Genomic DNA, 55,298 nt, shown 5'->3' on the forward strand with positions numbered 1-55,298 from the left:
CCGAAACCACAGCAGCAGGTCAAACCGCCCGTGATAAAGGCAGAGCCGAAAGCGGTTGTTCAGGCGCCGGTCGCGCAACCTAAAGTGGTTGCCTCAGAGCCGGTCAAAGCGCCGACCGTGGCGGCAACGACGCCGAAAGCGACGACCAGCACAGCTGCACCTGCTGCACCGGCAGCGACTGCGGCGCCTGCGGCCAGCACGAACGTGGCAACGGGTAATGTGGGCTCACTGAAATCTGCGCACGCCGATCATTACACGCTGCAGTTAAGCAGTTCATCGAATTACAACAACCTGAATGCCTGGGCCAAAAAAGAAAATCTGAAAAACTTTGTGGTTTATCAGACGACACGTAATGGCCAGCCGTGGTATGTACTGGTCAGCGGTGTGTATGCCTCTAAGGATGATGCAAAACGCGCTGTTGCTGCACTGCCATCAGATGTTCAGGCTAAGAACCCGTGGGCCAAGCCTATTCATCAGGTTCAGGCCGACCTGAAATAATTTCACGTCACAACATCATTCAGGCAGGCCACCCAGGCTTTGCCTGAATGATAACGTGTATAAAGCGCAGGATGCTGTCGGAGCTGTCTCCACAGCCGGAGAGAGTGTAATCAATCATCCAGCATGAAAAAAAATCGCGCTTTTCTGAAATGGGCAGGGGGGAAGTACCCTCTGCTTGCCGATATTGAACGACATTTGCCAAAAGGCGAATGCCTGATCGAACCCTTCGTTGGTGCTGGCTCGGTATTTCTCAATACTTCATTTTCCCGTTACATTCTTGCGGATATCAACAGCGATCTGATTGGCCTTTATAACATCGTCAAAGAACGCGCTGATGAGTATGTTCAGGGCGCCCGGGAGCTCTTTACGCCTGCGACGAACCAGTCGGAAACCTACTATCAGTTGCGCACTGAGTTTAACCAGAGTCGGGACCTGTTCCGGCGCGCACTGTTATTCTTGTACCTTAACCGCCACGGCTATAACGGTCTGTGTCGTTATAATTTGCGCGGTGAATTTAACGTACCGTTTGGCCGCTACAAAAAACCGTACTTCCCGGAAGCCGAGTTGTATCATTTCGCTGAAAAGGCGCAGAATGCCTTTTTTTATTGCGAATCCTATGCTGAGAGCATGGCTCGTGCGGATGCGAATTCGGTGGTCTATTGCGATCCGCCTTACGCACCGCTCTCAGCCACGGCGAATTTTACGGCGTACCATACGAATAGCTTTACCCTGGAGCAACAGGCCCATCTGGCGGCCATTGCCGAGAGCCTGGTGAATAACCGGATCCCGGTACTGATTTCCAACCACGACACCGCGCTGACGCGTGAGTGGTATAGCCAGGCGAAACTGCACGTTGTGAAAGTACGGCGCAGTATCAGCAGCAACGGTGGGACGCGTAAAAAGGTGGATGAACTGCTGGCGCTCTATCGCCCGGCAACTCTCTGAGCCAGAGCGGCTTCGCCGTCAGGAATGCGTTTGTCTACACCCTGTAAAATGAATGTATATTCTTCTCAAGGAGATGCGGATGACACAGTATTTGATCGCCCCCTCGATTCTGTCGGCTGATTTTGCCCGCCTGGGTGAAGACACTGCCAGTGCGCTGGCTGCCGGCGCGGATGTGGTTCACTTCGATGTAATGGACAACCACTATGTGCCGAACCTGACCATTGGACCGATGGTACTGAAATCGTTGCGTAAGTACGGCATTACGGCGCCTATTGACGTGCATCTGATGGTGAAGCCTGTCGATCGTCTGGTGCCGGACTTTGCCGCCGCCGGGGCAAGCATAATTACGTTCCATCCGGAAGCTTCTGAGCATGTTGATCGTACGCTGCAATTGATCAAAGAGCATGGCTGTAAAGCGGGCCTGGTATTTAACCCGGCCACGCCGCTGAGCTATCTGGATTATGTTATGGATAAGCTGGATGTGATTCTGCTGATGTCGGTCAACCCTGGCTTTGGCGGTCAGTCGTTCATCCCCCATACCCTGGATAAATTGCGCGAAGTACGCCGTCGGATTGATGAATCCGGTTTTGATATTCGCCTGGAAGTGGACGGCGGTGTGAAGGCCAGCAATATCGCGGAGATCGCCGCCGCGGGTGCAGATATGTTTGTTGCGGGTTCGGCGATTTTCGATCAACCCGATTACAAAAAAGTGATTGATGAAATGCGTAGTGAACTGGCAAAGGTAAGTCATGGATAAAATGCAGGCAATTCGTGGGGTGGCCTTTGACCTCGACGGGACGCTGGTGGACAGCGCGCCGGGGCTGACGGCAGCGGTAGATAACGCATTATATGCGCTGGAACTGCCTCAGGCGGGTGAAGATCGTGTCATCACCTGGATTGGCAATGGCGCGGATGTGCTGATGTCACGGGCGCTGACCTGGTCGCTACAGGAGCGTAATGCGCAGCGCGCTGCGTCCGGTAAACCGGCGATTAACCATGCGGATATTCCCCAGGAAGAGCAGGCCGTGATGCTGCGTAAGCTGTTTGACCGCTACTACGCTGAGTCGGTGGAAGAGGGCAGTTTTCTGTTCCCGGATGTGGCCCATACGCTGGCTGCATTGCACGCAAAAGGTTTCCCAATGGCGCTGGTGACCAACAAGCCTACGCCATTTGTTGCTCCGCTCCTTGAAACGCTGGGTATTGCGCCGTATTTCAGCGTGGTCATCGGTGGTGATGATGTGAAAAACAAAAAGCCGCACCCGGAACCGCTGCTGCTGGTCGCGGAAAAACTGGGTCTGGCACCAAACGAATTGCTGTTCGTTGGCGATTCTCGTAATGATATTCTCGCCGCTCAGGCTGCAGGCTGTTGCTCTGTCGGTATGACCTATGGTTACAATTACGGCGAAGCCATTACATTGAGTGAACCGGACTACGTGTACGATCGCTTCAACGAACTACTGCCCGCACTCGGGCTCCCGCACAGTGAAAATCAGGACGTGAAACATGACTAAACCCATCGTATTTAGTGGCGCACAGCCTTCAGGTGAACTGACCATTGGTAATTACATGGGTGCGCTGCGTCAGTGGGTAAACATGCAGGATGACTACCATTGCATCTATTGCATCGTTGACCTGCATGCCATCACCGCGCGTCAGGATCCTGAAAAACTGCGCAAAGCGACTCTGGACACGCTGGCGCTCTATCTGGCATGCGGTATCGATCCTGAGAAAAGTACCATTTTCGTTCAGTCTCATGTGCCGGAGCATGCACAGCTGGGATGGGCGCTGAACTGCTACACCTATTTCGGCGAACTGAGCCGTATGACCCAGTTCAAAGATAAATCAGCGCGTTATTCCGAAAACATTAACGCCGGTCTGTTCGATTATCCGGTATTGATGGCGGCGGATATTTTGCTGTACCAGACCAACCAGGTTCCGGTCGGGGAAGACCAGAAACAGCACCTGGAACTGAGTCGCGATATCGCCCAGCGTTTTAACGCTATCTACGGTGACGTCTTCAAAGTGCCGGAGCCGTTCATTCCGAAATCCGGCGCGCGCGTGATGTCACTGCTGGAACCGACGAAGAAAATGTCCAAGTCTGACGATAACCGCAACAACGTTATCGGCCTGCTGGAAGATCCGAAATCGGTAGTGAAGAAAATCAAACGTGCGATGACCGACGGCGATGAGCCGCCAGTGGTGCGTTACGACATTCAGAATAAAGCCGGCGTATCTAACCTGCTGGATATTCTCTCAGCCGTAACCGGCCAGAGCATTGCGGAACTGGAACAGCACTTTGAAGGCAAAATGTACGGCCATCTGAAAGGTGAAGTTGCCGATGCGGTTTCCGGTATGCTGACCGAGCTGCAGGCGCGTTATCACCGCTATCGCGATGACGAAGCGTTCTTGCAGAAGATCATGAAAGAGGGTGCGGAAAAAGCCAGTGCGCGTGCGTCTGAAACCCTGAAGAAAGTCTACGACGCTATTGGTTTCGTGGCGAAGCCGTAACCCCGCCTGGGCGTATGTTCCCCTTCTGCCCATAGGGGCGAGGGGATCGATTGTGCAGTCTGGAAACGTGGTGTGCTAAAAAGTAACCCGGATTAGGCGTTTATGCTGGGTCCGGGATGCTCTGGCTATGCGTGTTGGTTATCAATTGTTAGGGTAATTCGGTTGGCGCGGCAGAAAAGCTCGGAAACATGCACCGGTTTACTGTTCTGATCGAAGGCGATTTTGCTGATGCGAAACAGCGGCTCGCCCAGTTCGCACTTAAGCCACTGCACCTGAGAACGGGTGGCAGCGAAAATATCGATCGTTTTTTTGTCGCTCACTATCCGCGTGTCAAAATGCTTCTGGAACAACTGATAGGTTGATTCTCCCTCGCTGTAATACGCGTCAAATTGCGGATAGCGCGACAGCGGGATCCATGAGCTGTCGATAAAGAGCGGTTCCTTGTCCAGATACATCACCCGGCTTAAGTGAAAGACTTCGCTGTTACCCGGAATGTTCAGCTTTTCACAAAACGGCGCCGCAGAGATACGCGCCTGTTCAATCACCTTCTCTTTCGTCGGCTTACCCTGCGAGACGCCAAAATCGGTAAACCCGCTGACGGTCAGCAACGCGTTTTCTACCTTCTGGCTTTGTACAAAGGTTCCTTTGCCCTGCCAGCGAATCAGCACGCCGTCCGCTACCAGGTCACTTATCGCTTTACGAATCGTGATTCTGCTTACATTGTACTGGGCGCAAAGTTCACTCTCGGTGGGGATCTGTTGTCCGGCTTTATAGACGCCCTGAGCAATGTCATCCAGCAGACGCTGGCGAACCGTGGCGTACAATAGTTGGTGAGAATAGCGGTCCGTAGCTGGCATGGCTCAACCCTGAAAAGAATGGAATAGGGGAATTATAGGGTTGTTTATCAGCGAGTAACAGAGCGCTGGCATGATGCGGCTCATGCCAGCGCAGTATTACCATGCTCCGTGGTATTGAATGGTGCGCGCCGCGCTGAGTGTACCCTGCTCCATAGCCACCGTGAGCGACCAGCCGCAGGCCATTGCGCAGAGGAAACCGGCAATAAACGAGTCCCCGGCGCCCATGGTATCGATGACATCAACGCAAGCGGCGGCCTGGCGGTAAAACTGCCCGCCATCCCAGGCAATACTGCCATTTTCACCCAGCGTAACGATTGCGATACCTGCACCGTGCGCGACTATCGCCTGCATACGCGCTCTCAATGTATCGTCCTCCTGCTGCGCCGAGGCAAAGGCAAAATCAAGATGCGGCGGCAGGGTTTGCCAGAGTGGGCTGTCCCATTTATCGGCAAAATCAAACGCTGTCAGCTTGCCGGCCGCATGCAGTCGGGGAAAGGCGCTGTCCGCGTGGCCCCAGATAGCGGAGTGAATAATGTCATAGCCATCAAGCCAGGCGAAATCCTGCTCATCCAGGGTAAAATTCGCCATTACCCCTTCGGTATAGTCACCCAACACCCGGTCATTACCCTTCATCTCCACCTGAGTTTGTGCGGTGACACCGCATTTGACATGCACATGGCTGGTATCGACACCCATTCGGGCCAGATCGTCCAGTAACATCCGACCGTAGTCGTCCTCGCCAACCCAGGTCACGCAGCCTGGCGCCATGCCATAACGCGTGCTGTAAACCGCCACGTTGACCGCATTGCCGCCGGAAAAGGCTTTGCCGAGGTGTGGATAGATGTCGACGCAGTTATCGCCAATGGTCGCCAGCCGTTTCATGCGCTTTCCTCCGGCAGCAACGCGCGAAAGCGCTCCAGCGCCTGGCGGGCAAACAGCCGCGGCTCGTTCATGTACATTGTTACCAGCTCAATTGTGCAATAACCGCTGTAGCCGCTGGCGATAACATCGCGCATCAGTTCCCGCAGCGGCATTTTGCCTTCACCGGGGATGAAGTGGCTGTCGCTCGCGCCGTCGCTGTCGACAATATGAAGATGGCGAAGTTTATCGCCCAGTTTGTTGAAGTAGCTCATCACCGGCTCGCCCTGCACCCAGGGGGCGCAGATATCAATCATGCTGTACAGGCGCGACGACGGGACAAGAGAGAAGGCGCGCAGCACATCATTGGCGTTGCAGACCACGTTGGATTCATAGGGCGTAAGCGGTTCCAGCACCAGATCCATCTCAATCTCCTGCGCATACTCGCACAGCTCATGCAGATTATCGGTCAGGCGCTGCCAGATAACCTCCGGCGGGGTCAGATAGCCTGCGTGGGCGGCGGAAATGAGCGTGAATCCGGCGTTCATCTCTTTGGCCATATCCATGGCCAGTTTAATCATCTCCAGGCTTTCGCGGCGCATCCGCTCATCGCCCAGCATCATATTCCATGGGTAGCCGTTGGTTTCTGGCGTGTAGCCGATAATGGGCAACTGGTATGTCCGGGCGAGTGCTTTGATTTGCTTAATCCCACCCGCTTTTAAATCGGGGGCGAAAGCGTGGGGACGCCCACCCCACAGTTCAATACCGTCATAGCCCAGTTCATGGGCATCGCGAAATGCCTCTTCAACGGGTAAACGCTGATGTCCGCAGGTAAACATGCCTGTTTTCATTGCTGTGCTCCTTTTAAGGAAAACCGGCCCGGACGGGCCGGATAGCGAAATCAATACTCCACAAGGCCGCCGTAATAGCGACGTTCATCCGGATTGTGATCTTTGTAAATCGACAGGTAATAGCAGAGCCACTCCATCGGCACGAACATCAAAAACGGCGCCAGCCACGGGTGTAGACCCTGGGCAATATCGGCGTAATCGATGACGATGACGTTATCCGTACGCGCTTTCACGAAGCGGATGGCGCGCTCGGTCGTGTGGCGGCTTTCGTCATTACCCAGCAGGAACAGGAAGGGGACACCAGGCTCCACCACCTCAAGCGGGCCGTGGCGGAATTCCCCGCTCTCAATAACCGAGCCATGCGTCCAGGTAAACTCCATCAGGGTGACAATCCCTTCCTTATAGCCCAGCGGACGCAGCGGACCGGCGGAAACGGTGTAGATCATCGGCCATGAGCTTGCCTGCTCGCCAAGTTGGCGACCTTTCTCTTCCCAGTTACGCACCAGGTACCCCAGCGCCTGTGGCAGTTTTTGCAGATCGGTTTTGATTTTGCCGATTTCCGCATGCGGCGCGAGGCGGGTTACCATTTCCAGTACCACGCTGTAGCAGAGCAGCAGATGGATTTCCCAGATACAGTCGGCCTGGTAGTCCACGACATACTCCACCGGAACGGTGATCGGACTGTCCGGTTTTTTCGTGAAGGCGGCAGTGAGTGCGCCGCAGGCACGGCCTAATTCCAGCGCTTTAATCACCTCTTCGGTTTTGCCGTAATCAGATACCCCTATCACTGCGCAACGGTTGTCCAGGCGGTGCGGGGTGTTATCGCAAAACTCCCAGCCGGAAATGGCGTAAACCTGTAAATCTGAATAACGATCCGCAAGATGCTTCGCCGTTTGCGCAGCGTTAAGCGGCGATCCGCAGGCGACGAAATAGATCCGGTCAATACCGCGACGCAGCATCTCATCAACAATGGCATGAACGCGGGGAACATCCTGTTGCAGAACTTTCTCCACCTCCGACACCATATTTTCGGTAACCAGGAAATCCACGGTGCTTTTATCAATATCCAACATGTAACGTTTCTCCAGACGGGTTTACGAAAGTGCGGCCAGTCGACGATTGCGCTTTTCCCAGAAGGCATAAGCAGGCAGGCCGGTGGCGATAACGATCAGGGCGCAGACCAGACCAGGAACGGGCGCCCAGACAAAGGTAGAGGCGACGAGGATCAGGCTTGAGCAGATGGCGAGGAACGTCATCAGGCCAAACAGGGGCGTGCGCCAGAGCGGTTTATAGTCGTCGCGTTTGCGACACCAGATAATCGAGCCGAAGGTGAGGGTGTTTTTAAAGCACATCACCAGCGTGAAGTAGCCGAGCAGGCTGGTCAGGTCGGAAACGAAGATGAAGAAGATCCCGAGCGCCCCCTGCAATACGATCGACACATCCGGGGTGTTGTATTTTGGGTGAACGTGAGCGAAGCATTTGAAGAAGAGCTTGTCCTTCGCCATCGCATACTCCAGGCGCGGCTGGTACATGACGCAACTGGAAAGCGAGCCCAGAATAACGATCATCGCGGTGAACGCCACAAAAATGCCCGCCATACTGCCCAGTGCCGGAATATAGGTCAGTGCGTCAGAGATGGGCGTTTCCGAGGCCGCCAGCTTTTCAAATGGCATCAGACCGGAAATAACCAGTGCCAGCAGAGAGTAGAGCACCAGAACCAGCAGGCAGGAGCCAATCAATGCGCGCGGCATGGTCTTGCCGGGGTTTTTGATTTCGCCGGTCATATAGCAGATGGAGGCCATACCGGTATAAGACCAACTGGTGGCTGATACGCCCGCCAGCAGTGCCATAATGCCGGATGCCGCCGTAACGGTGGCGGTCGCCGCTGGCGCAGCGAAGTTGTCGGCTTTGAACCAGAAAATGCCAATGCCAATAACAATAGTGAAGGGGATAATTTTGGCGATGGTGATCAATGTCTGGAAGGCCGCTCCCCCCTCGACAGAGCGCAGATGCAGCAGCATAAACATGACGATTAACGCCGTTGCCACAAGCTTGCCGGTGAGGGGATCGAGCGGCATCAGGAAGCCGAGATTACTGACCACCGCCAGCGCCATAATCGACAACGAAGGAGCATCGTTGGCCCAGAAGCTGGCCCAGCCGGAGAGAAAGGCCAGCGGACGGCTGCCCGCATTTTTCAGATAAATATAATCCGCGCCGTTCTCAGGGTAGGCGGTAGAGAGCTCGGCGTAGACGCACATCTGCGGAATAACGATCAGGCCGCCAATGACGAAAGCGAGCACGGTTAACCACGGCGATCCTGCCGCTTTCGCTACTTCTCCCACTGAAACGAAAATACCGGAACCGACGGTTGTCCCGACGGCGATAGCGAGCACGGCCCAGAAGCCGAGCTTGCGTTGAAGTTCCTGGCTTTCCATATCAATACCTTTCTTAGAATGTTGTATGTAGGGTCAAAAGGGTGCCGCCTGACATCTACCGACAGCCAACGGTAGATTTCAATATATGACGACACATAATCAATATAACAACACATGATGAATTGTATTGTGGAGAGAGATCACAAAATTGCCACTGGATGATAATCCTATGGCTATGTGATAATTAACTAATTGAATTAATTGTGAAAATTATTGTGGTGATCCGAGATTTAGGAAACGGCGTAGCCCGGGTAAGGCGTATGCGCCGCACCCGGGAATCCCGGATGCGGCGCATACGCCTTATCCGGACGGGTGCCTGTGGAATGACTAACCTAATGAATGAACAGTTAAAACCACTTAAGCTTATCGCGCAGGCCGACAACGCGGCCTACGATAATGAGCGCCGGGCTTTCGACCTGCCGGGCCAGTTCCCCCAGCTCAGTCAGGATGCCACTAACGACGCGCTGTTTCACAGAGGTGCCATTTTCTACCAGCGCGACAGGCATATCTGCCTGCATACCGTGCTCAATCAATTTTTCCTGAATGGTCGCCGCCTGGTTCAGCCCCATATAGAAGACCAGCGTCTGTTTTTCTGCCGCCAGGTTTGCCCAGTCCAGCTCGCCGCCAGTTTTTAAGTGACCCGTTATCAGACGTACGCTCTGGGCATAATCCCGGTGGGTTAATGGAATACCGGCGTAAGCAGAACACCCTGAGGCTGCGGTAATGCCGGGTACCACCGAAAAGGGAATTCCCGCGTGGCACAGGGTTTCCAGCTCTTCGCCGCCGCGTCCGAAGATAAACGGATCGCCCCCTTTCAGGCGCACCACCCGTTTACCCCGTTGCGCTTCCTGCAGCAGGATCTGGTTAATCTCTTCCTGCGGGACACAGTGAAAGCCAGCACGCTTGCCAACAAACACTCGGTCGGCATCGCGGCGTACCAGGTTCATGATCTCATCCGAGACCAGGCGGTCATAGACCACCACATCGGCCTGCTGGATCTGTTGCAGCCCTTTGAGCGTCAACAAACCGGCATCGCCCGGACCTGCCCCGACCAGCACCACTTCGCCACGATTGTCCAGCGGCTCGGCAAGCATTTGTTCCGTGATCGCTTCCACTGCCGGTGCATCCTGATTGGCCAGTGACTGAGCAAGACGGTCATTCACAAACAGCTTTTCCCAGAACCGGCGGCGCTCGGCGACGCTGGCAAAGTGGTCTTTTACCCGACGACGCAGTTTGCCTGCGTAGCTGGCGACATGTCCGAGATGCTGCGGAAGAAGCGATTCCAGTTTCTCGCGCAGCAGACGCGCCAGTACCGGGGAGGTACCGCCGGAAGAGACGGCGACCATCAGGGGCGAACGGTCAATAATGGACGGCATGATAAAGCTCGCCTGTTTCGGTGCGTCCACCACGTTACAGAAGATACGCCGGGACTCCGCCGCCGCGCTAACCTGCTCATTAACCGCTTCGTTATCTGTCGCTGCTATCACCAGCCAGCACGAGTCGAGCAGGCTTTCGTCGAAACTGCCTTCCACCAGCGTTAGCATCCCTTCGTTCGCCCAGACATGGAACTGGGGAACGAAGGCGAGTGAGTTAACGGTCAGCCGCGCACCAGCATCCATTAAAAGTCGGGCTTTACGTTCGGCAACATCCCCACCGCCTACCAGCAGGCAGGCGCGATCGCGTAATTGACAAAAAATGGGTAAATGATCCACGACATCACCTCAAATACACGCCATTCTTCGGGCCGCAGGTGCGTTGTCTGTAACCCGAAGTGCGCGTGTCTCTATTAATTCGTTGTAATTGGTTGACTCTTCGCTGTCTGGGTTGCAGACGGGCGCTCCGCTTTCGGCGTAGCATACCAGTAACCCAGGCCCATAAATACGGCACCGGAGAAAGTATTGCCCAGGGTTACCCACAACAGGTTATGGCCAATTCCGGAGAGGGTATACGCGTCGCTGTGATGACCAAACCATGAGAGGGCAAACAGCGTCATGTTGGCAACGGAGTGCTCGTAGCCGGAAGCGATAAACGCCAGCAGGCACCACCAGATGGCGAGGAATTTCGCGGCGCCTTCGGTACGGATTGCCATCCAGATTGCCAGACAAACCAACCAGTTACATAAAGCGCCTTTAAAGAACAGAACCCCTGCCGGCGCGTTGGTTTTGGCCAGCGCAACGGTATGCACGAGGCTGGTATCCAGCGGCAGTAAACTACCGCCACCCCAGTTATACAGCAGCGCAACCAATACCGAACCTAACAGATTACCCAGCCAGGTTTGCGGCAGAATCGTCCACATCTGGCCCTGGGTGATGGTGCCGGCTTTCACACCGAGAGTCAGGAACATGGTATGGCCGGTAAAGAGTTCAGAGCCGGCAATAATGACCAGGGTTAACGCGATACCGAACGTTGCGCCCATCACCAGCGGACGCACTGATGGGTCAAGTAAGTTACCGAGGGTGAAAATCAAAATAATCCCTAAGCCGACATAAGCGCCTGCCATGGCAGAGCTAATCCAGAACCCCACAGGATTATTGGTCGAGAGGCGCGAAATGCGCGCAGCGTTAGCCGCACACTTATTAATAGTGTCTGTAAACATAGTGTTGATTACCCTTTAACACGTCATTCTTTGCGCTGCCTCTTTGTTGGCTGCCTTCACTCCCCCCAGTCACATAGTTCACTATGCTCCTGGGGAATCGTTCAGTTGCCGCCGCGACGCAGCACAAATGATGTTGTGTAAATAATGAAAAGTTAAAATTAAAAACAAATAAAAATTACGAGTTCAATAAGCAACTACGGTATGGGTGAATCCCATGAATGGGGGCATTGCACCCCCACTGGAAAATTACGCTTTAAGTTGCACGACGCCGTCTTTAACACGCGCGTCGAAGTGGGCCACAGAACGGCTTTCGTCTTCCATACATAGCCCATCACGCAGGCGGAAGCGCTGTTTTTTCAACGGGCTGGCGACCCACAGCTCTCCATTGTGCTCGGCAATCAGGCCGCGTGACAGCACGCTTGCTTCAAAGAACGGGTCGATATTGCTGATCGCGAAAACCTGTTCATCGTGACGCGGGCGGAAAATGGCCACCTGTTTGCCATTCAGCAGTGCGCATACCCCGGTTGCCGGGATGATGTCATCGATTTTGCAGATAGTGTTCCACTGGCTCATACGGTTTCCTCCACCATTTTGACCGGGATGCGTTCATATGGCGTTGCCGGACGGTGTTGCTCGCGTTCTGGCACAACCTGAACGTTCGGGTCGCGCTTGTCGCTATTGATAAAGTGTCTGAAGCGTACTTGCGCCTGCGGGTTGTTGACGGTCTCGGTCCATTCGCAAATCACGGCGTCGCGCAGACGCGCCATTTCGGCTTCAAGCTGGTCGTTCAGGCCCAGTTTGTTATCGATGATGACGCTCTTGAGGTAATCGATGCCGCCTTCCAGATTATCCAGCCAGGAGGCCGTGCGGGTCAGTTTGTCGGCCGTACGGATATAGAACATCATGAAACGGTCGAGGTACTGGAGCAGGGTTTCACGGTCGAGATCCGCCGCCAGCAAATCCGCATGACGCGGTTTCATTCCGCCGTTACCGCAAACATACAAGTTCCAGCCTTTTTCGGTGGCGATAATGCCCACGTCTTTACCCTGCGCTTCGGCACATTCACGGGTACAGCCGGAAACCCCAAACTTCATTTTGTGCGGAGTACGGATGCCTTTGTAGCGGTTTTCCAGCTCAACGCCGAAGCCCACGCTGTCGCCCACGCCGTAGCGGCACCAGGTGGAGCCGACGCAGGTTTTTGCCATCCGCAACGCTTTGGCATACGCGTGACCGGTTTCGAAACCCGCTTCAATCAGTTGACGCCAGATTTCCGGTAAGTCGTCTTTCTGCGCGCCAAACAGGCCAATACGCTGGGAGCCGGTGATTTTGGTATAGAGATTAAATTCGCGGGCGATACGGCCCACTTCCATCAGCCCTTCCGGGGTGATTTCGCCACCTGCAGAGCGCGGGATAACGGAGTAGGTGCCATCTTTCTGAATGTTCGCCAGGAAGTTGTCGTTGGTGTCCTGCAGTGGCGTGTGCTGCGGCTTGAGCACATATTCATTCCAGCAAGAGGCCAGCAGAGAGCCGACGGTCGGTTTACACACTTCGCAGCCGTAACCCTGGCCGTGCTTCTGCAGCAGCTCGTCGAAGGATTTGATGCCTTCCACGCGGATCAGGTGGTACAGCTCCTGGCGAGAGTAAGCGAAGTGCTCGCACAGGTTGTTGTTCACTTCGATACCCTGTTTCGCCAGTTCGGCGTTCAGTACCTGGGTGACCAGCGGAATACAGCCGCCGCAGCCGGTACCGGCTTTGGTTTCCGCTTTCAGCGCGGCAACGGTGTGACAACCCTTGTTGATGGCAGAGATGAGCATGCCTTTGGTGACATCGAAGCAGGAGCAGATTTGCGCGCTGTCCGGCAATTTATCCACGCCGATAGACGGTTTGCCGCTGCTGGCATGTGCCGGCAGGATCAAGGCATCCGGGTTTTCCGGCAATTCAATCGCGTTCAGGACCAGTTGCAGCAGATTGCCGAAATCGCTGGTGTCGCCCACCAGTACCGCGCCGAGCAGGGTTTTGTTGTCAGGACTGACGATAAGGCGTTTGTAGACTTCTTTGCTTTCGTCGAGGTAAACGTAGCTGCGTGCGCCTGGCGTACGGCCATGTGCATCGCCGATACCGCCAACGTCTACTCCCAGCAGTTTTAACTTGGCGCTCATATCCGCGCCGGCAAAGGCGTTAGCATTGCCGAGGATATGGTCCACGGCGACCTGCGCCATTTTGTAGCCCGGTGCGACCAGACCGTAGACGTGGCTATTCCAGTTGGCGCATTCACCAATCGCGTAGATATCCGGGTCAGAAGTCTGGCAGGCGTCGTTAATCACGATCCCGCCGCGCTGGGCTACCTCCAGCCCACATTGCGTCGCCAGTTTGTCGCGCGGGCGAATACCGGTTGAGAAGACGATGAAGTCGACTTCAAGATCGGTACCATCGGCAAAACGCATGGTTTTACGCGCGCTGATGCCCTCCTGGACGATCTCTTTAGTGTTTTTGCTGGTGTGTACACGCACGCCCATGCTTTCGATTTTGCGTTTAAGCTGTTCACCGCCCATCTGATCGAGCTGTTCAGCCATCAGCATGGGGGCAAATTCAATAACGTGCGTTTCAACGCCGAGGTTTTTCAGGGCGCCGGCGGCTTCCAGACCGAGTAGGCCCCCACCGACCACAGCACCCCGTTTGCTGCGGCGGGCGCAGGATTCGATGGCATTAAGGTCTTCAATAGTGCGGTAAACAAAGCAATCCTGGGTTTCGGAGCCTTTAATGGGCGGGATCCACGGATAAGAGCCTGTCGCCATGATCAGTTTGTCATAATAGACAGTACGACCAGCGCTGGAGTGGATCACTTTCTCCTGACGGTTGATGGTTATTGCGCGTTCGCCAACGAGAACGTTAACGCCATGCTTTTCGTAGTAACCTTCACGTACCAGCGACAGTTCTTCCGCAGTATGATGCGAGAAGTAGGAGGACAGGTGAACGCGATCGTAGGCTTTACGGGGTTCTTCACAAAAAACGGTAATATCGAACTGGCTGGCATCTGCTTTATCAAGGAGATCCTCAATAAAACGGTGGCCGACCATGCCGTTACCGATTATAGCGAGTTTGACTTTGCTCATTTTTGCCTCGATTTCTTTTCTATTACTGCCTACCTTAACGATTCAGCCCTGGCACTTATTGATGCAGGTCAAATACATCTTCGCCTACCACTTAATGAGTAGATAATTGATTTTGATGGATTTTTATAAGTCGCGGATCTGTCAGGCTTTTCAGAATTGCGGAAATTGTGTACAAAAAAAGACGTCAATTTAAGGCAATTGCCTGAAACAACGTTTCAGTGATAACCAGGGGGTAGAAGCATGACGGCAACACCACTTTGGCTGGTTCAGAACGTTCATTTACCTGGGCGAAAAGGACTATGGCAAATCGCGATTGAGAAGGGCCACTTCGGTGATATCACCCCGATGAGCGCTCCGCAGCATGAAAGTTACGAAGTCTTAAATGCCAGGGGCGGGCTGGCGCTGCCCCCCTTTATCGAACCACATATTCACCTTGATACTACTCAGACCGCAGGTGAGCCCAACTGGAATCAGTCGGGCACACTGTTTGAGGGCATTGAGCGTTGGGCGGAACGTAAAGTGTTACTCAGCCATGATGATGTGAAAACGCGTGCCTGGCAGACGCTAAAATGGCAAATGGCAAATGGTATCCAGCATGTACGAACTCATGTTGATGTCTCCGACCCGACACTGACGGCATTAAAAGCCATGCTGGAAGTGAAGCAGGAAGTTGCCCCCTGGATAGACCTGCAAATTGTTGCCTTCCCGCAAGAGGGGATTATGTCTTATCCCAACGGTGCTGCCTTGCTGGAAGAGGCCTTACAGCTAGGCGCGGATGTGGTAGGGGCGATTCCCCATTTTGAATTTACCCGCGAGTACGGGGTGGAATCGCTGCATATCGCCTTTGAGCTGGCAAAGAAATATGACCGGCCGCTGGACATTCACTGTGACGAGATCGATGACGAACAGTCAAGGTTTGTCGAAACGGTTGCCGCGCTGGCGTTGAAAATGGAGATGGGTGCGCGCGTTACCGCCAGCCATACCACGGCGATGCACTCCTATAATGGCGCCTATACGTCTCGCCTTTTCCGCTTACTGAAACTTTCCGGCATCAACTTTGTTGCTAATCCGTTGGTGAATATTCATCTGCAGGGACGTTTTGATGATTATCCGAAGCGGCGCGGAATTACTCGCGTGAAAGAGATGCTGGCCGCCGGGATTAACGTTTGTTTCGGCCATGATGATGTCTTTGATCCCTGGTATCCGCTTGGCACAGGCAATATGTTGCAGGTGTTGCATATGGGCCTGCATGTTTGCCAGTTGATGGGGTATCAACAAATTGACGATGGCCTACGACTTATTACCGACAATAGCGCCAGAACCTTTGGTCTTAAGGACTACGGTATTGTGACAGGCAATCCGGCGAATATGATCATTTTGCCGGTTGAGAGCGGTTTTGACGCGGTGCGATGTCAGTCACCGGTGCGCTGGTCCATTCGTCAGGGGCGAGTGATAGCCACTACGCAACCCGCGCATAGCTGGATTCAAACGGACAGCGGGGGTGAAGAAGTGGCGTTTTATCGCAAGAGTGAGTGAAGGGGGTAGCAGAATGACCACACAATGCGTGGTCAGGCTGCGTAACATATGTTTCAATTGCGTAAAATTAAGTAAAAGGCTGGCCTGGTGGCGGAGTGCTCTTTAGAATCAAGCCACTCGCTTTCTTACCTGTATTTCGTTAAGGAAACCTCATGGTTAAATCGACTCTGGCGGCAATGGCGGCTGTGTGTGCCCTTTCTGCAATCTCCTCTTCCGCACTGGCGGCAAAAGGCGATCCTCATGTTCTGCTCACCACGTCAGCTGGCAACATCGAACTGGAGCTGAACAGTCAGAAAGCCCCCGTGTCGGTGAAAAACTTTGTGGATTATGTAAATAACGGTTTTTATAACAACACCACGTTTCACCGCGTGATCCCGGGTTTTATGGTTCAGGGCGGTGGTTTTACAGAACAAATGCAGCAAAAGCAGCCTAACCCGCCCATCAAAAACGAAGCGGACAACGGTTTACGCAATACGCGCGGTACCATCTCCATGGCCCGTACGGCAGATAAAGACAGCGCCACCAGTCAATTCTTCATCAACGTCGCCGATAACGCCTTCCTGGACCACGGCCAACGTGATTTTGGCTACGCGGTATTTGGTAAAGTTGTCAAAGGGATGGATGTTGCCGACAAGATTTCTCAGGTTCCAACCCACGACGTCGGCCCTTATCAGAATGTGCCGTCGAAACCGGTTGTTATCCTCTCTGCCAAAGTCCTGCCATAATCTTTTTCTCGCACGGGCCGTTCGGTCTGTGCGCGTTCTCCTCCCTGCGTGACGTGAAATTGCTGCTTATACTTGTGGCACATGAGCGAGACATCAGGGAGGCGTTATGACCAAAAAACTCACCGACCGACAAAAATCCCGTCTCTGGGAACAAGACCGTAATGTCAATTTTCAGGCCAGCAGGCTTCTTGAAGGCGTTGAAAGCCCGCTGGTAACGCTCACACCCGATGAGGCGATGACGCGGATTGCAGCGTTAAGGAGGCACTATGAGCGATAAATTCGGCGACGGTCGCGATCCTTATCTCTACCCTGGCCTTAATGTAATGCGTAACGCGCTGGGTATTCGTGAGGCGAAACGCCTGGAACAGGCGGCATGGGAACTCACGGCGTTACGTGCCGCCACGCTGGAGCTGGGGCCGCTGGCCCGCGGGCTGCCGCATCTTTGCGCCATTCACCGCCATATTTACCAGGATGTCTTCGACTGGGCCGGGCAGGTGCGCGAAGTGGACATTTATCAGGGGGATACCCGTTTCTGCCATTTCGAATACATCGAAAAAGAAGGCAATGCGTTAATGCAATCGCTTGAAGACGAAGAGTGGCTACAGGGGCTCGGGAAGGAAGAGTTTATTGAGCGACTGGCCCATTACTATTGTGAAATTAACGTGTTGCATCCCTTTCGTATTGGCAATGGCATTGCCCAGCGAATTTTCTTCGAACAGCTTGCGCTGCATGCCGGGTACCGGCTGGACTGGCGCGGGATTGACCCGGAAAACTGGAGTAAAGCGAATCAGGCCGGGGCGATGGGCGAGCTAAAACCGCTGTGTGAGATCTTTGGCAAAGTGGTAAGCGAAGCCGTCGAAACTGAGTAGAATAGGGCGGCTTAACATGATGAGGCCGCCATGATCCTGCTTATTGATAATTACGACTCTTTTACCTGGAACCTGTATCAGTACTTTTGCGAACTGGGCGCGCAGGTCGAGGTCAGGCGTAATGATGAGATCACCCTGGCGGATATTGCGGCTATTGCCCCTCGAAAAATCGTGATATCCCCGGGCCCCTGTACACCGGATGAATCGGGGATCTCGCTGGACATTATTCGCCACTATGCTGGCACGTTGCCGATTCTCGGCGTCTGCCTTGGTCACCAGGCCATTGCCCAGGTCTTTGGCGCCCGCATTGTCCGGGCGAAGCAGGTTATGCATGGCAAAACCTGCCCGGTAACCCATACCGGGCAGGGTGTTTTTCGCGGCCTGAATAATCCGTTAACGGTTACCCGCTACCATTCCCTGTTGATCGATCCGCCTTCGTTGCCAGACTGCTTTGAGGTGACCGCCTGGAGCGAGACGCAAGAGATTATGGGCATTCGCCATCGTCAATGGGATCTGGAAGGGGTGCAGTTTCACCCGGAAAGTATTCTTAGCGAGCAAGGCCATGAGTTGTTGAATAACTTTTTGCATCGCGCCGATTTTTAGTTGCCATTGAGTGATTTTTTATGCATATTTCGTGATTATATTTTCACTTCTACTTCTTGTATAAAAAGGGTGGGGTTACATGGCAACTCAGCAGGGTGCAATCACGCGCGCAACATTTGACGAAGTCATTTTACCAATTTTCGCACCGGCCGAATTTATTCCGGTGAAAGGGAAAGGTAGCCGTGTTTGGGATCAGCAGGGGAAAGAGTACGTCGATTTTGCGGGGGGCATCGCCGTTACCGCGCTGGGGCATTGCCATCCGGCGCTGGTGGAGGCGTTAAAAACGCAGGGCGAAACGCTGTGGCATATCAGTAACGTGTTTACGAATGAACCCGCACTTCGCCTGGCGCGTAAGCTGATCGACGCCACTTTTGCTGAACGTGTCGTGTTTATGAACTCCGGCACCGAAGCCAACGAAACGGCATTCAAACTGGCGCGTTATTATGCATCTACACGCCACAGTCCGCATAAAACCAAAATCATCGCTTTCCACAATGCGTTTCATGGTCGTTCGCTGTTCACCGTGACCGTCGGTGGTCAACCGAAATATTCGGACGGCTTCGGGCCGAAACCCGCGGATATCATTCACGTGCCCTATAACGACCTGCATGCGGTGAAAGCGGTCATGGACGATCATACCTGCGCGGTCGTGGTTGAACCGATTCAGGGCGAAGGCGGAGTGACGGCGGCAACGCCGGAGTTTTTACAGGGATTGCGTGATCTGTGCGATGAACACAACGCGCTGCTGGTGTTTGATGAAGTGCAGTGCGGGATGGGACGCAGCGGCGATTTGTTCGCCTACATGCATTATGGTGTGACCCCGGATATCCTGACCAGCGCCAAAGCGCTTGGCGGTGGTTTCCCGGTAAGCGCCATGCTCACGACCCATGAGATCGCCAGCGCGTTCCACCCGGGTTCCCACGGCTCAACCTATGGCGGTAACCCGCTGGCCTGTGCCGTTGCCGGTGCGGCATTCGATATTATCAATACACCAGAAGTCTTAAATGGCGTAAATACGAAACGCGAACTGTTCGTCAAACATCTGCAAGACATCAACGCGCAGTACGACCTGTTCAGCGAAATTCGCGGCATGGGTCTGCTGGTCGGTGCGGAGCTGAAACCGCAGTACAAAGGCCGCGCGCGCGATTTCCTCTACGCTGCGGCGAATGAAGGGCTGATGGTACTTAATGCCGGTCCTGATGTGATGCGTTTTGCGCCGTCGCTTATCATTGAAGAGAGTGATATCGAAGAAGGGATGCAGCGCTTCGCGAAAGCAGTTGCCAAAGTGATTAACATTTAAGGTCGCAAGCGGCGAGTTAACCAAATGCCGTGATGTGGACGCTGACGCCATGCCACCGACGAAATGGTGTGCATGGTGTTCAGATGCCCCAGGATCCGCTGCAGATGTTGTTCCAGCGTGCTCATAGGGCCATGCGTCATGCTCTCCGGCGCCTCCAGAATATTCACATCCCCTGAACTTCCCGGACCATCATACTCCAGACGCTGCTGACAACGTTGCAGGGCAATTTCGCATGACTGCAGGTAACGCTGTGCCAGATCCGGCGTGAGCATAGTGTGTTCCCGCGCCAGCGTCGTCATCGCATTAATATGTTCGACAATAAACTGACTGTGCGTGACCCACAGTTTCATGTCCGCCAGGTAGCGCGTATCAAAGCCAGGCTCCTGCATGGCCTGATTAAGCGAGTTAAAGAGCGCATTGTGCGCCTGGTTTACCCGCATGCGCTGCCAGGCCAGCGGAGTCGGCTGAGGATCATCGCTCAGGATCAGACGAATGGCGTCCTGGTAGGTTTCCAGCGCGTCATGAGCATTTTTTCGCAGCAGGCCGCTTTGCCATTGAGGCCACAGCCAGACCATACCGCCAAAGGCAATCAGGCAGCCAATCAGCGTATCGATAAGACGGGCAACGATAAACTGGTCGCCATTCAGGGTGAGCAACTGGAGCGTATATACCGCGGTGAGGGTAAAGCCCACCATCGCCCAGCCGTAGCTTTTGCGGATAATCAGATAGCTTACCAGCGTCACGATCAGCATCGCGGTCAACGTGAAACCTTCCGGTACGTGGTAGTGCAGTGTCGCGCCGGCAATGATCAACCCGGCCAGGGTGCCTGCCGCCCGGTGCAGAATGCGTACCCGTGTCGCACCATACCCGTTTTGCGTAACAAACATTACCGTCATCATTATCCAGTAGGGTTTAGGAAGATGCAGCGCACTGCCCATCAGGCTGGCAATACTGAGCATGACGCTAATGCGTGCCGCATTACGCAAGGCGGAAGATTTCAACGAGAGATAACTTTTGAGGGCCGGGATCAGGGGCAAGCGACGCTGCTTCTCTGCCATCAGATCGCGTATATAGAGCGGGCGCTGGGTACGCAGCACACGGGCTATCTGGCTGAAATGCCAGGCGCAAAACTGCCCAACCGGGTTATCCGGGTGCTGGCGGGCAATTTTCTCCAGCGCGCCAATTTGTTTATCCATATTGAAGCGTTTGGGGTAGCGATGATAAAGAATATCATCGGCGATAACCCGTAACCGCGCGGCAACGGTTTGCGCATTCCAGCGGATAACCTCTTCGGCATGGCTGCGTTCTACCAGTTCCTGGACTTCCTGCGGTTGATGCAGACTAACGGCAATGTGTTCCTGTAAGTCCAGAGCGACCTGGAAAACGCGGCGTAACCGCTTGTAGTCGTTGTTATTATTCGCCGCCAGCATATGCAACTGTTGATAACACTGGCTGATCATATCCACCGCCTTTTGCTGACGTGTCAGCAGCGGGGGGAGGGCTTTTTCTGGATCGACATGTTGCGTCAGCAGGCTGTATTTCGCTTCGCAATAGTCCGCCAACTGGCGATACAGCAGGCTCAATGATTCACGTAGCGGTTGCTCCCGCCATAGCCAGAACCAGAAGGCGTTAAACGCGCCGTACCACAGGGTACCGAACCCATAAATCAGCAATGGTTCCCAGACAGGCATATTTCCGGCGAGGCTTAACGTGAAGATAGCGGCGATAAGCGAGGCGGGCAGCAGGCGTCCGTGAAGCGCGCTGATTTCTGCCGTTACGCCCAGGATAAGGGTCAGACCCGTCAAAATGATCGGCAGGGGGAGCGCTTGCGCCAGAAGCAGTTGTACTGCAAGGCTGCTACCCGCAAAAAGCGAACCGCCGATGATCAGACGTTTAAAAAAGCGTTTGTGTGGTGTATCCAGACCCGCAATATTGCAACAGGCGGGAACGAGTGAGAAAAGCAGCCCCTGCTGTAAATGGCCCAGAATGAGTCCGACAGCCACAGGAAGGCATAACACCAGCGTTTGTCGCAGTGCATAGTTGATTTCGGGGTGATAAATCAGCCTGCGCCACATGGGGAAGAGAGACAAAAACGGCGCATCGTTAAGGGCGATGCGCCGCTTGAGAATTAACGTGTACCGTACACGACGATGGTTTTACCGTGCGCGGAGATCAGGTTTTGATCTTCCAGCATTTTCAGGATACGACCAACGGTTTCGCGGGAGCAACCGACGATCTGACCAATTTCCTGACGGGTAATTTTAATTTGCATACCGTCCGGGTGGGTCATTGCATCCGGCTGTTTTGCCAGATTCAGCAGCGTCTGTGCGATACGGCCTGTCACATCAAGGAAGGCGAGGTTACCGACTTTTTCTGAGGTGACCTGCAGACGACGCGCCATCTGGGAAGACAAACGCATCAGGATATCCGGGTTCACCTGAATTAACTGGCGGAATTTTTTGTAGGAGATTTCGGCCACTTCACAAGCGGTTTTGGCGCGTACCCATGCACTACGCTCCTGACCCTCTTCGAACAGACCCAGTTCACCGATAAAATCTCCCTGGTTAAGGTAAGAGAGGATCATCTCTTTACCTTCTTCATCCTTGATTAGCACAGCCACTGAGCCTTTGACGATGTAATACAACGTTTCCGCTTTTTCACCCTGGTGAATCAGCGTGCTCTTCGACGGGTACTTATGAATGTGGCAATGAGACAAGAACCATTCGAGAGTCGGGTCTGTTTGCGGTTTGCCAAGCACCATGCGCGGTTATCCTCTGTTATAAGCTGGCTCCAGACGCTGGATTCACATATCGCGTCCGGGGTTGCAATCTATCTTCCCCATACCTGGGAAGTGGACCGTCAGACATGCCTGCGGCCTGTAATATGTGATGTCCTCTGCATACATGCATAACGTCAATGTATCACTGTAGCATCCCGATTGTTTTAGCATAGCTTTTGTCGCCTGTCTCCTGGTGTCTCGCTTCAGCTTGACGCAGGTCGCCTTCCGTTGCGCGTTTTCTTATGTACGCGTAATCTGTAAAGAAAATTGTAACTCCGGAGTGAATTAAAAATGCAAGCTCGTGTGAAATGGGTAGAAGGTTTAACGTTCCTTGGCGAGTCTGCGTCCGGGCACCAGATCCTGATGGATGGTAACTCAGGCGACAAAGCCCCCAGCCCGATGGAAATGGTGCTGATGGCGGCGGGGGGATGCAGCGCTATCGATGTTGTCTCTATCTTGCAAAAAGGCCGTCACGATGTGAAAGACTGCGAAGTGAAGCTGACATCGGAGCGCCGCGAGGAGGCTCCGCGTCTGTTTACGCATATCAATTTGCACTTTATCGTGACCGGCAAAGAGCTGAAAGAAGCGGCTGTATCGCGTGCGGTGGATCTCTCTGCTGAGAAATATTGCTCCGTGGCATTAATGCTGGAGAAGGCGGTGAAAATCACGCACTCGTATGAAGTGATTGAGGCCTGAGAACGCAGGCCGGATAAGCGAAGCGCATCAGGCGTTTTCCCCGGTGGCGCTGCGTGCCGGGATACCCTGGCGGGAGCCGATGTTGCGTCCCGCCGGAAGGCTATTGAATCTTCTTCCCTTCCATCAGCCGCTGTACCAGCGGCGTCATGATAAGCTCCATCGCCAGCCCCATTTTTCCGCCCGGCACCACCAGCGTGTTCATGTGCGAAATGAATGACCCCTGGAGCATTGCCAGCAACCAGGGATAGTCGATCCCTTCCAGATTACGAAAATGAATAACCACCAGGCTTTCATCCAGCGAGGGGATCACTTTAGCGGCGAACGGGTTGGAGGTATCTACCGTCGGCACACGCTGGAAGTTGATATGGGTGCGGGAAAACTGGGGAGTAAGGAAGTTGATATAATCTTCCATCGAACGCACCACTGAATCCATTACCGCCTCACGGGAATGGCCGCGCTCACTGGTATCACGCACCAGCTTTTGAATCCACTCAAGGTTAACGATCGGAACCACGCCCACCAGCAGATCGACATGGCGGGCGACATCATGCTGTGGCGTCACCACGCCGCCGTGTAACCCTTCATAAAAAAGCACATCTGTTGGCTCTGGCAAGGGTTGCCAGGGGGTGAAAGTGCCGGGAACCTGATTCCAGGGAACGGCTTCATCATAGGTATGCAGATATTTTCGCGCCTGGCCTTTACCGGTTTGTCCGTACTCAATAAACGTCTGTTCCAGCAGCCCGAAGTCATTCGCTTCCGGGCCAAAATAGCTGATATGTCGGCCTAAATCCCGGGCTTTACGGATTGCCATGTCCATCTCAGGGCGGGTATAGCGGTGAAAACTGTCACCTTCGACCTCGGCGGCATGCAAATTCAGTTGAGCAAAGATTTTGCGAAACGCGAGGCTGGTGGTAGTGGTTCCCGCACCGCTGGAACCTGTTACGGCAATAACCGGATGTTTAGCGGACATAGCAGCTCCCTGAGTAACCCATTGTTGTAAACGAAGCCAGCCGTCAGTGCGTTACTCGTGAAACTGCGAGCGCGGCATAATGTTGACGGTTTCGTGCAGTTCTGACCACACCAGCACGGCTTCGCCGTTTTTCAGTTGCCGTCTCACATCGGCGACCTTTTGTTCGAGTGAGCGCTCATGTTCACCATAATCGGTGCCTTCACGCAAGACAAAGCTTTCAATCAGGTTGTCGAGCGTCTCAGGCGCCAGATCCTGCCAGGGAATAATCATTTAGCTTTCCAGATAAGTGTGCAGCCAGTCGGGGATGCGCTTTTCCAGCCACATTTCCGGGCGCAGTAACGTGCCGCCCACAAACCCCACGTGACCGCCATGTTCGGTGAGTTGATATTCTATTGACGGTGGTAATGTCTGCATATCGGGGATCACATTTTGATCCATAAAGGGATCGTCTTTCGCATGGATGATCAACGTTGGTTTGCTGATTTTATTCAGCAGCGGCATAGCACTGCACTGACGGTAATAGTCAATCGCATCGGCAAAGCCATGGATGCGCGCCGTAATCGCATCATCAAAATCGCGCAGACGACGCAGACGTTTCAATTGTGGCAAATCAACAGGTAAAGATCCTGGATAGGCTTTTAATTTGCGCGACGCGTTGGCTTTCAGCAAGTTGAGCAGGTAGTGTTGATACACCCGCGAAAAGCCGGTTTCGATATGGGCGCTGCATGCTTCCAGCACAAAGGGGGCAGAGACAATCACTGCGGCATCGAGGGGGACGCGATTTTCCTCTTTGGCCAGCAGACAGGCCAGCATATTGCCGCCCAGCGAATAGCCCACCGCGGCGGTGGGGACCCGGCCAAATTCCCGTTGCAACCAGTGCAAAAACCAGGTGCCGTCTTCGGTTTCGCCGGAGTGGTAGATACGGTTAAGACGGTTAGGTTCACCGCTGCAGCCACGAAAATGCATCACCACGCCCAGCCAGCCGCGCGCTTTTGCCGCTTCTATCAGTCCATGAGCATAAGGACTGTGCAGGCTACCTTCCAGCCCGTGAAAGACCACCAGACGCGGTTTATGTTTTGCCTGCGCAGGGTCTTCGCTCCAGGCGAGATCCACAAAATCGCCATCGGGCAGTTCCAGGCGCTGCCAGGTCGGAGTAAAGCCCAGTTTCCGGCGGATCAGTCGCGGTAGCATGGTCTGGAAATGCGGATTGCTTCCACCGCGTAGTGGGCGGAAGGTGGAAGAATCATCCGCCATTTCCGGGAATCGTGAAGGTGTAATTTCAGCCATAGTACAGAACAATAGAATCAAGAATGGGACAACTATAGCCGCACGATGTTGCGCCGTTTTTTCATTTCGCGGGACATCGCGCAGGCTATATTAATCCGTCAGTAAATTTCGGGAAAAGAGATGAATATCGACATCCGGCTTACGGCGCCATACGCGCGCTTTTCGCGCACCAGTCGCTACGCTCTCGCCTGTCTCTTCAAACATACCTGAGGCCTCAAATCGGCGAATCAGGCTTTTTCGCTGGATAGGCTGGCCGAGAATAATCTCCGTCGCCTCCTGCAATTGCGTCTGGGTAAACGTATCAGGCAAACAATAAACTGGCAGTAAAGAGTACATCGTTTTCTGCCGTAACCGTTGTAGCGCAGTCTGAATGATTTCCCGATGATCGAAGGCCAGATCGATATCATCCAGCCCGGTTACCGGCATCCATTTGGCATCGCTCACGCTGGCGATATGCGGTGCGCAGGCGACCCAGGAGATTAACGCATACCAGGCGATGGTCAGACTCCAGCCACGGGGATCGCGTTTTGCCCCGGAAAAAGTATCCAGTTGTTCCAGCCAGGAAGGAGAGACGCCGGTTTTCTCTGTCAGCTTACGTAATGCCGTGGCTCGCGTGGAGTCGTCCTGTTCCATATCAATAAACCCGCCAGGCAGGCCCCAGCGTCCCCGTTGCGGGTGACTCGCACGTTTTACCAGTAAAACGCGAAGTGCCTTCTCATGCAGTGTGAACAGCACACTGTCTACCGTCACCAGGGGTGAAGGGAACCGGCTGGCATCATAAGAATCCAGATACTCTGCTTCGCTGATCATCGCTTACTCGCCTTATTAAACACGCCCCAAGTTTATCAGCCCACCCAAAGGCGGCAAGTTAACTTTTATTTCATTAAATATCATGCGCTTAATTATGTGGTTGCCGAATGATAAAAAAATCGCTTGCCAATAAGTGTCTCATAGACAATATTATAAGTGTCTTAAGGACATTAATTAATGGTGAGGTGAATCATGACCAGCAAAATTAAGTTAACACTTGATAATCAACCGATTGAAATCGAACGAGGTGTCTTTCCCGACGGCGCGGTATGGCTGAGAGTGATGAGTGAACTGCCGCGTTTTGCTCAGGTTATGCGGGTTCGCGTTGCCGCTATGCGCGATATGAATGATTTCATGCTGTTAGCCCAACTCACTGATGCCGTGCGTCATGTTACCGACATCGCCGTAAGCCATCTTGAACTGGCCTGGTTACCCTGGGCGCGTCAGGACCGACACATGGTTAGCGGCGACAGTTTTGCGCTCAAAGTATTCGCTAACCAGTTGAACGTGCTGAATTTCGATAAAGTTTTTCTGCTGGATCCGCACAGCGACGCAGCCGCAGCGGCCATCAACAACAGTGTGGTGATTGCTCAGGAAGAGTGCCTGATGAAAAGCGAAACCCTGCGTCAGGCAATACGTGCAGGCAAATTAATGCTGGTGGCACCCGATGCCGGGGCATTGAAGAAAATTCATAACGTGGCAAAAGCCAGCGGGGCGCGGGATTACGCCATCCTCACGAAAGAGCGTGATGTTACAACGGGTAACCTGACTGGCTTTGCGCTCGTTTCTGGCGATGTGGCAGGTAAAGATGTACTGATCGTGGATGATCTTTGCGATGCGGGCGGTACCTTTATCGGCTCCGCTCAGGTACTTCGCGATGCCGGCGCGCGCAGCGTGAGTTTATATGTTACCCACGGCGTGTTTTCTAAAGGGGTCGAGAACCTGCTGCACAATGGTATTGACGCCATTTATACCACCACCTCGTTTGCTTCTTCTGAGCTTCGCGAACCTCGCGTTGAGTTTATCGACATCGACACCATTTTTTGCGCTTAAGGGATATAACACCATGAAAATGAACCCCATTCTGGCTATCGACGGTTACAAAGTGTCCCACCGTGTGCAGTACCCGCAAGGGACTACGCAGGTGTACTCCAACTTTACGCCGCGCAGCGATCGCTTTTTCTCCTCTCCCGTGGCGGACGGCAAGCTGGTGTTTTTTGGGTTGCAGGGCTTTTTACGGTGGTTTATGGTCGATTTGTTCAATGAGGCCTTTTTTGCCCGCCCACAAGAAGATGTGGTGAATGAATACAAAGCGGTAATGGACAGCTACCTCGGCAAAGACGCCGTGCCGGTGGACCATATTCGCGCACTGCACAATTTGGGCTATCTGCCTCTGCACATTAAATCTCTTGATGAGGGCAGCACCGTACCCATGAAAGTGCCGGTACTGACCATCACGAATACCCGTGACGAGTTCTTCTGGCTGGTTAACTACCTTGAGACTGTGCTTTCCGCTGAATTGTGGAAAGCCTCCACCAACGCCACGATTGCGCACCATTACCGTAAAGTCTGCGAACAGTGGGCGGTAAAAACCTGCAGTGATATGTCGCATCTTGATTTCCAGTGCCACGACTTTTCCTTCCGCGGCATGGCGGGCCTCCAGGATACGATGCAGGCCGGCGCCGGGCATCTGTTGAGTTTTAAAGGTACCGACAGCATTCCTTCGTTGCTCTACGCCCGTGACCACTACACCGCCGGTGAAGACTATTTTATCGGCGCGAGCATTCCGGCCACCGAGCACAGCGTGATGTGTATGGGCGAGAAGGAGCAAGAAATTGAAACTTTCCGCCGCTTGATAGTCGATCTCTATCCGCAGGGCTTTGTCTCAATTGTCTCGGATACCTGGGATTACTGGCGGGTGATGACGGAATACACCCGTGAACTGAAACAGATAATCCTCGCTCGTGAAGGGCGCGTGGTGTTCCGCCCGGATAGCGGGGACCCGGTTGAGATCCTGTGTGGCACCGGGGCGGATGATGATACGCGTGGCGATCGCAGCCCGGAAGAGAAGGGCTCCGTTGAAGTGCTGTGGGAGATTTTTGGTGGCACGGTGAATGAAAAGGGCTACAAAGTGCTCGATCCGCACGTTGGCCTGATTTACGGCGATTCCATTACCCTTGCGCGTGCCGACGAGATCCTGCGCCGCCTGGAAGCCAAAGGTTTTGCCAGCTCAAACGTGGTCTTCGGGGTGGGTTCCTTTACCTATCAGTACAACACGCGCGACACATTCGGGTTTGCCATGAAAGCGACCTGGGGCGCGGTCAACGGTAAAGGGCGGATGATCTTCAAAGAGCCGAAGACTGACAGCGGCCTGAAACGTTCGGCGCGCGGGCTGTTACGGGTAGAAAGGGATGCGCAGGGTGAACTGCAACTGCATGATGAACAAACCTGGGAGCAGGAAAAAAACGGGGAACTGAAAACGCGTTTCCTCGACGGCAAATTGTATAACGTTGACCATTTTGAGCAGATTCGCCAGCGCCTGGCTGCGCAGCGCTGAACATAAGGTGAACGGAATGACCACCAGAGCCGCATTTTCCCCCTCACCCTGACCCTCTCCCTCAGGGAGAGGGGACCGAACGTGCGCGCATTTTTATGGCGATCCCTCAGCCCTTCCGGGGGCGCATTGTGCCCCCTGTGTACTACAGATTTCCTCCCTTAAAATGATCCTCGTCACAAATCATCACTTTGATTATTACTCTCAGGCTAACAATCGTCTTTGATCCTTAATTGATGCCTTTCTCACCAGCGCGCACACTTTATTCAGTGTTAAGCAAATCAAAATGATTCGCTGAATCAGGAGGTTAATAATGTTATCTGGACAAACACCAGAACGGGTCTGGAACACGCGGCGCACGGAAAAACAGCGCCGCCTGGCCTCCGTCCCCGTACAGGGTAAGGTGCTGCCGACCGACGATCTGGTCGCCATGCTGGAAAAACTGCTCGCCCCGGGCGACAAAGTGGTACTGGAAGGGAATAACCAAAAACAGGCTGATTTTCTTTCCCGCGCGCTGGCGTCGGTCAACCCGCAAAAAGTCCACGACCTGCATATGATCATGCCAAGCGTCGGGCGCAGCGAGCATCTGGATATCTTCGAAAAAGGTATTGCCCGCAAGCTGGACTTCTCCTTCTCCGGCACACAAAGCCTGCGTATCTCGCAACTGCTGGAAGACGGCCTGCTGGAAATTGGTGCTATTCATACCTACATCGAGCTTTACTCCCGTCTGTATGTGGATCTGTCGCCCAATGTGGCGCTGATTGCCGGTTACAAAGCGGACCGTAAAGGCAACCTCTACACCGGCCCGAGTACCGAAGATACCCCGGCACTGGTGGAAGCCGCTGCCTTCCGCGATGGGATTGTTATCGCTCAGGTCAATGAACTGGTGGATGACGAATGCGATTTACCGCGCGTGGACATCCCGGGTTCATGGATTGACTACGTGGTCGTGGCTGACAAACCGTTTTTTATCGAGCCACTTTTCACCCGCGACCCGCGTCTCATCAAACAGGAACATATCCTGATGGCGATGATGGCCATCAAAGGCATCTACGCTGAGCATCAGGTGCAGTCGTTAAACCACGGCATCGGCTTCAATACCGCAGCGATTGAACTGCTGCTGCCAACCTACGGCGAACAGCTCGGCCTGAAAGGCAAAATCTGTAAACACTGGACGCTGAACCCGCATCCGACGCTGATCCCAGCGATTGAAAGCGGTTGGGTGGAGAGTGTGCACTGCTTCGGCGGCGAACTGGGGATGGAAGAGTACATCCGTGCCCGTCCGGACGTGTTCTTTACCGGCTCTGACGGCTCGATGCGTTCCAACCGTGCTTTCTGCCAGCTGGCTGGTCAGTACGCGGTAGATATGTTCATCGGTTCGACCCTGCAAATTGATGGCCTGGCGAACTCCTCAACGGTAACCCGTGGGCGTCTGGCGGGTTTCGGCGGTGCGCCAAATATGGGCCATGACCCGCACGGTCGTCGTCATGCGACCCCGGCGTGGCTGAATATGATCACCGAACCCGACCCGATGCAGCGCGGTAAAAAACTCGTCGTGCAGATGGTCGAAACCTTCCAGGCGGGCGCAAAACCGACCTTTGTGGAAACGCTTGATGCGGTTGACGTGGCCAAAACGTCGGGTATGCCTTTGGCGCCGGTCATGATTTATGGCGATGACGTCACCCATGTCCTGACCGAAGAAGGCATCGCCTATCTCTATCGTGCTCAAAGCCTTGAAGAGCGCCGTGCGATGGTCGCTGCCGTGGCAGGTATCACCGATATTGGCCTGGGTGTGGACGCCAAACGCGTTGCCGACCTGCGCCGTAGCGGCAAAGTGGTTTACCCGGAAGATATGGGTATTCGCCGCACCGAGGCAACCCGTTCGTTACTGGCGGCAAGCAGCGTGGCAGACCTGGTGGAATGGTCTGGTGGTCTTTACAACCCGCCTGCGAAATTCCGGAGCTGGTAATGAAACTTCTGCCACAGATTCAGGTTGAAGGCGGTGCCGAATGGCTGGCGCGAACCGCCACGCAGTGTCTGATTGACGAAGCACGATTAAGCCCGAAACCCGGTCTGGTGGACAGTCGGGGGAACGGCGCGCACCACGATTTAACGCTCGCGTTAATGGAGCGGTCTGCCCATAGCCTGACCCCGACATTTCAGGCGCTGGCGTTACAAAGCTGGCTGCGTCCGGCAGATATTGCGCTGCGGCAAACTGTCGGGCGACTCGGACGTGTTGGCGAACAGGCCATGATGGCGGCAACAGGTGGCGTGAACACCCATCGCGGGGCTATCTGGGCATTGGGGTTACTGGTGAGTGCGGTAGCGATGCTCGGCGGTGAGGCGAACGCGCCTGTTATTGCAGCGACCGCCGCCACACTGGCGAAACTGCCGGATGACGCCGCGCCCAAAGTCTTCAGTAAAGGGCTTCGCGCTACGCACCGTTATCGCGTACCTGGTGCCCGAGAAGAGGCCCAGCAGGGCTTCCCGCATATTTTGCAGCATGCGTTGCCGCAGTTGCGTTTGAGCCGGAGAAACGGTGGCAGTGAATCTCACGCCCGGATTGATGCCCTGATGGCCATCATGACGTCGCTTACCGACACCTGCGTGCTCTCCCGCGCCGGGATGGAAGGGCTTGAGACCATGCAGCGCGGCGCGCGCGCCGTCTTAAGCGCAGGGGGCAGTGCAACCCCGGAGGGACAGCTGGCACTCGGCATCCTGGATCGCCAGATGCTGACGCTGAACGCCTCGCCGGGCGGCGCCGCAGACTTACTGGCTGCCACCCTGTTTCTTGACCGTATCGGGACGCCCTATTTCAAGCATTAAGAGGATGTTATGGAAAAAATCACATTAACCGTGCCCGCCAGCCGTACCTTAAACGGCAAAGCGCTGGCAGGGGTTGTTGGTTCAGGAGATATGGAGGTGTTGTTCACCGCCGACCAGAGCCAGACGCTCACTATTGATATCACGACTTCCGTCGACAACAGCCGTGGACGCTGGGAAGCCTTATTCAACCGTCTGCAGACCGTCAGCAGTCTGCCTGCGGGCAAACTGACCATCCACGATTTCGGTGCCACGCCCGGTGTTGCGCGCATTCGTATCGAGCAGGTCTTTGAAGAGGTGAGCTATGCGTAATGACCGCAGTTTTATCGAATTAAAAGCACGCCAGCGGGCGCATGCGCTGCTGGACGAAGGCAGCTACCGTGAACTGCTCGACCCGTTTGAAGGGATTGTTTCCCCGTGGCTGGGCGCGCAGGGCATTGTTCCACAGGCTGATGACGGCATGGTGGTCGCGAAAGGCACCATCAACGGCCAACCGGCGGTTGTGATTGCCATTGAAGGTGCCTTCCAGGGCGGCAGTATGGGCGAAGTCTCAGGCGCCAAAATGGCGGCGGCGCTGGAGCTGGCGGCGGAAGATAACCGTAACGGTATCCCGACTCAGGCCGTTCTGTGCCTCGAAACCGGCGGCGTGCGTCTGCAGGAAGCGAACCTCGGTCTGGCGGCAATTGCTGATATCCATGCGGCGATTGTTGACCTGCGTCGCTATACCCCGGTCGTTGGCATTGTGGCCGGGACCGTGGGGTGCTTCGGCGGGATGTCCATTGCCGCAGCGCTGTGTAGCTATCTGATTGTCACCCGCGAAGCGCGTCTGGGGCTGAACGGCCCGCAGGTTATCGAACAGGAAGCCGGGATTGAAGAGTACGACTCCCGCGACCGTCCGTTTATCTGGAGCATGACCGGCGGTGAAGTGCGCTATCAAAGCGGACTGGTGGATGCGCTTGTGGGTGATGGCGTGAATGCGGTGAAAGCGGCTATGAGCGACGCGCTGGCAAAAGGTGTTCCCGCAAAACACCGTACCGATAATTACGACTGGTATCTTGACCGGCTGTCGAATTTCGACACCCGCAAACAGGCCGATTCAGAACAGATTCACGCGCTCTTCGCCCGGGAGGTGAAATGATGAGTAACTCAATAAGCCGTGGCGAATTATGGCTGGAAACCCTCGCCCCAAACGCCCAGCGCCTGGCAGGCTTATGCCCGTCCGTACAGGTAGCTGATGGTGAACTGAATGGTGAAACGGTGCGCTTTATCGCCGTTGTGCCGGATGCGAATAACCATTTCCCGCGCGCCGCCAAAGGCGAAGTGGGTCTGCTGGAAGGCTGGACACTGGCAAAAGTGGTCAGCGAAACCGTGGCCGAGGATGCGAATAAGTCCGTGAAACGCCCGATTGTGGCGGTGATCGATGTCCCAAGCCAGGCCTACGGTCGCCGCGAAGAGGGGTTTGGCATTCACCAGGCGCTGGCCGGAGCAGCAGCAGCCTATGCCAATGCGCGTCTGGCGGGGCATCCGGTGATTGGTCTTATCGTCGGTAAAGCGATGTCCGGTGCGTTTCTGGCGCACGGTTATCAGGCTAATCGACTGATTGCCTTCAACGACAAAGGCGTACTGATCCACGCGATGGGCAAAGAGTCTGCCGCGCGTATCACCCTGCGTACCGTGGAGGCGCTGGAAAAACTGGCGGCCACTATTCCGCCGATGGCATACGACATCAGTAACTACGCCACCCTGGGGCTGCTGGAGAACCTGCTGGATATCAGCAATCCGGATGCCCCGTCGTCGACCGATCTGGCGCGGGTGAAAACCACGCTGCAAGAGGCTATCAACGCCGCTCGTCAGGATGCCACCCTGAAAAACCGTCTGGGCGCTGACAATCGCCGCAGCTCTGCGCTTGTGCGTGAACGCATGAAAGCGAGCTGGTAAGCAAAAAGAGACCTGCCAGATGCATTAACGCCGTGGGCACAATCATTGTGCCCACGCGGGAACGTGCATCCTGAAAATAATAATCATCGCACCAGTGCTAAACGTTTCTTTATTTATTACAGGTGATTTATGACTTATGTGATTGTTCATGCCCTCGCACCGATTTTCATCATCATGTTGCTGGGTTTCTGGGCGGGCAAGGCCAAAATGGTGGATAACAAGAATGTTTCCCTGCTCAATATTTTCGTTATGGATTTCGCACTCCCCGCTGCGTTGTTCAGCGCCACCGTGCAAACACCGTGGACCGGTATCGTTGCCCAGTCTCCCCTGATCCTGGTCCTGACGCTGGCGATGTGGGTGACTTACGCGGTTATCTACTTCCTGGCGACCCGCGTCTTTAAAAAATCGCCGCAGGATGCCGCCGTGCTGACCCTGACCGTGGCGCTGCCAAACTATGCGGCGCTGGGGCTGCCTATTCTGGGCAGCGTGCTGGGTGAAGGGTCTTCTACGTCGCTTTCTGTCGCGGTGTCGATTGCCTGTGGCTCAGTATTGATGACCCCGTTCTGCCTGCTGATTCTGGAACGTGAAAAAGCCCGTGGGCAAGGTGGTCACTCCGGCTCCACGCTGGCTATGTTGCCAGTATTGATGTGGCGCTCGCTGAAAAAACCGATTGTGATGGGGCCGCTGTTAGGCGTGATCCTTTCGGCGATTGGCATCAAAATGCCGGAACTGCTGTTGGCGGCGATAAAACCGCTGGGCCTGTCCGCAACCGCAGCGGCGCTATTCCTGACCGGGGTGATCCTCTCTGCCCGTAAACTGCAAATCAACACCATGGTCATCACCTCAACCATCGCCAAACTGCTGATTCAGCCCTTTATCGCCTGGGGCATCGTGCTGATTTTTGGTCTGCACGGTTCGGTGGCGATCACCGCGATTCTGATGATTGCACTGTCTGCCGGTTTCTTCGGCGTGGTATTCGGCAACCGCTTTGGCGTGCAATCGCCGGATGCAGAAGCCGTGCTGCTGTTAAGCTCTGTACTGTGTATTCTGTCGTTGCCGTTGTTTATCTCGCTGACCTCAGGAATCTAAACCATGAAAACATTACGACCGCACGACCTTGTCTGGCTGGCTGACCGTCGCGCCCTGGAAGGCGTGACCGAAGCCTGGGTTGAAGAGATATGGCACCCCGGTTTACCGGTGGTGGTGCGGCGTGATGTGAATCCTAATGGCCGCGTACCCGTCGGGATACGCGGCCTCAAACGTGAACAGCGCGCGGCGGCCTGGGTTGCTCCTGAGCACGTTATCCGCGTCGTTTCTCCGGAAGAGCTCGTTGATACGCAGACACTGGTCCGTTCGCCGTTTATCACTCAGCCGCCCGTGCAGGTCGCGTTTCAGTTGGCGCAGCAGCGTTGGCCGTGGGTCTGGGGAATTACGGGCAGTAGCGGTTATAGCCTGGCAACCGGGATTCCGGTGTTGCATGCGACCAGCGATCTTGACCTGCTGATCCGCGCGCCGCAGCCGCTGGCGCGCGAGGTATTACTTCGCTGGCAGCAGCAGATTTCAGGCGCCTTATGCCGGGTTGATACGCAGGTCAATGTTCCGCAGGGCGGCTTTGCGCTCTCGGAGTGGCTGCGTGACGGCAGGGTGCTCCTGAAAACGAATCGCGGGCCGCAGTTGGTCAGCGATCCCTGGTTTGAGGGGAATTAAATGAAAATTCTGTTTACCTTTCCGGGTCAGGGAACGCAGCATCCGGGGATGCTGCGCGCGCTTCCGGGAACGGAACTGGCGCAGGCGCGTGAGGTGCTCGGCGCAGAGATCGATACGCTGGATACTGCCAATGCCTTGCAGCATACGCGCGCCGTTCAGCTTTGTTTGTTGATAGCCGGAGTGGCCTGGGCGCATGAGCTCATGCGTCGGCACGTTTCGCCCGATATCGTCAGCGGGCTGTCGATTGGCGCGTATCCGGCCGCGGTCATCGCCGGGTCGCTGGATTATGCCGATGCCCTGCGGCTTGTGGCTTTGCGCGGGGATTTGATGGAACAGGCCTGGCCTCACGGTTATGGTCTGACGGCGATCATGGGCCTGACGCTGCCGCAGGTGGAAACACTGGTGGAAGGGAGCGGGGCGTATATTGCCAATCTGAATGCCGAGACCCAGATTGTGATTGCCGGTAGTGATGCGGCGATGGCGGATGTGGGGCAGAAAGCGCTCGCCAAAGGCGCGAATAAAGTTCGTCGTCTTGATGTCAGCGTACCGTCGCACTGTGCGCTACTGGCTGAGCCCGCGCAAAAACTGGCCGAGGCATTTCGCAAGGTGACACTTTCTCGCCCGAACTGTGCTTACCTCAGTGGTAGCACCGGACGTGTACTGTGGCAGGCCGATAAGATTGCCGACGATCTGGCGATGAACATGGCACGTACCGTGCGCTGGCAGGAGGCGATGATTGCGGCAAACGAACGCGAAGCACGGCTGGCGATTGAGATGCCGCCTGGCGGCATACTGACCTGTTTAACCCGTCAGGCCGCCTGGGAAGGTGAGTCAGTCTCGCTGGAACGTAGCGGAATGGATGTGGCTGTACATCTGGCGAAACGGCTCAGAGCGCAGGCCGAGTGACAATACGTAGTCGACTCTGCGACTGTAGCCCGGCTAAGCCGCGCGCCAGCCGGGTATAGGCCGCGTTGGTGCTTTCCCGGGTGGCGGCGTAAACGCATGACCCGGGCTACGTCCGTTGGTGCTTCGCTTATCGGGCCGACAATCAGGCGTTTTCCTGTCGGTTTCTGGCGTACATACGACCTTCCGCCGCCAGCGCCAGCAGGTTCGGGTCATGCTCGCGATTGCGGGCAAAAACGATGGCGATCTGCTGCTGCATCTGGTAGGGCTGTGCGAGTTTAAGTAACTGCACCGAGTTCTCATACACCTTCTTCATCCGCCCCGGCATCAACGTGAAGCCAACGCCCGCCTGCACCAGGCTCAGCATAGAAAAGATGTCGTTCACCCGGGTGACAATCTCAGGCTCAAATCCGGCGATGTGGAAGGCTTCCTGGAACCCGGCGTACGTGGCAAATCCTTCGGCGAGAGAGACGAATTTTTGCTGGCGATAGTCGCGTAAATCAGCGGGGGCGGAGGTATGCAGTTTCGCTGCTGCTGGTGCGGCCAGAAAGATTTCATCGTGGAAGAGCGGCAGCATTTCGAGGTTGGCAGAATCAAGTTCCGACTCAGAAATGGAGATCAATATTGCATCCAGCGACCCTTCCTCAAGTTTCTGCAACAGGGTCTCGTTTGACCCCATCGTCAAATCCATCTCCAGCTGCGGGCGGCGCAGTTTCATCCCCATAATCAACTGGGGGACGGTTTCAAGGGTGAGGGAATAGAGCGTGCCAACACGCAAACGATTCTGGCCGATACCCGCCATCTTACGGGCTTCTGCCAGGCCTCGTTCCATGATTTGCGTGGCCTCCTGGCAGTACTCCAGCAATGTCCAGGCTGCAGGAAGGGGCAGTAAGTTACGCCCCTTATGAACAAACAGCGGGCAGCGTACGTTCTCCTCCAGCGTATGCAACGCACGATGCACACTCACGCCGCTAAGGTTCAGCGCCTCGGCGGTTCGGGCGATATTGCCTTTCTCCATGAAGGCCATAAAAATGGCCAGCTTGCGAAAGGTGAGGTCACTGGTGATGTCGGGGGTCATCTCCGCCTGCCTGCATGATTAATCGGTTTGCAGCATTGCCTCAAGCTGCTCGTGCGCCTCCAGCCATGCCATTTCGCACTCTTCAAGACCAGCTTTTGCCTTTGCCTGTTGTTGCAGACACTCGGTAAGCTCTGCTTTACGGCTTTGGTCATACAGGCCGCTGTCTCCGAGCTTCTCTTCCGCCTGGGCTAACTGGGCATTGAGCTTTTCCATCTCTTTTTCGAGGCGGGTGATCTCTTTGCGCAGCGGTTGCGTTTGGGTTCGCAGTTCGGCTTCACGGCGTTTCTGGTCTTTTCGCGCCTGTGCACTGTTGGCGTTGTCTTTCGGTGCATCGGTCGGCTGGCTTTCCTGTTTCTGGATGTCGCTCAGCCACTGCTGATAATCTTCCAGATCGCCATCGAACGGTTCGACTTTACCGTCGTGTACCAGGTATAAATCGTCCGTGGTGGAGCGTAGCAGGTGACGGTCGTGCGACACCACCACCAGCGCGCCTTCAAATTCGATTAACGCTTCGGTCAACGCCTGACGCATGTCGAGATCGAGGTGGTTGGTGGGTTCATCGAGTAGCAGCAGGTTCGGACGCTGCCAGACGATCAGCGCCAGCACCAGGCGTGCTTTTTCACCCCCGGAGAAGCGGCGGGTCTCTTCGCTGACTTTGTCGCCCTGAAAACCAAAACCGCCGAGATAATCACGAAGCTTTTGCTCCAGCTCCTGCGGGGCCATGCGCGCCAGATGCTGTAACGGCGACTCGTCGGCACGTAAGAACTCCAGTTGATGCTGGGCGAAATAGCCAAGCTTGATGCCTTTCGCCAGACCGATATCACCGCTAAACGGCGTCAGTTCACCGGCCAGCAGTTTAATAAGCGTTGATTTCCCGGCGCCGTTGCGGCCCAGTAACCCGATTCGCGATCCCGGCACCAGATTGAGCTTAATAGAGTCGAGAATGACGCGATCGCCATAGCCGGCGCTGATTTTTTCCATTTTCAGCAGCGGGTTGGGCAGGCTTTCTGGCGCACGGAAACTAAAGTGGAATGGGTTATCCACATGGGCCGGGGCGATAAGCTCCATACGCTCCAGCATTTTGATGCGGCTTTGCGCCTGCTTCGCTTTGCTGGCTTTGGCCTTGAAGCGATCAATAAAACTTTGCAGATGCGCCACGCGCTCCTGCTGGCTTTCGTACATTGCCTGTTGCTGTGCCAGCCGGGTTGCGCGCTGACGCTCAAAGGAGCTGTAGTTGCCGGTGTATTCGAACATGGTTTGCTGTTCGATATGAATAATTTTATCCACCACCGGATCGAGGAAGTCACGATCGTGGGAGATCAGAATCAGAGTGCCCTGATAGCTTTTCAACCACTTTTCCAGCCAGATTACTGCGTCGAGATCGAGGTGGTTGGTCGGTTCATCGAGCAGCAGCAGGTCGGAGCGGCAGATCAGCGCCTGGGCGAGGTTAAGGCGCATACGCCAGCCGCCGGAGAAATCGCTGACCGGACGTTCGAGCTGTTCGTTAGAAAAACCCAGACCGTGTAACAAACTTGAGGCCCGCGAACGGATGGTCCAGGCGTCGATAGCATCGAGCTTGCCGTGGACGGTCGCGATGGCATGACCGTCATTGCGTTCGTTGGCCGCATTCAGTTCTGCTTCGAGCCGACGGTATTCGCGATCGCCATCAATCACATAATCGAGTGCGGGCATTGGCAGGGCAGGGGTTTCCTGATTCACCCACGCCAGTTGCCAGTTATTGGGAAAGGTAAAACTACCGCCATCAGCGCTGAGCTCGTTTTTCAAAAGCGCCAGCAACGTAGATTTGCCGCAGCCGTTTTTGCCCACCAGGCCGACTTTCTGACCCGGGTTGATGGTAGCTGTGGCGTTATCCAGCAGGACACGCACGCCGCGACGAATTTGTAACGAGGAGAAAACAATCATAAGGCGCCGTATGTTCAGACTATGTTAATTTGTCATTATGATAATGTAAGTAGTGAGCGGTTTCGCCTCACCAGGCCCGCAATGGTAGCCCAAAACAAAGAATTTAGACAAAATCATTCTGGCCGCTGAATGCGGTAATAAAAATGACAGGTTTTACGCCCGGGAGGGGGATGATGTCCCAGACAGCAAAAGTACTGCTGCTGTATGCCCATCCGGAATCACAGGACTCGGTGGCAAATCGAGTTTTGCTCAAGCCGGCAAAGCAACTGCACAATGTCACCGTGCATGACCTCTATGCACACTATCCAGATTTTTTTATTGATATTCCCCGGGAACAGGCATTGCTGCGCGAGCATGATGTCATCGTTTTCCAACATCCTCTTTATACCTACAGCTGCCCGGCGCTGCTAAAGGAGTGGTTTGACCGCGTGCTTACGCGTGAATTCGCCAGCGGCCCGGCGGGGAGTCAGCTCGCGGGAAAGTACTGGCGTAGTGTTATCACCACTGGCGAGCCGGAGGCAGCCTATCGCCATGACGGACTCAACCGTTATCCCATTAGCGATATTTTGCGCCCTTTTGAGTTAACGGCGGCAATGTGCCGCATGCACTGGATGAATCCTATAATTATTTACTGGGCGCGTAGACAGTCGCCTGAAGCGCTGGCAAATCATGCGAAAGCCTACGGTGACTGGCTGGCCTCGCCGATCATGACGGGAGGTCTGTAATGGAAGGTTCGGATTTGTTGCTGGCAGGCGTCCTGTTTCTCTTCGCTGCGGTGGTGGCGGTTCCGCTTGCTGCCAGGCTAGGGATTGGCGCGGTACTCGGTTACTTGCTGGCGGGGATTGCCATCGGCCCCTGGGGGCTGGGTTTTATCAGCGATGTTGATGAGATCCTCCATTTTTCGGAACTCGGGGTCGTCTTCCTGATGTTCATTATTGGTCTGGAGCTGAATCCGTCAAAACTCTGGGCGCTGCGTCGTTCCATCTTTGGCGTAGGCGCCGCGCAGGTGCTGATTAGCGCGGCTATCCTGGCCGGATTACTGATGCTGACGCAATTCTCCTGGCAAGCGGCGGTGATTGGCGGGATTGGTCTGGCGATGTCATCCACCGCGATGGCGCTGCAGCTAATGCGTGAAAAAGGGATGAATCGCAGCGAGTCGGGGCAACTGGGCTTCTCGGTCCTGTTGTTTCAGGACCTGGCGGTGATCCCGGCGCTGGCGCTGGTACCGCTCCTGGCGGGCAATGGCGACGACCATCCGGACTGGGTAAAGATAGGCATTAAGGTGCTGGTATTTGCGGGTGTGTTGGTTGGCGGACGCTACCTGTTGCGCCCGGTGTTTCGCTTTATTGCCGCATCCGGCGTGCGCGAAGTCTTTACCGCTGCAACATTGTTACTGGTCCTCGGATCGGCGCTGTTTATGGATGCGCTGGGGCTCTCGATGGCGCTGGGCACCTTTATTGCGGGCGTGCTGCTGGCGGAAAGTGAATACCGTCATGAGCTGGAAATTGCCATCGATCCGTTTAAAGGGCTGCTGTTAGGGTTGTTCTTTATTTCCGTCGGCATGGCGCTCAATCTGGGCGTGCTCTATACCCATCTGTTATGGGTGCTGGCAAGCGTTGCCGTGCTGGTGGCTGTTAAAACGGCGGTACTTTATTTGCTGGCGCGGATCAATGGCATGCGCAGTTCCGAACGCATGCAATTTGCCGGGGTATTAAGCCAGGGCGGAGAATTCGCTTTTGTGCTTTTTTCATCGGCCTCCTCACAACGCCTGTTTCACAATGATCAAATGGCGCTGCTGCTGGTGACGGTCACCTTATCCATGATGACTACGCCAGCGCTGATGAAGCTCATCGATAAGCTGTTGTCGCGGCGTTTTAACCAGCCAGAAGATGAAGACGAAATGCCGTGGGTTGACGATGACAAACCGCAAGTGATTGTGGTGGGATTCGGGCGTTTCGGTCAGGTGATTGGTCGCCTGCTGATGGCCAATAAAATGCGTATAACGGTACTTGAACGTGATATCAGCGCCGTTAATCTGATGCGTAAATATGGCTATAAAGTCTATTACGGCGATGCCACGCAGCTTGAATTATTGCGTTCTGCAGGGGCGGAAGAGGCCCAGTCCATCGTCATTACCTGTAACGATCCGGAAGATACGATGAAGCTGGTGGAGTTGTGTCAGCAACATTTCCCGCAGCTCAAGATCATGGCGCGTGCGCGGGGCCGTGTGGAAGCCCATGAGCTCTTGCAGGTGGGTGTAACACAATTTTCCCGTGAGACGTTTTCCAGTGCGCTGGAATTAGGCCGCAAAACGCTTATCTCGGTGGGGATGCACCCGCATCAGGCCCACCGCGCGCAGTTGCACTTTAAGCGTCTCGATATGCGTATGTTGCGTGAGCTGATGCCAGTGCATACCGATACGATGCAAATTTCCCGTGTGCGGGAAGCGAGACGAGAGCTGGAAGAGATTTTTCAGCGTGAAATGCAACAAGAACGTCGCCAACTGGATGGCTGGGACGAGTTTGAATAAGGGGGAACCCATGGCAGTACGTAAACGTTTTATTGCCGGGGCCGTATGCCCTTCCTGCCAGGCGCAGGATTCGATGGCAATGTGGCGCGAGAATAATGTCGATATTGTTGAATGTGTTAAGTGCGGTCATCAGATGCGTGAGGCGGATAAAGAGGCCCGCGAGCATGTCCGTAAAGATGAGCAAGTTATCGGGATCTTTCATCCGGACTAGCGATATACCCAGAGTTTTTTTAAGCTAAAGGGTACACAGGGGCGGATTTCCGTTACAATCTGCGCCAGCAATTTTCCCACGCTCAGGAGATATCATGAAAGTAGCAAAAGACCTGGTGGTCAGCCTGGCCTATCAGGTACGTACAGAAGACGGTGTATTGGTTGATGAGTCTCCGGTGAGTGCGCCGCTGGACTACCTGCATGGTCATGGTTCCCTGATCTCTGGCCTGGAAACAGCGCTGGAAGGTCACGATGTCGGCGACAAATTTGATGTTGCTGTAGGCGCGAACGACGCTTACGGTCAGTACGACGAAAACCTGGTACAGCGCGTTCCTAAAGACGTCTTCATGGGCGTTGACGAGCTGCAGGTTGGCATGCGTTTCCTGGCTGAAACAGACCAGGGTCCGGTACCGGTAGAAATTACCGAAGTTGAAGACGACCACGTCGTCGTTGACGGTAACCACATGCTGGCTGGTCAGAATCTGAAATTCAACGTTGAAGTTGTTGCTATTCGCGAAGCAACCGAAGAAGAACTGGCTCACGGCCACGTTCACGGCGCGCATGGTCATGACCACGATCACGACCATGGTCACGACGGTTGCTGCGGCGGCCACGGCCACGATCATGACCACGGTCATGAGCACGGCAAAGGTGGTTGTGGCGGTCACGGCGGCTGCGGTTGCCACTAATAACTGTCGTCACGGCACAAAAAAGCGGGCATTGCCCGCTTTTTTTACATCTCAATAATGGGGCGGCGGCGTCTCTTCGGACTGTGAAGCGATGTGTGAGGGCTGGCTGGCTTTGAGTTTCTCTGCCATTAAGCGCATATGTTCGCGCAGCTTCGTCATTTCCAGTTCATGGGAAATGACCGTCTGGTTGAGCTCTTCAATGGTCATTTCCTGGAAGGCCAGTTTGCTTTCCAGTTCTGCCAGCCGCGCTTCCATTGTTAAATCGTTCATTGTGTACCTCATTCAACGTTATGCACGGTTATCACCAGGATGACGGATTTTACTGAACTTTCACCCCGTCTGCAGCATCCACCTGGCGACGCGAAACTAATTTAAACAAAAATAGTCTGAAAACAGGCGATTTCAGGGGGAGACCTTATGTTGATTTCGCCCACAACGTTTTATAGTACGTTTCTCATTTACGTTTAACCCTGGGGTGAGATGCCCCGGCCCTGGAGATATGGATGAAATCACTGTTTAAAGTCACGCTGCTGGCGACCACGATGGCCGTTGCACTGAATGCGCCGCTCACCTTCGCTGCTGAAACCGCAACGAAAGATGCAGCTGCTGCAGCTGACAGCAAAGCGGCATTTAAAAATGACGACCAGAAATCCGCCTATGCGCTGGGTGCGTCACTGGGCCGCTACATGGAAAACTCCCTGAAAGAGCAAGAGAAACTGGGTATCAAACTGGACAAAGATCAACTGATCGCAGGTGTTCAGGATGCGTTTGCTGATAAGAGCAAACTGACCGACCAGGAGATTGAACAGACTCTGCAGGCGTTTGAAACCCGCGTGAAGACCGCCGCGCAGGAAAAAATGGAAAAAGACGCTCAGGAAAACGAAACCAAGGGCAAAGCTTTCCGTGACGCGTTCGCTAAAGAAAAAGGCGTGAAAACCTCTTCTACTGGCCTGCTCTATCAGGTAGAGAAAGAAGGTACGGGTGATGCGCCGAAAGACAGCGACACCGTGGTGGTTAACTACAAAGGTACGCTTATTGACGGTAAAGAATTTGATAACTCTTATACCCGTGGCGAGCCGCTCTCTTTCCGTCTTGATGGCGTTATCCCAGGCTGGACCGAAGGCCTGAAAAACATCAAAAAAGGCGGGAAAATCAAACTCGTGATCCCACCAGAGCTGGCTTACGGTAAAAATGGCGTTCCGGGTATTCCGGCTAACTCTACGCTGGTCTTTAACGTAGAATTGCTGGATATCAAACCAGCACCGAAAGCAGACGCATCTGCTGCGCCTGATGCAGCTCCAGCCGCGGGTGATAAAGCCGCTGACGCAACCAAAAAATAATGATGCAAACGCCGCCTTTGAGCGGCGTTTTTTTTGCAGCACAGAGATTCAAACCATTCATAATGCTTCGGCGCGGAAAGACCGGCATTTTCCTGGCATACCCAAATCTGTGACCAGACAGCGCTGATGCCGTCAACAAAGAAGCAGTCTGAAGCATAAAGTGTATATAATTCTGGAAAGCGTCACCCACGCTGTATTAATTTAATCCTCTGTGTAAATGTCGAGCCTGCCCTGAAAACATAACGACAGGCTCCTGAAAAGGAGTGCTTTTTTTCATGTCCAGGTCGCTCTTAACCAACGAAACCAGTGAACTCGATTTACTGGATCAACGTCCCTTCGATCAAACTGACTTCGATATTCTGAAGTCATACGAAGCCGTTGTGGACGGGTTAGCGATGCTCATTGGTTCTCACTGCGAAATTGTTTTGCACTCCCTGCAGGATCTGAAATGTTCCGCCATTCGTATCGCTAACGGCGAGCACACCGGGCGTAAAATCGGTTCGCCGATTACTGACCTTGCATTGCGTATGCTGCATGATATGACCGGTGCGGACAGTAGCGTTTCCAAATGCTACTTCACGCGCGCGAAAAGCGGCGTTTTAATGAAATCGGTGACAATTGCTATTCGTAATCGCGACCATCGGGTCATTGGTCTGTTGTGCATCAACATGAACCTTGACGTGCCGTTCTCGCAAATCATGAACACCTTTATCCCACCAGAAACACCGGATGCCGGTTCTTCTGTCAACTTTGCTTCTTCGGTAGAGGATCTGGTGACTCAGACCCTCGAATTTACGATTGAAGAAGTAAATGCCGATCGTAACGTTTCAAATAACGCCAAGAATCGACAAATCGTTCTGAATCTCTATGAAAAAGGTATCTTCGATATTAAAGATGCCATCAACCAGGTGGCGGATCGCTTGAATATCTCCAAGCACACCGTTTATCTGTATATCCGCCAGTTCAAAAGCGGTGACTTCTCCGGGCAGGATCGTTAATGCGTTTTGCCCTGATGGTCACCGGACCGGCTTATGGTTCCCAGCAGGCGAGCAGCGCATATCAGTTCGCCTGCGCGCTGCTGGCCAGTGGGCATGAGTTGGGATGCGTCTTTTTCTACCAGGATGGGGTCAGCAATGCGAATCTGCTGACCTCTCCCGCCTCGGACGAGTTTGACCTTGTTCGCGCGTGGCAACGCCTACATGAACAGTATCAGGTTGGATTGCATATCTGCGTTGCAGCGGCGCTGCGCCGTGGCGTCGTCGATGAAACAGAGGCCGGTCAACAGGGCTTGCCTTGCGCTAATCTCCAGCCGGGGTTCACTCTCTCGGGACTGGGTACGCTGGCCGAAGCGGCATTAACGTGCGATCGTGTGGTGCAATTTTAATGAAACGTATCGCTTTTATCTTTACCTCTGCGCCACATGGATCGGCTGCCGGGCGTGAAGGCCTTGATGCCTTAATGGCCGCATCCGCTTTTACCGATGATATTGGCGTATTTTTTATTGGTGACGGTGTCTTCCAGTTGCTGGCGAACCAGCAGCCGAAGGCTATCCTGGCGCGTGATTACATCGCGACCTTTAAAGTTCTTCCTCTTTATGACATCGAAACCTGTTGGGTTTGTCAGGCATCGCTCCGTGAGCGTGGCCTGAGTGATGCGACGCAATTTGTGTTGCCAGCGCAATTGCTGGCGCCGGATGTGCTGCGTGACCAATTAGATGGATACGATGTTGTCATGACGTTTTGAGGCATTTATGTTGCACACTTTGGCTCATTCTCCCTGGCAATGTGATATGGCAACGTTACTGCGAACCGTACGCGGCGGGGACGATCTCTTATTGATTTCTGACGGCGTGATCGCTGCTGTGGAAGGCGGGCAATATCTTGAGTTGCTGCTAAATGCCCCCATAACGGTGCATGCGATGGATGAAGATATTGATGCGCGAGGTCTGTCTGGTCAAATTTCGAGCAGTGTCGTCAGGGTTGGCTATAATGATTTCGTTAGCCTGGCGGTAAAACACGAGACTCAGATGCGTTGGTGATACGGATCGTTGTATATTTCTTGACACCCTTTCAGCACAGCCATAAAATTCTGCGTCCTCATATTGCATGAGGTCGATTTATTACGTGTTTACGAAGCAAAAGCTAAAACCAGGAGCTATTTAATGGCAACAGTTAACCAGCTGGTACGCAAACCACGTGCACGCAAAGTTGCGAAAAGCAACGTGCCTGCGCTGGAAGCATGCCCGCAAAAACGTGGCGTATGTACTCGTGTATATACTACCACTCCTAAAAAACCGAACTCCGCACTGCGTAAAGTATGTCGTGTTCGTCTGACTAACGGTTTTGAAGTGACTTCCTACATCGGTGGTGAAGGTCACAACCTGCAGGAACACTCCGTGATCCTGATCCGTGGCGGTCGTGTAAAAGACCTCCCGGGTGTTCGTTATCACACCGTTCGTGGTGCGCTTGACTGCTCCGGCGTTAAAGACCGTAAGCAAGCACGCTCCAAGTATGGCGTGAAACGTCCTAAGGCTTAATGGTTCTCCGTTAAGTAAGGCCAAACGTTTTAAATTAATGTCAAACTAAACTCTTTGAGTTTTGGACAATCCTGAATTAACAACGGAGTATTTCCATGCCACGTCGTCGCGTCATTGGTCAGCGTAAAATTCTGCCGGATCCGAAGTTCGGATCAGAACTGCTGGCTAAATTTGTAAATATCCTGATGGTAGATGGTAAAAAATCTACTGCCGAATCTATCGTATACAGCGCGCTTGAGACCCTGGCTCAGCGTTCTGGTAAAAACGAACTGGAAGCATTCGAAGTAGCTCTCGAAAACGTGCGCCCGACTGTAGAAGTTAAGTCTCGCCGCGTTGGTGGTTCTACTTATCAGGTTCCAGTTGAAGTCCGTCCGGTTCGTCGCAATGCTCTGGCAATGCGTTGGATCGTTGAAGCTGCTCGTAAACGCGGTGATAAATCCATGGCTCTGCGCCTGGCGAACGAACTTTCTGATGCTGCAGACAACAAAGGTACTGCAGTTAAGAAACGTGAAGACGTTCACCGTATGGCAGAAGCCAACAAGGCGTTCGCACACTACCGTTGGTAATCCCTTCGGTTTAGTCACCAGGCGGGCGCTTCGGTGCCCGCTCTGGCTCACTTAATCTGAACGTCTAAAGCAATAAACGAGGAATCAAATGGCTCGTACAACACCCATCGCACGTTACCGTAACATCGGTATCAGTGCGCACATCGACGCCGGTAAAACCACGACTACCGAACGTATTCTGTTCTACACCGGTGTAAACCACAAAATCGGTGAAGTTCACGACGGCGCCGCTACCATGGACTGGATGGAGCAGGAGCAGGAGCGTGGTATCACTATCACCTCTGCAGCGACTACTGCATTCTGGTCTGGTATGGCCAAACAGTATGAACCGCATCGCGTAAACATCATCGACACCCCGGGGCACGTTGACTTCACCATCGAAGTAGAACGTTCCATGCGTGTTCTTGATGGCGCGGTCATGGTTTACTGCGCAGTTGGTGGTGTTCAGCCGCAGTCTGAAACCGTATGGCGTCAGGCAAACAAATATAAAGTTCCGCGTATCGCGTTCGTTAACAAAATGGACCGTATGGGCGCGAACTTCCTGAAAGTTGTTGGTCAGATCAAATCCCGTCTGGGCGCGAACCCGGTTCCGCTGCAGCTGGCGATTGGTGCTGAAGAAGGTTTCACCGGTGTTGTTGACCTGGTGAAAATGAAAGCCATCAACTGGAACGATGCAGACCAGGGCGTTACCTTCGTTTACGAAGATATCCCGGCTGACATGCAGGACCTGGCTGACGAATGGCACCAGAATCTGATCGAATCCGCAGCTGAAGCGTCTGAAGAGCTGATGGAAAAATACCTGGGCGGCGAAGAGCTGACCGAGGAAGAGATCAAGAAAGCGCTGCGTCAGCGTGTTCTGAACAACGAAATCATCCTGGTAACCTGTGGTTCTGCATTTAAGAACAAAGGTGTTCAGGCGATGCTGGATGCGGTAATTGATTACCTGCCTGCACCGACTGACGTACCGGCAATCAACGGTATTCTGGACGACGGTAAAGATACGCCGGCTGAGCGTCACGCAAGTGATGAAGAGCCGTTCTCTGCGCTGGCATTCAAAATCGCAACTGACCCGTTCGTAGGTAACCTGACGTTCTTCCGCGTGTACTCTGGCGTGGTTAACTCTGGTGATACCGTACTGAACTCCGTGAAATCGGCTCGTGAACGTTTTGGTCGTATCGTGCAGATGCACGCGAACAAACGTGAAGAGATCAAAGAAGTTCGCGCGGGCGATATCGCTGCAGCTATCGGTCTGAAAGACGTGACCACGGGTGACACCCTGTGTGACCCGGATCACCCGATCATTCTGGAACGTATGGAATTCCCGGAACCGGTAATCTCCATCGCAGTAGAACCGAAAACCAAAGCTGACCAGGAAAAAATGGGTCTGGCTCTGGGCCGTCTGGCTAAAGAAGACCCGTCTTTCCGCGTATGGACTGACGAAGAATCTAACCAGACCATCATCGCTGGTATGGGTGAACTGCACCTCGATATCATCGTTGACCGTATGAAGCGTGAATTCAACGTTGAAGCGAACGTAGGTAAACCTCAGGTTGCTTACCGTGAAGCGATTCGTCAGAAAGTTACCGATGTTGAAGGTAAACACGCGAAACAGTCTGGTGGTCGTGGTCAGTATGGTCATGTTGTTATCGACATGTACCCGCTGGAGCCGGGCTCAAATCCGAAAGGTTACGAGTTCATCAACGACATTAAAGGTGGTGTAATTCCTGGCGAATACATCCCGGCCGTTGATAAAGGCATCCAGGAGCAGCTGAAATCTGGTCCGCTGGCTGGTTACCCGGTAGTTGACATGGGCGTGCGTCTGCACTTCGGTTCTTACCATGACGTTGACTCCTCTGAACTGGCGTTTAAACTGGCTGCGTCTATTGCCTTTAAAGAAGGCTTTAAGAAAGCAAAACCAGTTCTGCTTGAGCCGATCATGAAGGTTGAAGTAGAGACGCCGGAAGAGAACACTGGTGACGTAATTGGTGACTTGAGCCGTCGTCGCGGTATGCTGCGCGGTCAGGAATCCGAAGTGACTGGCGTTAAGATCCACGCTGAAGTACCGCTGTCTGAAATGTTCGGATACGCAACTCAGCTGCGTTCTCTGACCAAAGGTCGCGCATCGTACACTATGGAATTCCTGAAGTATGATGATGCCCCGAACAACGTTGCTCAGGCCGTAATCGAAGCCCGTGGTAAATAAGCCGCAGGGTTAAAACCAAAGTCCCGTGCTCTCTCCATAAGGGGGGAGCACTATAGTAAGGAATATAGCCGTGTCTAAAGAAAAATTTGAACGTACAAAACCGCACGTTAACGTCGGCACCATCGGCCACGTTGACCACGGTAAAACTACTCTGACTGCTGCCATCACTACCGTTCTGTCCAAAACTTACGGTGGCCAGGCTCGTGCATTCGACCAGATCGATAACGCGCCGGAAGAAAAAGCACGTGGTATCACCATCAACACCTCTCACGTTGAATACGATACTGCGATCCGTCACTACGCACACGTAGACTGCCCGGGCCACGCCGACTATGTTAAAAACATGATCACCGGTGCTGCGCAGATGGACGGCGCGATCCTGGTTGTTGCTGCGACTGACGGCCCGATGCCGCAGACTCGTGAGCACATCCTGCTGGGTCGTCAGGTAGGCGTTCCGTACATCATCGTGTTCCTGAACAAATGTGACATGGTTGATGACGAAGAGCTGCTGGAACTGGTTGAAATGGAAGTTCGTGAACTTCTGTCTCAGTACGATTTCCCGGGCGACGACACACCGATCGTTCGTGGTTCTGCTCTGAAAGCGCTGGAAGGCGAAGCAGAGTGGGAAGCGAAAATCATCGAACTGGCTGGCCACCTGGATACCTATATCCCGGAACCAGAGCGTGCGATTGACAAGCCGTTCCTGCTGCCGATCGAAGACGTATTCTCCATCTCCGGTCGTGGTACCGTTGTTACCGGTCGTGTAGAGCGCGGTATCATCAAAGTAGGTGAAGAAGTTGAAATCGTTGGTATCAAAGATACTGCGAAATCAACCTGTACCGGCGTTGAAATGTTCCGCAAACTGCTGGACGAAGGCCGTGCTGGTGAGAACGTTGGTGTTCTGCTGCGTGGTATCAAACGTGAAGAAATCGAACGTGGTCAGGTACTGGCTAAGCCGGGCACCATCAAGCCGCACACCAAGTTCGAATCTGAAGTGTACATTCTGTCCAAAGATGAAGGCGGTCGTCACACTCCGTTCTTCAAAGGCTACCGTCCGCAGTTCTACTTCCGTACAACTGACGTGACTGGCACCATCGAACTGCCGGAAGGCGTAGAGATGGTAATGCCGGGCGACAACATCAAAATGGTTGTTACCCTGATCCACCCGATCGCGATGGACGACGGTCTGCGTTTCGCAATCCGTGAAGGCGGCCGTACTGTAGGCGCGGGCGTTGTAGCAAAAGTTCTGGGCTAATTACTCGCTAATTAGTTTTGAATTGAAAAGGGCGCTAAGGCGCCCTTTTTGCTGTCTGTCCGCTGGCTTGCGTCATATTTGTTCGCATTTTTTTCCATCATCCCGGCATACAAACATCGCTGTGCTATTGTAATCATAACTATTCTCATTTAGACTTTGCGCATAAATTGAACGGGAGTGATTATGTACGTTTGTTTGTGTAATGGTGTAAGTGATAAAAAAATTCGCCAGGCTGTACGCCAATTTCATCCCCAATCCTTCCAGCAATTGCGCAAATTTATTCCTGTTGGAAATCAGTGTGGTAAGTGTGTACGCGCTGCGCGTGAAATTATGCAGGACGAGTTGTTGCAGATCCCGGAATATAAAGAAACCGCCTGAGTCTTCTGCTTTTTTTTGACTTCCCTGTAGCCCGATCTACGCTTCAATGAGTGGAAGCGGAGGGACTATAATGAAAGGTGATGTCAAAGTTATAAATTATCTCAATAAGTTATTGGGAAATGAGCTTGTCGCAATCAACCAGTACTTTCTCCATGCGAGAATGTTCAAAAACTGGGGCCTGATGCGCCTGAATGATGTGGAATACCACGAATCCATCGATGAAATGAAACACGCCGATAAATACATCGAGCGTATTCTGTTTCTTGAAGGCATTCCGAATCTGCAAGACTTGGGCAAACTTGGTATCGGTGAAGATGTTGAGGAGATGCTACAGTCCGATTTACGACTGGAGCTGGAAGGGGCGAGGGATTTGCGTGAAGCCATTGCCTACGCTGATAGTGTGCACGACTATGTGAGTCGGGACATGATGATTGAAATCCTTGCCGACGAAGAAGGCCACATTGACTGGCTGGAAACTGAGCTGGATCTTATCGGCAAGATTGGTTTGCAAAACTATCTCCAGTCACAAATCAAGGTTGAAGATTAACCATCGACCTATAAATACTTTAGTAAGCTACTATCAAACCCGCGCCCGCCAGGAATGGACCAAAAGGCAGCGGGTTTTTTATTATCTGCATATTTCTGTGTTTTAACATCATGAGGCAGGCGGTGGCTGAGGCGAGTGATGCGGCAACGAAGATAAGTAAAGGTAAGGCTTGCCAGCCATGCCAGGCACCCAACGCAGCCAGAAATTTTACATCACCATAGCCGAGTCCTTCCTGATGGCGCAGGAGGCGATATCCCCAATAAAGTGCCGCGAATCCGCTGTATCCCGCGATTGCCCCAAAGACCTTTTCCTGTAACAGCATTGGATTGAACCAGCCACAATACAACAGCCCGGCCCAGAGAAGGGGGCAGGTGAAGCGATCGGGTAGAAGACCCTGCCGGACGTCATACCAAACCAGGAAGGCATTAAGTATCAGATAAATAACCATAAAGAGAACTGTACCCGCCATTTAACCTCCGATGCTTGCTTACAGCCGAGCTTCTACGATAGCGATAAGCGGCAAAAGAGGGAGAGGTGCTTCTTGCGCACCTGCTCCAGAAAAAAATAATCGCCTTACATTGTGCTGCAAACAATGTGTGAAGCCACATGCACAGGCGTTTAATTTATAAACGCCCCTTGCGTAAATGCCAGATTTACGTATAATGCGCGGGCTTGTCGTAATTGACGGCTGGTTCGATATGAACCCTGATAGCGTATTTGGCTATCAAACAATGCTCCCAATCGGGGGGCTATGTAAGAACGGTTACACTCTCCCATCAATCGTAATGGGTATGAGGAGTAATCATTTCGTCTATAAAATAATTGGAGCTCTGGTCTCATGCAGAACCAAAGAATCCGTATCCGCCTGAAAGCGTTTGATCATCGTCTGATCGATCAATCAACCGCGGAAATCGTCGAGACTGCCAAGCGCACTGGTGCGCAAGTCCGTGGTCCGATCCCGCTGCCGACCCGCAAAGAGCGCTTCACCGTTCTGATCTCCCCGCACGTTAACAAAGACGCGCGCGATCAGTACGAAATCCGCACTCACAAGCGTCTGGTTGACATCGTTGAGCCAACCGAGAAAACCGTTGATGCTCTGATGCGTCTGGACCTGGCTGCCGGTGTAGACGTGCAGATCAGCCTGGGTTAATCAGGTCATCGAGCGATTGAGAGGTTGAAACAATGATTGGTTTAGTCGGTAAAAAAGTGGGTATGACCCGCATCTTCACTGAAGATGGCGTATCTATCCCAGTAACCGTAATCGAAGTTGAAGCAAACCGCGTTACTCAGGTTAAAGATCTGGCTAACGATGGCTACCGCGCTATTCAGGTGACCACTGGTGCTAAAAAAGCTAACCGTGTAACCAAGCCGGAAGCGGGTCACTTCGCTAAAGCTGGCGTAGAAGCTGGCCGTGGTCTGTGGGAATTCCGTCTGGCTGACGGCGAAGAATTCACCGTAGGTCAGAGCATTAGCGTTGAGCTGTTTGCCGAAGTTAAAAAAGTTGACGTAACTGGCACCTCTAAAGGTAAAGGTTTCGCAGGTACCGTTAAGCGCTGGAACTTCCGTACCCAGGACGCTACCCACGGTAACTCCTTGTCTCACCGCGTTCCGGGTTCTATCGGTCAGAACCAGACTCCGGGCAAAGTGTTCAAAGGCAAGAAAATGGCAGGTCAGCTGGGTAACGAACGTGTCACTGTTCAGAGCCTGGACGTAGTACGTGTTGACGCTGAGCGCAACCTGCTGCTGGTTAAAGGTGCGGTCCCGGGTGCAACCGGTAGCGACCTGATCGTTAAACCAGCTGTGAAGGCGTGAGGAGATAGCAATGGAATTAGTATTGAAAGACGCGCAGAGCGCGCTGACTGTTTCCGAAACTACCTTCGGTCGTGATTTTAACGAAGCGCTGGTACACCAGGTTGTTGTTGCTTATGCAGCTGGTGCACGTCAGGGTTCTCGTGCTCAGAAGACTCGTGCTGAAGTAACTGGTTCCGGTAAAAAACCGTGGCGCCAGAAAGGTACCGGCCGTGCGCGTTCAGGTTCTATCAAGAGCCCGATCTGGCGTTCTGGTGGCGTGACTTTCGCTGCGCGTCCGCAGGACCACAGTCAAAAAGTTAACAAAAAGATGTACCGCGGCGCGCTGAAAAGCATCCTGTCCGAACTGGTACGTCAGGATCGTCTGATCGTTGTCGAATCTTTCTCTGTTGAAGCACCGAAAACCAAGCTGCTGGCACAGAAACTGAAAGACATGGCTCTGGAAGATGTGCTGATCATCACCGGTGAGCTGGACGAAAACCTGTTCCTGGCTGCGCGCAACCTGCACAAGGTTGACGTACGCGATGCAACTGGTATCGACCCGGTTAGCCTGATCGCCTTCGACAAAGTCGTAATGACTGCTGATGCTGTTAAGCAAGTTGAGGAGATGCTGGCATGATTCGTGAAGAACGTCTGCTGAAGGTGCTGCGCGCACCGCACGTTTCTGAAAAAGCGTCTACTGCGATGGAAAAAACTAACACCATCGTTCTCAAAGTTGCTAAAGACGCGACCAAAGCAGAAATCAAAGCTGCTGTGCAGAAACTGTTTGAAGTCGAAGTCGAAGTCGTTAACACCCTGGTTGTTAAAGGGAAAGTTAAACGTCACGGACAGCGTATCGGTCGTCGTAGCGACTGGAAAAAAGCTTACGTCACCCTGAAAGAAGGCCAGAATCTGGACTTCGTTGGCGGCGCTGAGTAAGTCGGAGGAGTAATACAATGGCAGTTGTTAAATGTAAACCGACATCTCCGGGTCGTCGCCACGTAGTTAAAGTGGTTAACCCTGAGCTGCACAAGGGCAAACCTTTTGCTCCGCTGCTGGAAAAAAACAGCAAATCCGGTGGTCGTAACAACAATGGCCGTATCACCACTCGTCACATCGGTGGTGGCCACAAGCAGGCTTATCGTCTGGTTGACTTCAAACGCAACAAAGACGGTATCCCGGCAGTTGTTGAACGTCTTGAGTACGATCCGAACCGCTCCGCGAACATCGCGCTGGTTCTGTACAAAGATGGCGAACGCCGTTACATCCTGGCCCCTAAAGGCCTGAAAGCTGGCGACCAGATTCAGTCTGGCGTTGATGCTGCAATCAAAGCAGGCAACACCCTGCCGATGCGCAATATCCCGGTTGGTTCTACCGTTCATAACGTAGAAATGAAACCAGGTAAAGGCGGTCAGCTGGCACGTTCCGCTGGTACTTACGTTCAGATCGTTGCGCGTGATGGTGCTTATGTCACCCTGCGTCTGCGTTCTGGTGAAATGCGTAAAGTCGAAGCAGACTGCCGCGCTACCCTGGGCGAAGTTGGCAATGCTGAGCATATGCTGCGCGTTCTGGGTAAAGCAGGTGCTGCACGCTGGCGTGGTGTTCGTCCTACCGTTCGCGGTACTGCGATGAACCCAGTCGACCACCCACATGGTGGTGGTGAAGGTCGTAACTTTGGTAAGCACCCGGTAACTCCGTGGGGCGTTCAGACCAAAGGTAAGAAGACCCGCAGCAACAAGCGTACTGATAAATTTATCGTACGTCGCCGTAGCAAATAATATTAGAGGATAAGCCATGCCACGTTCTCTCAAGAAAGGTCCTTTTATTGACCTGCACTTGCTGAAGAAGGTAGAGAAAGCGGTGGAAAGCGGAGACAAGAAGCCCCTGCGCACTTGGTCCCGTCGTTCAACGATCTTTCCTAACATGATCGGTTTGACCATCGCTGTCCATAATGGTCGTCAGCACGTTCCGGTATTTGTTTCCGACGAAATGGTCGGTCACAAACTGGGTGAATTCGCACCGACTCGTACTTATCGCGGCCACGCTGCTGATAAAAAAGCGAAGAAGAAATAAGGTAGGAGGAAGAGATGGAAA

The 55,298-nt window shown here is 53.8% G+C and carries 63 protein-coding genes (2 of these 63 running past the window's edge); 44 read left to right on the forward strand and 19 right to left on the reverse strand.

Annotated elements, in window-relative coordinates; all coding sequences use genetic code 11:
• The 5 genes from damX to trpS all read left to right on the forward strand — a co-directional run.
• Positions 1–498, forward strand: partial view of a cell division protein DamX gene (gene damX, locus L2097_RS19070; RefSeq protein WP_250353498.1) — the 3' portion only. It extends 819 nt beyond the left edge of the window; 498 of the gene's 1,317 nt are visible here — the last part of the coding sequence; its start codon lies beyond the left edge, outside the window; it ends in the stop codon at positions 496–498.
• Positions 499–621: 123 nt separating this feature from the next.
• Complete coding sequence (gene dam / locus L2097_RS19075) at positions 622–1,443, forward strand: adenine-specific DNA-methyltransferase (RefSeq protein WP_047372835.1); 822 nt, start codon at positions 622–624, stop codon at positions 1,441–1,443.
• A 79-nt stretch (positions 1,444–1,522) separates the two neighbouring features.
• A complete protein-coding gene (gene rpe, locus L2097_RS19080; protein WP_047372836.1) occupies positions 1,523–2,200 on the forward strand; it encodes a ribulose-phosphate 3-epimerase in 678 nt (225 codons plus the stop codon).
• Complete coding sequence (gene gph / locus L2097_RS19085) at positions 2,193–2,954, forward strand: phosphoglycolate phosphatase (RefSeq protein WP_047372837.1); 762 nt, start codon at positions 2,193–2,195, stop codon at positions 2,952–2,954. The genes rpe and gph overlap by 8 nt, the downstream gene beginning before the upstream one ends.
• Entirely contained in the window at positions 2,947–3,951 is a 1,005-nt protein-coding gene (trpS, locus tag L2097_RS19090; RefSeq protein WP_047372838.1) for a tryptophan--tRNA ligase, read from the forward strand. The genes gph and trpS overlap by 8 nt, the downstream gene beginning before the upstream one ends.
• Positions 3,952–4,076: 125 nt before the next feature.
• Here trpS and L2097_RS19095 read toward each other — a convergent pair whose 3' ends face one another.
• The 9 genes from L2097_RS19095 to nirB all read right to left on the reverse strand — a co-directional run bounded on the left by L2097_RS19095 (position 4,077) and on the right by nirB (position 14,661).
• Positions 4,077–4,808, reverse strand: a complete 732-nt coding sequence (locus tag L2097_RS19095; protein WP_047372839.1) for a GntR family transcriptional regulator — start codon at positions 4,806–4,808, stop codon at positions 4,077–4,079.
• 96 nt (positions 4,809–4,904) lie between these two features.
• Positions 4,905–5,690, reverse strand: a complete 786-nt coding sequence (gene frlD / locus L2097_RS19100) for a fructoselysine 6-kinase (RefSeq protein WP_250353499.1) — start codon at positions 5,688–5,690, stop codon at positions 4,905–4,907.
• On the reverse strand, positions 5,687–6,517 hold the full coding sequence (gene frlC / locus L2097_RS19105) for a fructoselysine 3-epimerase (RefSeq protein WP_250353500.1): 831 nt from the start codon (positions 6,515–6,517) through the stop codon (positions 5,687–5,689). The genes frlD and frlC overlap by 4 nt, the downstream gene beginning before the upstream one ends.
• Before the next feature lie 50 nt (positions 6,518–6,567).
• Complete coding sequence (gene frlB / locus L2097_RS19110) at positions 6,568–7,590, reverse strand: fructoselysine 6-phosphate deglycase (RefSeq protein WP_047372842.1); 1,023 nt, start codon at positions 7,588–7,590, stop codon at positions 6,568–6,570.
• A 21-nt stretch (positions 7,591–7,611) separates the two neighbouring features.
• Positions 7,612–8,952 (reverse strand): fructoselysine/psicoselysine transporter FrlA, encoded by a 1,341-nt coding sequence (gene frlA, locus L2097_RS19115; RefSeq protein WP_250353501.1) that lies wholly within the window; start codon positions 8,950–8,952, stop codon positions 7,612–7,614.
• Positions 8,953–9,299: 347 nt separating this feature from the next.
• On the reverse strand, positions 9,300–10,664 hold the full coding sequence (gene cysG, locus L2097_RS19120) for a siroheme synthase CysG (protein WP_250353502.1): 1,365 nt from the start codon (positions 10,662–10,664) through the stop codon (positions 9,300–9,302).
• A 74-nt stretch (positions 10,665–10,738) separates the two neighbouring features.
• Entirely contained in the window at positions 10,739–11,548 is an 810-nt protein-coding gene (gene nirC, locus L2097_RS19125) for a nitrite transporter NirC (protein ID WP_085006272.1), read from the reverse strand.
• A gap of 246 nt (positions 11,549–11,794) precedes the next feature.
• Positions 11,795–12,121 (reverse strand): nitrite reductase small subunit NirD, encoded by a 327-nt coding sequence (gene nirD, locus L2097_RS19130; RefSeq protein ID WP_047372846.1) that lies wholly within the window; start codon positions 12,119–12,121, stop codon positions 11,795–11,797.
• Positions 12,118–14,661 carry a nitrite reductase large subunit NirB gene (nirB, locus tag L2097_RS19135; RefSeq protein ID WP_250353503.1) on the reverse strand — a complete coding sequence of 848 codons (2,544 nt, stop codon included), beginning with the start codon at positions 14,659–14,661 and terminating at the stop codon, positions 12,118–12,120. Before nirB ends, nirD begins: the two co-directional genes overlap by 4 nt.
• 240 nt (positions 14,662–14,901) lie before the next feature.
• On the opposite strand from nirB, the gene L2097_RS19140 reads away from it, so the two are divergent.
• From L2097_RS19140 to argD, 6 genes are all read left to right on the forward strand, one after another.
• Positions 14,902–16,197, forward strand: coding sequence for a cytosine deaminase (locus L2097_RS19140; RefSeq protein WP_250353504.1), 1,296 nt, complete (start codon positions 14,902–14,904; stop codon positions 16,195–16,197).
• Positions 16,198–16,349: 152 nt separating this feature from the next.
• Positions 16,350–16,922, forward strand: coding sequence for a peptidylprolyl isomerase A (gene ppiA, locus L2097_RS19145; protein WP_047372849.1), 573 nt, complete (start codon positions 16,350–16,352; stop codon positions 16,920–16,922).
• 106 nt (positions 16,923–17,028) lie between these two features.
• The gene (gene ficA, locus L2097_RS19150) at positions 17,029–17,199 is read left to right on the forward strand and encodes a FicA/YhfG family antitoxin (RefSeq protein ID WP_071845965.1); all 171 of its coding nucleotides are present in this window, start codon (positions 17,029–17,031) and stop codon (positions 17,197–17,199) included.
• A complete protein-coding gene (locus L2097_RS19155) occupies positions 17,189–17,791 on the forward strand; it encodes a putative adenosine monophosphate-protein transferase Fic (RefSeq protein ID WP_085006269.1) in 603 nt (200 codons plus the stop codon). The genes ficA and L2097_RS19155 overlap by 11 nt, the downstream gene beginning before the upstream one ends.
• Before the next feature lie 30 nt (positions 17,792–17,821).
• Positions 17,822–18,394, forward strand: coding sequence for an aminodeoxychorismate synthase component 2 (gene pabA, locus L2097_RS19160; RefSeq protein WP_047372851.1), 573 nt, complete (start codon positions 17,822–17,824; stop codon positions 18,392–18,394).
• 79 nt (positions 18,395–18,473) lie between these two features.
• Entirely contained in the window at positions 18,474–19,694 is a 1,221-nt protein-coding gene (argD, locus tag L2097_RS19165) for a bifunctional acetylornithine/succinyldiaminopimelate transaminase (protein ID WP_250353505.1), read from the forward strand.
• On the opposite strand, the gene L2097_RS19170 is transcribed toward argD, so the two are convergent.
• Entirely contained in the window at positions 19,691–21,769 is a 2,079-nt protein-coding gene (locus tag L2097_RS19170; RefSeq protein WP_085006266.1) for a YccS/YhfK family putative transporter, read from the reverse strand. The two genes, argD and L2097_RS19170, sit on opposite strands and share 4 nt — an antisense overlap.
• 53 nt (positions 21,770–21,822) lie before the next feature.
• Positions 21,823–22,455 carry a cAMP-activated global transcriptional regulator CRP gene (gene crp / locus L2097_RS19175; RefSeq protein WP_000242758.1) on the reverse strand — a complete coding sequence of 211 codons (633 nt, stop codon included), beginning with the start codon at positions 22,453–22,455 and terminating at the stop codon, positions 21,823–21,825.
• A 309-nt stretch (positions 22,456–22,764) separates the two neighbouring features.
• On the opposite strand from crp, the gene L2097_RS19180 reads away from it, so the two are divergent.
• On the forward strand, positions 22,765–23,169 hold the full coding sequence (locus tag L2097_RS19180; protein WP_041851412.1) for an OsmC family protein: 405 nt from the start codon (positions 22,765–22,767) through the stop codon (positions 23,167–23,169).
• Between the two features lie 100 nt (positions 23,170–23,269).
• Here L2097_RS19180 and L2097_RS19185 read toward each other — a convergent pair whose 3' ends face one another.
• From L2097_RS19185 to L2097_RS19200, 4 genes are all read right to left on the reverse strand, one after another.
• Positions 23,270–24,139, reverse strand: coding sequence for a phosphoribulokinase (locus tag L2097_RS19185; RefSeq protein WP_047372854.1), 870 nt, complete (start codon positions 24,137–24,139; stop codon positions 23,270–23,272).
• Positions 24,140–24,190: 51 nt separating this feature from the next.
• A complete protein-coding gene (locus L2097_RS19190; RefSeq protein ID WP_047372855.1) occupies positions 24,191–24,409 on the reverse strand; it encodes a YheU family protein in 219 nt (72 codons plus the stop codon).
• Positions 24,410–25,426 (reverse strand): hydrolase, encoded by a 1,017-nt coding sequence (locus L2097_RS19195; RefSeq protein ID WP_071845966.1) that lies wholly within the window; start codon positions 25,424–25,426, stop codon positions 24,410–24,412.
• 90 nt (positions 25,427–25,516) lie between these two features.
• Positions 25,517–26,236: an NUDIX hydrolase gene (locus L2097_RS19200; protein ID WP_085006264.1), complete on the reverse strand. Its 720-nt coding sequence runs from the start codon at positions 26,234–26,236 to the stop codon at positions 25,517–25,519.
• A 192-nt stretch (positions 26,237–26,428) separates the two neighbouring features.
• Here L2097_RS19200 and prs point away from each other — a divergent pair, with 192 nt between their 5' ends.
• From prs to mdcH, 10 genes are all read left to right on the forward strand, one after another.
• On the forward strand, positions 26,429–27,289 hold the full coding sequence (prs, locus tag L2097_RS19205; RefSeq protein WP_085006263.1) for a ribose-phosphate diphosphokinase: 861 nt from the start codon (positions 26,429–26,431) through the stop codon (positions 27,287–27,289).
• Between the two features lie 13 nt (positions 27,290–27,302).
• On the forward strand, positions 27,303–28,793 hold the full coding sequence (locus L2097_RS19210) for a nicotinate phosphoribosyltransferase (protein ID WP_250353506.1): 1,491 nt from the start codon (positions 27,303–27,305) through the stop codon (positions 28,791–28,793).
• A 310-nt stretch (positions 28,794–29,103) separates the two neighbouring features.
• A complete protein-coding gene (gene mdcA, locus L2097_RS19215; protein WP_250353507.1) occupies positions 29,104–30,759 on the forward strand; it encodes a malonate decarboxylase subunit alpha in 1,656 nt (551 codons plus the stop codon).
• Complete coding sequence (locus tag L2097_RS19220) at positions 30,759–31,616, forward strand: triphosphoribosyl-dephospho-CoA synthase (protein WP_142517353.1); 858 nt, start codon at positions 30,759–30,761, stop codon at positions 31,614–31,616. The genes mdcA and L2097_RS19220 overlap by 1 nt, the downstream gene beginning before the upstream one ends.
• Before the next feature lie 9 nt (positions 31,617–31,625).
• Positions 31,626–31,925 (forward strand): malonate decarboxylase acyl carrier protein, encoded by a 300-nt coding sequence (gene mdcC / locus L2097_RS19225; RefSeq protein ID WP_047372862.1) that lies wholly within the window; start codon positions 31,626–31,628, stop codon positions 31,923–31,925.
• Positions 31,918–32,751, forward strand: coding sequence for a biotin-independent malonate decarboxylase subunit beta (locus L2097_RS19230; RefSeq protein WP_085006260.1), 834 nt, complete (start codon positions 31,918–31,920; stop codon positions 32,749–32,751). Before mdcC ends, L2097_RS19230 begins: the two co-directional genes overlap by 8 nt.
• Positions 32,751–33,551: a biotin-independent malonate decarboxylase subunit gamma gene (gene mdcE, locus L2097_RS19235; RefSeq protein WP_047373465.1), complete on the forward strand. Its 801-nt coding sequence runs from the start codon at positions 32,751–32,753 to the stop codon at positions 33,549–33,551. Before L2097_RS19230 ends, mdcE begins: the two co-directional genes overlap by 1 nt.
• Before the next feature lie 129 nt (positions 33,552–33,680).
• Positions 33,681–34,640, forward strand: a complete 960-nt coding sequence (locus L2097_RS19240) for an AEC family transporter (RefSeq protein ID WP_085006259.1) — start codon at positions 33,681–33,683, stop codon at positions 34,638–34,640.
• Between the two features lie 3 nt (positions 34,641–34,643).
• The gene (locus L2097_RS19245; protein ID WP_047372865.1) at positions 34,644–35,258 is read left to right on the forward strand and encodes a malonate decarboxylase holo-ACP synthase; all 615 of its coding nucleotides are present in this window, start codon (positions 34,644–34,646) and stop codon (positions 35,256–35,258) included.
• The gene (mdcH, locus tag L2097_RS19250) at positions 35,259–36,164 is read left to right on the forward strand and encodes a malonate decarboxylase subunit epsilon (RefSeq protein ID WP_250353508.1); all 906 of its coding nucleotides are present in this window, start codon (positions 35,259–35,261) and stop codon (positions 36,162–36,164) included.
• Positions 36,165–36,306: 142 nt separating this feature from the next.
• Here the strand turns inward: mdcH and L2097_RS19255 are convergent, their stop codons facing one another.
• A complete protein-coding gene (locus tag L2097_RS19255) occupies positions 36,307–37,239 on the reverse strand; it encodes a LysR family transcriptional regulator (protein WP_047372867.1) in 933 nt (310 codons plus the stop codon).
• Positions 37,240–37,257: 18 nt separating this feature from the next.
• Positions 37,258–39,162: an ABC transporter ATP-binding protein gene (locus L2097_RS19260; protein ID WP_041851427.1), complete on the reverse strand. Its 1,905-nt coding sequence runs from the start codon at positions 39,160–39,162 to the stop codon at positions 37,258–37,260.
• Positions 39,163–39,335: 173 nt separating this feature from the next.
• Between L2097_RS19260 and kefG the strand changes: the two genes are divergently transcribed.
• The 4 genes from kefG (at position 39,336) to slyD (ending at position 42,591) form a co-directional block, all read left to right on the forward strand.
• Positions 39,336–39,887, forward strand: coding sequence for a glutathione-regulated potassium-efflux system ancillary protein KefG (gene kefG / locus L2097_RS19265; protein WP_047372868.1), 552 nt, complete (start codon positions 39,336–39,338; stop codon positions 39,885–39,887).
• Positions 39,887–41,692, forward strand: a complete 1,806-nt coding sequence (gene kefB / locus L2097_RS19270; protein WP_047372869.1) for a glutathione-regulated potassium-efflux system protein KefB — start codon at positions 39,887–39,889, stop codon at positions 41,690–41,692. The genes kefG and kefB overlap by 1 nt, the downstream gene beginning before the upstream one ends.
• A gap of 10 nt (positions 41,693–41,702) precedes the next feature.
• Entirely contained in the window at positions 41,703–41,903 is a 201-nt protein-coding gene (locus tag L2097_RS19275) for a YheV family putative zinc ribbon protein (protein ID WP_041851430.1), read from the forward strand.
• Positions 41,904–41,997: 94 nt separating this feature from the next.
• On the forward strand, positions 41,998–42,591 hold the full coding sequence (slyD, locus tag L2097_RS19280; RefSeq protein WP_090084060.1) for a peptidylprolyl isomerase: 594 nt from the start codon (positions 41,998–42,000) through the stop codon (positions 42,589–42,591).
• A gap of 51 nt (positions 42,592–42,642) precedes the next feature.
• Here slyD and L2097_RS19285 read toward each other — a convergent pair whose 3' ends face one another.
• Positions 42,643–42,861, reverse strand: coding sequence for a protein SlyX (locus tag L2097_RS19285; protein ID WP_047372870.1), 219 nt, complete (start codon positions 42,859–42,861; stop codon positions 42,643–42,645).
• Positions 42,862–43,094: 233 nt separating this feature from the next.
• Here L2097_RS19285 and fkpA point away from each other — a divergent pair, with 233 nt between their 5' ends.
• From fkpA to bfr, 11 genes are all read left to right on the forward strand, one after another.
• Positions 43,095–43,931, forward strand: a complete 837-nt coding sequence (gene fkpA / locus L2097_RS19290; protein WP_047372871.1) for an FKBP-type peptidyl-prolyl cis-trans isomerase — start codon at positions 43,095–43,097, stop codon at positions 43,929–43,931.
• 275 nt (positions 43,932–44,206) lie between these two features.
• Positions 44,207–44,929, forward strand: coding sequence for a helix-turn-helix transcriptional regulator (locus tag L2097_RS19295; protein ID WP_041851434.1), 723 nt, complete (start codon positions 44,207–44,209; stop codon positions 44,927–44,929).
• Positions 44,929–45,315 (forward strand): sulfurtransferase complex subunit TusD, encoded by a 387-nt coding sequence (tusD, locus tag L2097_RS19300; protein ID WP_229221265.1) that lies wholly within the window; start codon positions 44,929–44,931, stop codon positions 45,313–45,315. The genes L2097_RS19295 and tusD overlap by 1 nt, the downstream gene beginning before the upstream one ends.
• Positions 45,315–45,674 (forward strand): sulfurtransferase complex subunit TusC, encoded by a 360-nt coding sequence (gene tusC, locus L2097_RS19305; protein ID WP_047372873.1) that lies wholly within the window; start codon positions 45,315–45,317, stop codon positions 45,672–45,674. Before tusD ends, tusC begins: the two co-directional genes overlap by 1 nt.
• 7 nt (positions 45,675–45,681) lie before the next feature.
• Entirely contained in the window at positions 45,682–45,969 is a 288-nt protein-coding gene (gene tusB / locus L2097_RS19310; protein WP_250353509.1) for a sulfurtransferase complex subunit TusB, read from the forward strand.
• A 123-nt stretch (positions 45,970–46,092) separates the two neighbouring features.
• On the forward strand, positions 46,093–46,467 hold the full coding sequence (gene rpsL, locus L2097_RS19315) for a 30S ribosomal protein S12 (RefSeq protein ID WP_000246815.1): 375 nt from the start codon (positions 46,093–46,095) through the stop codon (positions 46,465–46,467).
• Positions 46,468–46,562: 95 nt separating this feature from the next.
• Entirely contained in the window at positions 46,563–47,033 is a 471-nt protein-coding gene (gene rpsG, locus L2097_RS19320) for a 30S ribosomal protein S7 (RefSeq protein ID WP_035894363.1), read from the forward strand.
• A gap of 88 nt (positions 47,034–47,121) precedes the next feature.
• Positions 47,122–49,236 (forward strand): elongation factor G, encoded by a 2,115-nt coding sequence (gene fusA, locus L2097_RS19325; protein ID WP_047372875.1) that lies wholly within the window; start codon positions 47,122–47,124, stop codon positions 49,234–49,236.
• A 70-nt stretch (positions 49,237–49,306) separates the two neighbouring features.
• Complete coding sequence (gene tuf, locus L2097_RS19330) at positions 49,307–50,491, forward strand: elongation factor Tu (RefSeq protein ID WP_047372876.1); 1,185 nt, start codon at positions 49,307–49,309, stop codon at positions 50,489–50,491.
• 183 nt (positions 50,492–50,674) lie between these two features.
• Entirely contained in the window at positions 50,675–50,869 is a 195-nt protein-coding gene (bfd, locus tag L2097_RS19335; RefSeq protein ID WP_039076808.1) for a bacterioferritin-associated ferredoxin, read from the forward strand.
• A gap of 70 nt (positions 50,870–50,939) precedes the next feature.
• The gene (gene bfr, locus L2097_RS19340) at positions 50,940–51,416 is read left to right on the forward strand and encodes a bacterioferritin (protein ID WP_047372877.1); all 477 of its coding nucleotides are present in this window, start codon (positions 50,940–50,942) and stop codon (positions 51,414–51,416) included.
• Between the two features lie 19 nt (positions 51,417–51,435).
• On the opposite strand, the gene L2097_RS19345 is transcribed toward bfr, so the two are convergent.
• Positions 51,436–51,885, reverse strand: coding sequence for a prepilin peptidase (locus L2097_RS19345; RefSeq protein ID WP_250353510.1), 450 nt, complete (start codon positions 51,883–51,885; stop codon positions 51,436–51,438).
• A gap of 369 nt (positions 51,886–52,254) precedes the next feature.
• Between L2097_RS19345 and rpsJ the strand changes: the two genes are divergently transcribed.
• The 7 genes in view from rpsJ to rplV are tightly spaced (at most 32 nt apart) and all read left to right on the forward strand, a layout consistent with a single transcriptional unit that may run on beyond the window.
• The gene (gene rpsJ, locus L2097_RS19350) at positions 52,255–52,566 is read left to right on the forward strand and encodes a 30S ribosomal protein S10 (RefSeq protein WP_001181005.1); all 312 of its coding nucleotides are present in this window, start codon (positions 52,255–52,257) and stop codon (positions 52,564–52,566) included.
• Positions 52,567–52,598: 32 nt separating this feature from the next.
• Entirely contained in the window at positions 52,599–53,228 is a 630-nt protein-coding gene (rplC, locus tag L2097_RS19355) for a 50S ribosomal protein L3 (protein WP_047372879.1), read from the forward strand.
• Between the two features lie 10 nt (positions 53,229–53,238).
• Positions 53,239–53,844 (forward strand): 50S ribosomal protein L4, encoded by a 606-nt coding sequence (rplD, locus tag L2097_RS19360; RefSeq protein ID WP_039076812.1) that lies wholly within the window; start codon positions 53,239–53,241, stop codon positions 53,842–53,844.
• Positions 53,841–54,143, forward strand: a complete 303-nt coding sequence (rplW, locus tag L2097_RS19365; protein ID WP_000617546.1) for a 50S ribosomal protein L23 — start codon at positions 53,841–53,843, stop codon at positions 54,141–54,143. Before rplD ends, rplW begins: the two co-directional genes overlap by 4 nt.
• A 17-nt stretch (positions 54,144–54,160) precedes the next feature.
• Entirely contained in the window at positions 54,161–54,982 is an 822-nt protein-coding gene (gene rplB, locus L2097_RS19370; RefSeq protein WP_039076813.1) for a 50S ribosomal protein L2, read from the forward strand.
• Positions 54,983–54,998: 16 nt separating this feature from the next.
• Complete coding sequence (gene rpsS, locus L2097_RS19375) at positions 54,999–55,277, forward strand: 30S ribosomal protein S19 (protein WP_001138115.1); 279 nt, start codon at positions 54,999–55,001, stop codon at positions 55,275–55,277.
• Positions 55,278–55,291: 14 nt separating this feature from the next.
• Positions 55,292–55,298, forward strand: the beginning of a protein-coding gene (gene rplV / locus L2097_RS19380; protein ID WP_002919773.1) for a 50S ribosomal protein L22. The gene runs 326 nt beyond the window's last position; only the first 7 of its 333 coding nucleotides appear in the window; its start codon is at positions 55,292–55,294; its stop codon lies beyond the right edge, outside the window.

Origin of the sequence: Citrobacter sp. MNAZ 1397 (genome assembly GCF_023613995.1) — a bacterium.
GTDB classification, from domain to species: Bacteria; Pseudomonadota; Gammaproteobacteria; order Enterobacterales; family Enterobacteriaceae; genus Phytobacter; species Phytobacter ursingii.

Bases quoted from the DNA above. Each gene is read 5' to 3' on its own strand.
- mdcE (WP_047373465.1), top strand. From the start codon at position 32,751: ATGAGTAACTCAATAAGCCGTGGCGAATTATGGCTGGAAACCCTCGCC.
- L2097_RS19095 (WP_047372839.1), bottom strand. From the start codon at position 4,808: ATGCCAGCTACGGACCGCTATTCTCACCAACTATTGTACGCCACGGTT.
- L2097_RS19295 (WP_041851434.1), top strand. From the start codon at position 44,207: ATGTCCAGGTCGCTCTTAACCAACGAAACCAGTGAACTCGATTTACTG.
- ficA (WP_071845965.1), top strand. From the start codon at position 17,029: ATGACCAAAAAACTCACCGACCGACAAAAATCCCGTCTCTGGGAACAA.
- pabA (WP_047372851.1), top strand. From the start codon at position 17,822: ATGATCCTGCTTATTGATAATTACGACTCTTTTACCTGGAACCTGTAT.
- L2097_RS19245 (WP_047372865.1), top strand. From the start codon at position 34,644: ATGAAAACATTACGACCGCACGACCTTGTCTGGCTGGCTGACCGTCGC.
- L2097_RS19140 (WP_250353504.1), top strand. From the start codon at position 14,902: ATGACGGCAACACCACTTTGGCTGGTTCAGAACGTTCATTTACCTGGG.
- L2097_RS19195 (WP_071845966.1), bottom strand. From the start codon at position 25,426: ATGGCTGAAATTACACCTTCACGATTCCCGGAAATGGCGGATGATTCT.
- L2097_RS19255 (WP_047372867.1), bottom strand. From the start codon at position 37,239: ATGACCCCCGACATCACCAGTGACCTCACCTTTCGCAAGCTGGCCATT.
- L2097_RS19345 (WP_250353510.1), bottom strand. From the start codon at position 51,885: ATGGCGGGTACAGTTCTCTTTATGGTTATTTATCTGATACTTAATGCC.
- kefG (WP_047372868.1), top strand. From the start codon at position 39,336: ATGTCCCAGACAGCAAAAGTACTGCTGCTGTATGCCCATCCGGAATCA.
- kefB (WP_047372869.1), top strand. From the start codon at position 39,887: ATGGAAGGTTCGGATTTGTTGCTGGCAGGCGTCCTGTTTCTCTTCGCT.
- gph (WP_047372837.1), top strand. From the start codon at position 2,193: ATGGATAAAATGCAGGCAATTCGTGGGGTGGCCTTTGACCTCGACGGG.
- fusA (WP_047372875.1), top strand. From the start codon at position 47,122: ATGGCTCGTACAACACCCATCGCACGTTACCGTAACATCGGTATCAGT.
- L2097_RS19180 (WP_041851412.1), top strand. From the start codon at position 22,765: ATGCAAGCTCGTGTGAAATGGGTAGAAGGTTTAACGTTCCTTGGCGAG.
- L2097_RS19285 (WP_047372870.1), bottom strand. From the start codon at position 42,861: ATGAACGATTTAACAATGGAAGCGCGGCTGGCAGAACTGGAAAGCAAA.
- frlD (WP_250353499.1), bottom strand. From the start codon at position 5,690: ATGAAACGGCTGGCGACCATTGGCGATAACTGCGTCGACATCTATCCA.
- L2097_RS19210 (WP_250353506.1), top strand. From the start codon at position 27,303: ATGAAAATGAACCCCATTCTGGCTATCGACGGTTACAAAGTGTCCCAC.
- prs (WP_085006263.1), top strand. From the start codon at position 26,429: ATGACCAGCAAAATTAAGTTAACACTTGATAATCAACCGATTGAAATC.
- trpS (WP_047372838.1), top strand. From the start codon at position 2,947: ATGACTAAACCCATCGTATTTAGTGGCGCACAGCCTTCAGGTGAACTG.
- frlA (WP_250353501.1), bottom strand. From the start codon at position 8,952: ATGGAAAGCCAGGAACTTCAACGCAAGCTCGGCTTCTGGGCCGTGCTC.
- L2097_RS19260 (WP_041851427.1), bottom strand. From the start codon at position 39,162: ATGATTGTTTTCTCCTCGTTACAAATTCGTCGCGGCGTGCGTGTCCTG.
- bfr (WP_047372877.1), top strand. From the start codon at position 50,940: ATGAAAGGTGATGTCAAAGTTATAAATTATCTCAATAAGTTATTGGGA.
- mdcH (WP_250353508.1), top strand. From the start codon at position 35,259: ATGAAAATTCTGTTTACCTTTCCGGGTCAGGGAACGCAGCATCCGGGG.
- L2097_RS19240 (WP_085006259.1), top strand. From the start codon at position 33,681: ATGACTTATGTGATTGTTCATGCCCTCGCACCGATTTTCATCATCATG.
- L2097_RS19170 (WP_085006266.1), bottom strand. From the start codon at position 21,769: ATGTGGCGCAGGCTGATTTATCACCCCGAAATCAACTATGCACTGCGA.
- L2097_RS19220 (WP_142517353.1), top strand. From the start codon at position 30,759: ATGAAACTTCTGCCACAGATTCAGGTTGAAGGCGGTGCCGAATGGCTG.
- nirD (WP_047372846.1), bottom strand. From the start codon at position 12,121: ATGAGCCAGTGGAACACTATCTGCAAAATCGATGACATCATCCCGGCA.
- crp (WP_000242758.1), bottom strand. From the start codon at position 22,455: ATGGTGCTTGGCAAACCGCAAACAGACCCGACTCTCGAATGGTTCTTG.
- mdcC (WP_047372862.1), top strand. From the start codon at position 31,626: ATGGAAAAAATCACATTAACCGTGCCCGCCAGCCGTACCTTAAACGGC.
- bfd (WP_039076808.1), top strand. From the start codon at position 50,675: ATGTACGTTTGTTTGTGTAATGGTGTAAGTGATAAAAAAATTCGCCAG.
- tusB (WP_250353509.1), top strand. From the start codon at position 45,682: ATGTTGCACACTTTGGCTCATTCTCCCTGGCAATGTGATATGGCAACG.
- L2097_RS19190 (WP_047372855.1), bottom strand. From the start codon at position 24,409: ATGATTATTCCCTGGCAGGATCTGGCGCCTGAGACGCTCGACAACCTG.
- rpsL (WP_000246815.1), top strand. From the start codon at position 46,093: ATGGCAACAGTTAACCAGCTGGTACGCAAACCACGTGCACGCAAAGTT.
- dam (WP_047372835.1), top strand. From the start codon at position 622: ATGAAAAAAAATCGCGCTTTTCTGAAATGGGCAGGGGGGAAGTACCCT.
- L2097_RS19200 (WP_085006264.1), bottom strand. From the start codon at position 26,236: ATGATCAGCGAAGCAGAGTATCTGGATTCTTATGATGCCAGCCGGTTC.
- rpe (WP_047372836.1), top strand. From the start codon at position 1,523: ATGACACAGTATTTGATCGCCCCCTCGATTCTGTCGGCTGATTTTGCC.
- argD (WP_250353505.1), top strand. From the start codon at position 18,474: ATGGCAACTCAGCAGGGTGCAATCACGCGCGCAACATTTGACGAAGTC.
- nirB (WP_250353503.1), bottom strand. From the start codon at position 14,661: ATGAGCAAAGTCAAACTCGCTATAATCGGTAACGGCATGGTCGGCCAC.
- rplW (WP_000617546.1), top strand. From the start codon at position 53,841: ATGATTCGTGAAGAACGTCTGCTGAAGGTGCTGCGCGCACCGCACGTT.
- rplB (WP_039076813.1), top strand. From the start codon at position 54,161: ATGGCAGTTGTTAAATGTAAACCGACATCTCCGGGTCGTCGCCACGTA.
- fkpA (WP_047372871.1), top strand. From the start codon at position 43,095: ATGAAATCACTGTTTAAAGTCACGCTGCTGGCGACCACGATGGCCGTT.
- L2097_RS19230 (WP_085006260.1), top strand. From the start codon at position 31,918: ATGCGTAATGACCGCAGTTTTATCGAATTAAAAGCACGCCAGCGGGCG.
- rpsS (WP_001138115.1), top strand. From the start codon at position 54,999: ATGCCACGTTCTCTCAAGAAAGGTCCTTTTATTGACCTGCACTTGCTG.
- L2097_RS19155 (WP_085006269.1), top strand. From the start codon at position 17,189: ATGAGCGATAAATTCGGCGACGGTCGCGATCCTTATCTCTACCCTGGC.
- rpsJ (WP_001181005.1), top strand. From the start codon at position 52,255: ATGCAGAACCAAAGAATCCGTATCCGCCTGAAAGCGTTTGATCATCGT.
- frlB (WP_047372842.1), bottom strand. From the start codon at position 7,590: ATGTTGGATATTGATAAAAGCACCGTGGATTTCCTGGTTACCGAAAAT.
- mdcA (WP_250353507.1), top strand. From the start codon at position 29,104: ATGTTATCTGGACAAACACCAGAACGGGTCTGGAACACGCGGCGCACG.
- frlC (WP_250353500.1), bottom strand. From the start codon at position 6,517: ATGAAAACAGGCATGTTTACCTGCGGACATCAGCGTTTACCCGTTGAA.
- L2097_RS19185 (WP_047372854.1), bottom strand. From the start codon at position 24,139: ATGTCCGCTAAACATCCGGTTATTGCCGTAACAGGTTCCAGCGGTGCG.
- tusD (WP_229221265.1), top strand. From the start codon at position 44,929: ATGCGTTTTGCCCTGATGGTCACCGGACCGGCTTATGGTTCCCAGCAG.
- rplD (WP_039076812.1), top strand. From the start codon at position 53,239: ATGGAATTAGTATTGAAAGACGCGCAGAGCGCGCTGACTGTTTCCGAA.
- rplC (WP_047372879.1), top strand. From the start codon at position 52,599: ATGATTGGTTTAGTCGGTAAAAAAGTGGGTATGACCCGCATCTTCACT.
- ppiA (WP_047372849.1), top strand. From the start codon at position 16,350: ATGGTTAAATCGACTCTGGCGGCAATGGCGGCTGTGTGTGCCCTTTCT.
- nirC (WP_085006272.1), bottom strand. From the start codon at position 11,548: ATGTTTACAGACACTATTAATAAGTGTGCGGCTAACGCTGCGCGCATT.
- rpsG (WP_035894363.1), top strand. From the start codon at position 46,563: ATGCCACGTCGTCGCGTCATTGGTCAGCGTAAAATTCTGCCGGATCCG.
- tusC (WP_047372873.1), top strand. From the start codon at position 45,315: ATGAAACGTATCGCTTTTATCTTTACCTCTGCGCCACATGGATCGGCT.
- slyD (WP_090084060.1), top strand. From the start codon at position 41,998: ATGAAAGTAGCAAAAGACCTGGTGGTCAGCCTGGCCTATCAGGTACGT.
- L2097_RS19275 (WP_041851430.1), top strand. From the start codon at position 41,703: ATGGCAGTACGTAAACGTTTTATTGCCGGGGCCGTATGCCCTTCCTGC.